Origin of the sequence: Pseudomonas sp. 32_A (assembly GCF_017490905.1) — a bacterium.
Classification (GTDB): Bacteria; Pseudomonadota; Gammaproteobacteria; order Pseudomonadales; family Pseudomonadaceae; genus Aquipseudomonas; species Aquipseudomonas inefficax.
The window spans coordinates 1-45,316 of sequence record NZ_JAFGYI010000045.1; the positions used below are offsets into that span (position 1 = coordinate 1).

Consider the following 45,316-nt stretch of genomic DNA (forward strand, 5'->3'; position numbering starts at 1 on the left):
GCCAAGGCGGTAGCCAGTGCCTTGCGCGATGCCGGGTTCGCCGAAGGCATCATCGTTGCGCGCAACGAGCAGGCCGGGCGGCAGTTGGCGGATGTGTGTGGTTATCGCCGGGTGCCTGATCACCGACCCCGACGGGCACACCAGCAGACGCATGTCGATGCCGATGAAGTTCTTCTCCGACCTGGAGAATGCACAGCACGTGTCGCTGGCTCATGGCCGGGCGCTGGTGGATCAGCAGCTGGATGAAGGGCACAAGGTGTTCTGACCTTGTCGATGCCTGTGCCGGCCTCTTCGCGGGCTTGCCCGCTCCCACAGGGATAGCGCTGCTGCTACATGCGGCACTATCCCTGTGGGAGCGGGTTTAGCCGCGAAAGGGCCGGCACAGGAATAATCAGATATCCCGGGCGTACGCCACCGCCGCCTCGACCTGCTCCGGTGTCGGCCGCACCCCGGTGTAGAGCACGAACTGCTCCAACGCCTGCAGCGCGATCACCTCCAGCCCGGTGATCACCGGCTTGCCCAAGGCCCTCGCCCGCCTGATCAACGGTGTGCTCTCGGGCATCGCGACCACATCGAACACCCGCGCCGCCGCGGCGATGGCATTCTCGGAAAACGCCAGCTCCTCGGCCTCGGGGCCACCCGCCATGCCGATCGGCGTCACGTTCACCAGCATGGGTGGGCACAGGTCGCCCAGCTCCGGCACCCAGCGATAACCACACACATCCGCCAACTGCCGCCCGGCCTGCTCGTTGCGCGCAACGATGATGCCTTCGGCGAACCCGGCATCGCGCAAGGCACTGGCTACCGCCTTGGCCATGCCGCCACTGCCGCGCAAGGCAAAAGCAGTGCTCGGGTCCACCTGGTGTTGCGCCAGCAACTGGCGCACGGCCAGGTAATCGGTGTTGTAGGCCTTGAGGTGGCCATCGGTATTGACCAGGGTATTGACCGACTCGATGACCGCCGCCGATGGGTCGATCTCGTCGACCAGGGCCATGCAGGCCTCCTTGTACGGCATCGATACCCCGCAACCGCGGATACCCAGAGCGCGGATGCCCGCGACTGCCGCCGGCAGGTCATCGGTGCGCATGGCCTTGTAATAGAAATCCAGGCCCAGCTGCTGGTACAGGTGGTTGTGAAACCGTACACCGAAGGTGCCAGGGCGACCGGCCAGGGAGATGCACAGCACGGTGTCTCTGCTCGGAGTTGTCGACATAACCTGCTCCTTTGTCATAACTGAAACGTTTGTTCAGCGTAACAGAGGTAACCGCTGGTCGTCCCTTGCACAACCATTACCGTTCCCCGTGCTCAGCTGACGAAGAGTGGAGGTATTACGGCCCGCCGCGCTAGCAAATGTTGATGGAACCAATGACCACTATTGAGGAAGTTGATTTCAAACCGCCCAGCCAGCTGCGTAAGGTAGAGCCATGTTTTACAGGAGGTCCACATGGCCACTATCCACATCATGTCCGTCGTCGGCAGTGCCGTCCCCGCTTCGCTGCGTGAGCAGGGCCTGCTGGCATGCTGGTATCTGGTGCGCAACGGCGAAGCCGTAAGCGGCCCGATGCCGACCCTCGCCTCGGCCCAGGCCCTGGTCGAACAGTTGCAACCAGGCACCTTGGTCGCCTGACCCGTATTTGTTGTGCGTTGCTCCCTACGCCCTTCTGGCCCGCCTCCCTGGCGGGTCTTTTTTTGCCTGGGCGTTACGCCTGCACCTCCCCGCCGCAGGTAGTGAACAATGCCAACAACGCGGCCAACTCATGTTCGCGCTGGCCATAGCCCGCGCCAGGCAGGCTGGCCCAGATCGGCGCGGCCTTGGCGATCGCCTGGGCAATGCGGCCGGCTTTTATCAGTGCCAGAGCGCCGCATTCGCTCAACAACTTGATTGCCGCCAGGTCCTGGGCCTCAGGGGTAAACCGGCCATTGAAGCCATAAGCGCTGACGATGGCCTCCCAGGTACCGGCCAGAATCTGGTACCGCCCCGCCGCAGAGCTGTGAATGCCGTACCTCGGCAACCACACTTTCTGCTTCGGGTGCCTGCTGTAGTCGTTGAACAGTTGGCCGCCGACCAGGACGTTGTAACCATCGTCACTGGCAGCGATGGTCGAGGTACCTTCGGACCAGGCCAGCGTGTCCAGGAATGCGAGCACGTTCGCGCCGCCGGCAGCGGCAGAATCCAATCGAGCCATGTTGTCTCCATACAGAAGAGCCCATACGCATGGGCGTGAACAGAATTGTCTTGCGGGACGCCTCACTCACCCTGCTTCCCGCGCGGGCGGGCTACGCCCTCGCCCTGGACGATGACCTGCCGGGGGGGATGGCCGCCGCGACTGGTGAGCGCTTCGATCTTGCCTTCAAGGCGCCCTACGGTTACCACCAGTTCATTGCGCTCCTTGGCAAACTGATCGGCCCTGGCCTGCGCTTCTCTTCGGGCGTCACGCTCGATATCGAGCAGCTCGTTCAGGCGCCGGACCACGCCAATGTCAGCGGTGTCCATGGCACGGTCAGCCGCATCCCTGGACAGCCACTTGCGCAGCCAGAGGAAGGCGCCCAGCAACACGGTGCCAGTTCCGCCCAGCCAGGTGATGGTGCCTGGGCCGAGGTCAGTCGGGTCCATGAAAACCTCATTTCGAATGGTGATGTCGTAAGCCGGGAGAACGGTGTCTCGGTGGCTTTCCTTGCTTGCAGATTTAATTTAGCCTACAGCTAATATCATGACAAGAGAAATTTAGCTTTGAGCATATTTAGCAGCAAGCTAAACACTGGCATGCTTCGCCCCATGGACATCTACGAAATTCGCAAGCACAACCTGGTCAAGCTGATCGGCACCCAGAGAAAGGGATCCTGCGCAGAACGCTGGGGGATGGCACCTGCGCACCTGAGCCAGATCCTTTCGGACAAGACAGCGAAGAACCTGGGCGATGATGTGGCGCGCAGAATCGAAGGTATCGAGGGCTTGCCGCGGGGGTGGTTCGACGCAATGGCAGTGGGCGACCAAGCGCTGTCGCCAGCCGAGGCCGGCGACAGCAAGCTGTCCGCAGCCGACCTGGTCAAGCAGATGCTTGCCAGAAGCGGCAGAGGCATCCCTGAAGAAACCCGGCAAAGGCTACTGGCCGCTGCCGAGGAGCCGGCAGACTCGACGCTGGTGGCTTCTGAGCTTGTTCGGCCAGGCCTGGTGGGTGACGAAGTGTGGATTGCCCACTACGACGTCCGCGCAGCCATGGGCGGCGGGCAGATCCCCCACGACTACCCCGAGATGTTCAAGGATGTTCGCGTCAGCCCAAGCCACCTGCGCGAGCTGGGCGTGGAGTTCAGCGAGCACCACCACCTGAAGATGGTGACCGGTTGGGGCCAGTCGATGGAACCGACCATCAAGCACCGCGACCCGCTGATCGTGGACGTCAGCATCCGCGAGTTCGTCGGCGATGGAATCTATTTTTTCTCCTGGGGCGACCACATCTATATCAAGCGCCTGCAGATTGCCGACGAAGACCATTTCGAGATGATTTCCGACAACTCGCGGCACAAGGACCGCATGATTCGCCGGGACGAGACCTACATCCAGGCCAGGGTGCTGCTGGTGTGGAATGCGCACCTTGTGTGAAGCGAAGCCCGCCACCCCGGCGGGCTTTTTCTGACTTTCAGAAAGGTGCCGCCTCCTCGACCTGCTGCTCGCTGTCCCGCTCGACGACAAAGTCGTCACGCTCCTCCACGCTGCCACGCTCCCAGCGCACCGTCACGCTCTCGTCGTCGTTGAAGGTCAGTTCCAACTCGGGCGTCTCGGCCAGCACGCCCATCACCTCCTCCCACTCGGCATCGCCGTCGGTATCCAGGCGATGCACCGTCACCCACCGCTGCGTCTGCGCCAGCGGGTGGTTGATCATCGCCGACACGCGCAAGCTCAGGCGCTCTATTCCAGTCATTTCCTGGCGCTGATTGGGCGGAGATTTCATGTGATCAGACATATTCTTATCCTTGAAGCTGTATATTCGTACAGTGCTCATGGAAAGCTTATCTCACTGCCAAATCAAGCGTAAAGCCCGCCTGAGGAAAATTTTCGCCGACAGGTAATTTGCCGCCCGGCGAAATATTTTTAGCTTTGAGCTATTGACTTGTATTTAGCCTGTCGCTAAATTTCAATCCAGCAGCCGCCACCCTGCTGCTGCGGTACCAACCACCATTTCCATTCAGGAGTTGTCCCATGAGCGTAGATATTCGCAACCTCACCATCGCCGTTCCGGTAGCCGAATCGTCGATCACCACCGTAGCGACAGAACTCACCGGCAGCGAAGCGATTGCCCAATACCCGGACTACGTGACAGTGCTCAGCGACGGTTCGGTCCAGTTGTTCGCCCCCACCAAAGGCGCTTCGAGCAAAAGCACCCGCAGGACCCGCTGCGAGTGGTCGGAGCCGAAATACTGGACGCTGGCCAGCGCTCAGGATCACTGGAATCGCCAGGAAATGACGCTGACCAAGGTCAACTGGGCGCAGAAGGTGGTCATCGCGCAGATGCACGTTTACGCTGACGACAGCCCGCCCGTGAAGGTGTTCTGGAAGAAGGGCGACATCACCCTGGGGTTTCGGCAGACCTACAACCAGGCAGATCCTGTGAATTCGACGGTGCTCAAGGGGGTACCGCTGGGGGCGAAGTTCCAGGTGAGCATCCACGCCACCTCGGCAGGCGTTATCAACGTTACGGCCACGTGCAATGGAGTGACCGGTTCGTCCGGCGACCTGCAGTTCGACAGCACCTGGGCCGCGCGGCTATTCGAGTTCCACGGCGGGGTCTACAACCAGGTGGACTACACCGATACAACGCCCGCCAATGACGGCTCGATCTGCATCATCAGCGACCTCGCGCTGATTCATGCCTGAACCCAGGCACCCGGCACGCATCCCGATGCCCTGCAACTCAGCGCAGGTTGCATCGGGATCGCCCTGGATCGACCGTTAAGCTTGAACTGGCGCTCAAACTTCCTGCTTTTCGGATGAACTAAGCTATTCGGATGTCTTTTTTCAGAGCAGGGTCAGGCCCCCATGAGACTGTTCGATTTTATTGAAAACGGTATGGAAGCGATTCTTCAGGCTTGGGAAAACTACGCCCGCTCGGTTGAAACAGACCTGCCGAAGCAGGACTCGGTCGGCCTGCGCAATCATGCCGAGAAGATGCTGCGCACCGTGGCCGCAGACATGAGACTGCCCCAGAGCAGGCAACAACAGGCCGAGAAGGCACAAGGGAAAGGCCCCAGGAGTTCCAGCGAAACCGCAGCGCAGACCCACGCGGTAGCTCGACTGATAGCCGGGTTCTCGATGGACCAGATGGTGTGAATACCGGGCATTGCGCGCAAGCGTTCTGTCACTGTGGCTTACCCAGGAGTCGTTCGCAGAGGCGCACCATGTCCAGGACATGATCCGGTTCAATGAAGCGATTGACCAGGCGCTCGTAGAGTCGATCGCTGCGTACGGAACAGCAGTCGAGGCAACCCGCAAGATGGTGCTCGCCGTGCTCGGTCATGATTTGCATTCACCCTTGGGCGCGATACTCATGGCTGGCGGGCTGATCCAGCGGCAGCCGGGGCTGGATGAAAAGGGAAAGCGACTTGCTACCCAGGTTTGTACCAGTGCACATCGGGCAAATGTCATGATCAACGATCTGCTGGACCTGGCCCGCTGCAACCTGGGGACTGGCATCCCAGTGGATTTGCGGAAAATGGATTTGAATGCAATCTGCCAGGCTGTCATCGACGAGCTGCGCACGGCGTTCCCGCACGCGCGGATCATCCTGGATGAGCAGGCGCACATCACGGGCCAATTCGACCCTGACCGCATTGCTCAGGTGTTCTCCAACCTGATAAGCAATGCTCTGCGCCATGGCGATGCAACGGCCCCGATCAAAGTCACGGTGGCCAGGGTGGAGGGTGTTCCACGGGTCAGCGTTCAGAATTCCGGAGCACCTATCCCACCCGAGGTGATGCCCTATATCTTCAAGCCGGAAGGAAGATACTCGAGCTACTCAGCCGGAGAGCGGGGCTCTGCAGCGGGGCTCGGCCTTGGCCTGTTCATCGCATCGGAGATCGTTGCGAACCACGGCGGCAGAATTGAGGTGGAATCGACCGAAGAGCAAGGGACGACCTTCGAGGTTGTTCTGCTGTCTTCGGTAGAGTGACGATTGGTACAGGACAGGTACAGGATTAAATTTCGTTCACGTTGCGCCCTTTAGTCATAAGGCATTCGACAGCAATTCAGCCATACTCCAGAATGCAGCGGTTTTTGGGGGAAAACCCTTGCACAGCCAACGACATACCAATTTTTAGTGAGCCTCAACGTGAAAACATCCCTGTCCATCCTCGGCCTGCTGCTGTTGCTCACAGGTACTGCGACCCTTCCGTCGACCGCTGCTGCACAACCCCCGGCCCAGGTTCAACGGGACCCGTCCAAGCTGCATCTCGCCTCGGGCAGCGCCCTGCTGATCGACCTGAACACCAACCAGGAGCTGTATTCGAGCCACCCCGACCGCGTGGTACCGATCGCCTCGGTGACCAAATTGATGACGGCGATGGTAGTGCTGGATGCCAAGCAGTCCATGGATGAGATGCTCACCATGACCATTGCCAACAACCCGGAAATGAAAGGCGTGTATTCGCGCGTGCGGCTGGGCAGCCAGCTCGACCGCCGCGAAACCTTGCTGATTACCCTGATGTCATCGGAAAACCGTGCAGCCAACAGCCTGGCCAACCATTACCCCGGCGGCTACCCGGCGTTCATCAAGGCGATGAACGCCAAGGCCCGCAGCCTGGGCATGGCGCACACCCGCTACGTCGAGCCGACCGGCCTGTCGACGCAGAACGTGTCCACGGCCCGTGACCTGGCCAAGCTGCTGATGGCATCGCGCAAGTACCCGATGCTGAGCGAGCTGTCGACCACCCGCGAGAAGACCGTGGCCTTCCGCAAGCCCAACTACACCCTGGGCTTTCGCAACACCGACCACCTGGTGAACAAGAGCAACTGGGACATCAAGCTGACCAAGACCGGCTTCACCAATGAAGCCGGGCACTGCCTGGTGCTGCTGACCCGCATGGACAACCGCCCGGTGGCCATGGTGATCCTCGATGCCTTTGGCAAGTACACCCACTTCGCCGATGCCAGCCGCATGCGTCAGTGGCTGGAAACCGGTGCCGCCAAGCCGGCGCCGGCGGTGGCCATGCAGTACAAGGCAGAGCGGCAGAACAAGGGGCGCCTGGCGGCCGAATGACCGCAGCCTGATGCTACCAGGCCCCTGTAGGAGCGGCCTTGTGTCGCGATGGGCTGCAACGCAGCCCTGACGATTTTTGCATTTATGCCAACATCCCGGGGCCGCTTCGCGGCCCATCGCGACACAAGGCCGCTCCTACAGGGGACCGTGTCAGCTGTCAGGCCGTGGTGCTGACCATCCCGCCTGCACTGCTGCCGCCCGTTTTCTGCAGTGCTTCGAGCAGTTGCGCGGTGGCCTGCATGATTTCACCATTGATGGTCGCGATGCTCGCCTGCTTGCCGGTCACGGCTGCCAGCTTGGTCGTCTCGTCCATCTTCTGAGCCATCAACTGGGCCAGCTGCTTCTGTTCCTCTGCCAATTGCTTCTGCAACTTCTTGATCATCTCGCGCAATTGCCTGATGTGCGCAGGCTCTGAACTCTCACTGCTGCCCTGGGCACCTTGAGCCTGGCCACCAGCGGTCACTTTCGAGGTTTCGGCCTGAGCGCCGGCCGCACTCTCTTCAATCTTTTGCGCATCCTGGCTGTCGGTGGCCTGGATTGTGTTCGCCGCCTGGGGCGTGGTGCGGATGCTGACTGCTGCAATACCTGTCATGTCTTTCTCCCTGCGTTGCAAATAGGTCCTTGGGTTGTTCTGCCTATCGGCAGACAGGCGCAAGCCTTTAGCCCCCCTGTTGCAATTGCCCGGTTACCCGCCAGTAAATTCCCCACCGTTTGGCTCGTTCCACCCAATGTACAAGCGCAGGCGCCGGCCTCTCCCGGCGAGCGTCAACATTCGACCATTATGGAACCGCAGCCATGAGCCAGTCTGCAAACCCGGAAACCATCAAGGACCTGATCGGCGTGGGCTTCGGCCCTTCCAACCTGGCCCTGGCCATCGCCCTGGAAGAACTCGCCGAGTCCCAGGGCCATGCCCTCGACGCGCTGTTCATCGACAAACAGCTGGACTATCGCTGGCACGGCGAAACCCTGGCCACCCAGAGCGAGCTGCAGATCTCGTTCCTCAAGGACCTGGTGTCGCTGCGCAACCCCACCAGCCCCTACAGCTTCGTCAACTACCTGCACCAGAAGCAGCGCCTGGCCGACTTCATCAACCTCGGCACCTTCTACCCCTGCCGCCTCGAGTACAACGACTACCTGCGCTGGGCCGCCGAACACTTCGCCACCCAGGCGGTATATGGCGAGGAAGTGCTGCGCATCGAGCCGGATGTGCAGGCAGGCCGGGTCGAGCACCTGCGCCTGGTATCGCGTGACGCCCAAGGCCGCGAATACAGCCGCCGAACCCGTTCGGTGGTGGTCGGTAGCGGCGGTACGCCGAAAATTCCGGAAAAGTTCGGCGCCTTCAAGGACGACCCGCGGGTTTTCCATCACTCCCAGTACCTGAGCAGCCTGAACAAGCTGCCCTGCACCGCCGGCAAGCCGATGCGCATTGCCGTGATCGGTTCGGGCCAGAGCGCAGCCGAGGCGTTCATCGACCTCAATGACAGCTACCCATCGGTCAAGGTCGACATGATCCTGCGCGGTTCGGCCCTCAAGCCTGCCGATGACAGCCCGTTCGTCAACGAGATCTTCTCGCCGGACTACACCGACCTGGTCTATAACGAACCGGCCGACCAGCGCAGCAAGCTGCTGGGCGAATACCACAACACCAACTATTCGGTGGTGGACCTCAACCTGATCGAACGCATCTACGGCATCCTCTACCGGCAGAAGGTCGCCCACCAGTACCGCCACAACGTGCTGTGCCGGCGCCAGGTCGAAGCCGTGGTGGCCACTCGCGAAGGCCTGGAGCTGACCCTGCGCGACCTCGCCACCGGCCAGCAGCAGACCCACCGCTACGACGCGGTGATACTCGCCACTGGCTACGAGCGCCGCTCGCACCGTGACCTGCTGGCGCCCCTGGCCGGCTACCTGGAGGACTTCAGCGTCGACCGCAACTACCGCGTGCTGGCCAGCCCCGACCTGCAGGCCTCGGTGTACCTGCAGGGCTTCTGCGAAAACAGCCACGGCCTGAGTGACACCCTGCTTTCGGTGCTACCGGCGCGCGCTGCTGAAATTGGCCGCGCGCTGTACCAGGACCTCGCCCATCTGCACGGCAAGCCGCAACCGGCAGTGGCCCTGACCCGCGCCTGATCCCCTGCAAGACCAGCACTGCCCTCAAGGCATGTACAGGGCCTGTAGGAGCCGCCTTGTGTCGCGAAAGGGCTGCAAAGCAGCCCCGGCAATTTGTGCACCTGCGCTGAAACCCTGGGGCTGCTGCGCAGCCCTTTCGCGACACAAGGCCGCTCCTACAGGATCGCGCCAGATTTCAGGTTCCTTTGCATCCTGAAACATTTACTTGCATTTAAAACGGCAGGTTTTCGATTCTCATTCGTCCTTATCAATACAGCCCCTCTTTGGCTGGGCACACGCTCGACTCCCCATTGCAGAAGACCGTCAGATGGCCAAATCACCGAAAAAATCCAAATCCAGGCTGTGGTTCCTGGTCCACAGCTGGCTCGCCTTGCCGATCTGGTTCTTTGTCCTGATCGTCTGCTTCACCGGCATGCTCGCCGTGGTCAGCCAGGAAATCGTCTGGCTGGCCGACCCGGCCGTGCGGGCCAACAAGCCCGACGCCGACGCCGAACGCCTGAGCTTCCAGCAGGTACTGGATGCCCTGCACAAGGCCGAGCCGGACATGGTGGTGGAGCGGCTCAACCAGCCCGACGGTTCGCACTTCGCAGTCAAAGCCAATGTCACCCTGCCTGACGGCACCAGCCCGACGTTGTATGTAAACCCCTACACCGGGGCCATTCAGGGCAAGACTCCAGACTTCAACTTCGAAGCCTTCACCCGCGCCCTGCACGGCTGGTGGCTGGTGCCGTTCACCAACGGTTTCAGTTGGGGCTGGTACCTGGTGTCGCTGCTCGGCCTGCCCATGCTGGCTTCGCTGGTCACCGGCCTGGTGGTGTACAAGAAGTTCTGGAAGGGCTTTTTCAAGCCGGTGCGCACCGGCCATGGTTCGCGGATTTTCTGGGGCGACCTGCACCGCCTGGCCGGGGTCTGGTCGATCTGGTTCATTGCCGTCATATCCATCACCGGCACCTGGTTCCTGATCCAGGCGATCCTGGCCGACAACCACATCACCATATCCAGCCGGCCCATCGTGCCGGTGATCGCCCGTGAGGATGTGCCGCAAACCCCGAATGGCAGCCCGGCAGCGCGCATCGACCTGGATGAAGCAGCACGCATCGCCGGCCTGGCGGTGCCAGGGCTGGAGATCAACTTCATCTCGCTGCCAGCCACCGCCTACAGCCACATCACCCTGGCGGGGCCAGGCTGGTATCCGCTGATGTTCCAGAGCGCCTCGGTAAACCCGTACACGCGTAATGTCGACAGCCAGTTCCTGATCAGCGACCGCTCCGCCCTGGAGTTCGTCACCGAGTCCATGCGCCCGCTGCATACCGGCGATTTCGGCGGCCTGCCGATCAAGCTGGTGTGGTTCTTCTTCGGCCTGGTCCTCACCCTGATGGTGTTCAGCGGCTTGCTGATCTGGACCAAACGCACCGCCCAGGCCACCGCCGCCGCCCTCAAGCGCAGCGAGCGCACGCCGCGCCTGGCGCGTAATGAACCCATCGTGGAGATCCGCCCATGAGCCAGGCCCAAGCCGTGCCCGTCAGCCCGCGCAAGCAACTGTGGCTGAAATGGCGCTTTCACCTGAACATCCTGCTGATCCTCATCCCGCTGGGCTTCATGCCCAAGTACTTCGCCGACGCCAAGCTGTTCCGCGGCGAAGCGGGGCTCGGCGCCAATGTGGTCAATGACATCCAGGTCGGCCCCTATACCCTGGACCTGGCCGAGATGCGTGACGAGCACCCCCGCGCCGACGGCCCGGCCGGCCACTTCAAGGTCTTCAATGCTTCGCTGTGCAAGGCCTGCGTCAACGGCGTCAAGGCGGCCTACCTGCGCATCGGCAAACCGCGCAGCCTGCGCGCCGCCGGCACGATTTTCTTCGGTGCGCCGTACAACATGGGCACCTCGTTGCCGATCCCGCCACGCACCAAGCCCGACGCGCAGGTCTGGATCACGCTGGAAGGCTGGGACGGCAGCATGTACCAGGCGTCGGTCCCCCTGGCCAAGGCATCGCCAGCCACCGTGGCCTGGCTCGAGAAACAAGGAGGCAAGAAATGAAACATCTGTTGCGCACCCTCGCCCTGCCCTTGCTGGTGCTGGCCGCCGGCCCGGCCCTGGCGCACAACCCGATGTGCGAATGCGAAGAGCTGCCTGGCGGCCAGGTCAAATGCACCGGCGGCTTCTCGGACGGCAGCGGTGCCCCCGGGGTAACCCTGGATGTGATCGGCTACGACGAACAGGTGCTGGTCGGCGGCAAGCTCGGTGATGACTCGACCCTGACCTTCAAGCGACCGGATGGTGAGTTCTATGTGCTGTTCGATGCCGGCCCCGGGCACGTGGTGGAAGTCGACTACGCTGATATCGCCCAGCCATGAGCCGCGCCCAAGTGATTCGCCCGGCCGGTGCCGGGCACGAAACCCTCTACGTGCTGCTGGTCAGCCTGCTGATCGTGGTACTCGCCACCAGCGTGGTGCTGCTGCGCGGCGAACGCGAGGATGAACAGGCCATCGCCAGCCACCAGATCGACGCCCGTCGCGACCTCACCGCCGCCGAGCAAGGCCTGTATACCGACCTGCGGGTGGCCTTCGACGAAATCCAGCTGCTGCGTGAGGAAACCGCCGCCGCGCCCAGCGTGCAGGCTCTGGCCGAGGAAGGCCTGCCGCCGTTCGTGGTCGATGCCGGCAGCCAGAGCCGCGGCAGCCACCAATGGTCGTGGCTGGAGCCCGGCGCCTACCTTGGCCGCAGCCAGGCCCCGGCAGTGGCCGGCAGCCTGCTGCTGATCCTGCCGGCCGACAGCACCGCTCAGGCCGATGTCTGGCTGCGCCGCGACAGCGCCGCCGTGCCCCCGGACGACCTCGGCCAGGCCGCCCTGATCGCCGCCGGCTGGCAGCAGGTGGTCAGCCATTACGACGCCGGGGTCACCCGCGAACACCGTCACTGAACCCAAGGACTCCCCCATGCTCCGCTCCGCCCTCGCCCTGCTCCTGGCCCTAGCCCTGCCGGCACAGGCCCTGGCCGATAACGGCAAGCCCCTGCGTATCGGCATTACCCTGCACCCCTACTACAGCTATGTGAGCAACATCGTCGGCGACAAGGCCGAAGTGGTGCCGCTGATTCCGGCGGGGTTCAACCCCCATGCCTACGAGCCACGGGCCGAGGACATCAAGCGCATCGGCACGCTGGATGTGGTGGTACTCAACGGCGTCGGCCATGACGATTTCGCCGACCGCATGATCGCCGCCAGCGAAAAGCCCGGCATCAACACTATCGAGGCCAACCAGAACGTGCCGTTGCTGGCGGCCACCGGCATTGCCGCCCGCGGCGCCGGCAAGGTGGTCAACCCGCACACCTTCCTGTCGATCAGCACCACCATCGCCCAGGTCAACAACATCGCCCGCGAACTGGGCAAGCTCGACCCGGACAACGCCAAGCTGTACACGCAGAACGCCCGCGCCTATGCCAAGCGCCTGCGCACACTGCGTGCCGACGCACTGGCCAAGGTCACCGAGGCGCCCAGCGCCACCTTCCGGGTCGCCACCATCCATGCCGCCTACGACTACCTGGTGCGTGACTTCGGCCTGGAGGTGACTGCGGTGGTCGAGCCAGCCCATGGCATCGAACCCAGCCCTGCCCAGTTGAAAAAGACCATCGACCAGCTCAAGGCGCTGGACGTGCGGGTGATCTTCTCGGAAATGGACTTCCCGTCGGCCTATGTCGAAACCATCCAGCGTGAATCCGGCGTGCGCCTGTACCCGCTGACGCACATTTCCTACGGTGAATACACCAAGGACAAGTACGAAGTGGAGATGAAGCGCAACCTCGATACCGTGGTCCGCGCCATCCAGGAGAACCGCGCATGACCGCCGCCGCCAACCTGGTGACGGCCTGCGGGCCGCGCATCGAGTTCGCCGGCATCGACCTGACCCTGGGCCGCACCCGCATCCTCGAACAGGTCAGCTTCAACGTCGCCGCCGGCAGCGTGCACGCCATCGTCGGCCCCAACGGCGGCGGCAAGAGCTCGCTGATCAAGACCCTGCTTGGGCAGATGCCGCACCAGGGCCAGCTGACCCTGCACTGGCCCGGCGAACGCGAAGTGATCGGCTATGTGCCGCAGGCGCTGGAGTTCGACCGTGGCCTGCCGATGACCGTCGACGACTTCATGGCAGCCATGTGCCAGCGCCGCCCCGCCTTCCTCGGCCTGTCGCGCCGGGTGCAGCCGGCCATCGACGCGGCGCTGGCGCGGGTCGGCATGCTCGACAAGCGCAAACGGCGCATGGGCGCGCTTTCCGGTGGTGAACGCCAACGCGTGCTGCTGGCCCAGGGCCTGATCCCCGAGCCGCAACTGCTGGTACTGGACGAACCGATGTCAGCCCTGGACGAAGCCGGCATCCAGGTGTTCGAACAACTGCTGCAAGGCTGGCGCCAGGCCGGCACCACCGTGCTGTGGATCGAACACGACCTGGAGGCCGTGATGCGCCTGGCCGACCGGGTTACCGGCCTGAGCCGCCAGGTACTGTTCGACGCCCCGCCCGCCCAGGCCCTGACCCCGGAGCGCCTGCTCGGCCTGTTCTCCGTTCACCCGCGTAGCGAGAGCCTTGCCTGATGAGTTTTGAAATCTTTCGGCAAACGGTCCAGGACTGGGCCACTGCCGGCTACCTGCCCGAGGCGCTGGCCTACGGCTTCGTGGTCAACGCTTTGCTGGCCGGTTTGATGATCGGCCCGGTGCTGGGCGGCCTGGGCACCCTGGTGGTGGTCAAGCGTTTTGCCTTCTTCTCCGAGGCGGTCGGCCATGCCGCGCTGACCGGCGTGGCCATCGGCATCCTGCTGGGCGAGCCCTACACCGGCCCCTACGGCAGCCTGTTCGGCTACTGCCTGCTGTTCGGCATCTTGCTCAACTTCCTGCGCAACCGCACCGGGCTGTCGCCGGACACGCTGATCGGCGTGTTCCTGTCGGTGTCGCTGGCGCTGGGCGCGAGCCTGCTGCTGATGCTGGCGGGCAAGATCAACGTGCACATCCTCGAAAACGTACTGTTCGGCTCGGTGCTGACCGTCAGCGGCCAGGACCTGCTGGTGCTGGGCATCGTCGCGGTGCTGGTGCTGGCATTGGCCGTGCCGCTGTACAACCGCATCATGCTGGCCAGTTTCAACCCACAGCTGGCAGCCGTGCGCGGGGTGGCGGTGAAAACCCTGGACTACCTGTTCGTGGTGCTGGTGACCCTGGTCACCGTGGCCTCGGTGAAGGTGATCGGGGCGATCCTGGTCGGGGCGCTGCTGGTGATTCCCGCTGCCGCCGCACGCTTGGTCAGCCAGTCGCTGAAGGGCTTTTTCTTCCTGTCGGTGCTGATCGCCACGCTGAGCACGCTGCTCGGTATCCTGCTGCCAATCGTTTTCGACCTGCCGGTGCCCTCTGGCGCCGCGATCATCCTGGTCGCCGGCATCTGCTTCGCCCTCGCGGCGCTGGCCCGCGCCCTCGTCCCCCGCCTGCAAGGAAACCCGGCATGAACCTGAAACGCCTTACTCTGGCGCTGGCCCTGGCCGGCCTGCCGTCGCTGTCTTTCGCCACGCAAGTGCTGACCACCCTGCCCGTCACCCACAGCCTGGCCAGTGCCCTGCTCGAGGGCACCACGGTACAGCTCGAACGTGCAGCGCCCGCCAACCTGCCTGCCAGCCGCCAACCGTCCTATTTCACCGGGCGCGGTGGCGCCAGCCTGCACAAGGCAGCACAACGGGCCGACGCGGTGATTGGCGTGCGCTCGATCTGGCGTGACGACCCGCTGTACCCGATGGCGCGGCGCAGCAATATCCGCATCGTCGAGATCGACGCTGCACGGCCGGTGGATGGCGCGCTGCCGGGTATTGCGGTGAACGGCGACGAGGCCTATGGCGCCTACCCCTGGCTCAACCCGACCAACCTGGGGCGCATGGCCGACGTGGTAGCCAATGACCTGGAGCGCTTGGCACCGGACGACAAGGCGAAGATCCAGGGTAACCTGGCCGGGCTCAAACGCCAGCTGCTGGAGCTTTCGGCCAGCAGCCAGACACGATTGGCGAAGGTCGACAACCTGACGGTGGTGAGCCTGTCGGAGCGGCTGGGTTACCTGGCCAGCGGGTTGAACCTGGATGTGGTCGAGCAACCGCTGCCGGCCGAGTGGGATGCGGCTGCGCTGAAGGCGCTGGGGGATAACCTGAAGGCGCAGGATGTGGCGCTGGTGCTGGACCATCGGCAGCCAGAGCCGGCAGTTGTTGAGGTGATAAAGGCAGCAGGGGCAAAGCTGGTGGTGCTGGAGAGTGACCCTGAGGATGCGTTTGCGGGATTGAAGGCCAGTGTGGATCAGGTAGTTGCCGCTCTGGGCGAAAGCTGATGTTCTCCTCGCAGTCCCACAGGCCTGCACGGTCCCTGTGTAGGAGCGTGCTTGCCGGCCAGGCCACCATTAACGCTTCATGCACCGCTGATAACGCTCGTCCACCCGCCCGGCAAACCACGCCGTGGTCAGCTTGCGGGTAATTTTCGGGCTTTTCAGCTCGATCCCTGGCAGCACCGCCCGTGGCACCGGCTTGCCGGCCGCGGCATCGGCCAGGGCGAACACCCCGCTGTACAGCTTGCTGTCCTCGAAGGCCAGGCTGTCACCCTCCTCCAGCTGGCTGCGGATCTGCGGGTTGCGCAGGCCCAGCTTCGTTCCCAGTTTGCGTGCCGCCTTTTCAGTGGTCCCGGGCATGATCGAACCCGGCGCCACCAAGTCGCCATCCAGCGCCAGCGTCACCCCCGTCACCTTGCTCAGCGCCGCCTGGAATGCCGCATTGCGGCTGGCGTACCAGCCCGCGTTGAAATCGGCAAAGCGGTACAGTTGGCGATCGTAGTTGGCCGAATAGCCTAGCAAGTGGGCGATCCCGAAATACATGCCGCCGCGCCGGGTGAACACTTCCTGGCGAATGCTGCCGTCGTGGCTGTAGGGGTAATCCCGCGCATGCTTTTCGGCAAAGTCGATACTGACCTGCATCGGCCCGCCGGTATGCACCGGGTTCAGCCCGCCCAGCAAGGTCTTGCCCAGCGGCACGCGAGCGATGACTTCATCATACAGTTCGCTCAACTGCTTCTCGCTGCGCACCGCCTGCAGACGTTGCTGGTAGCTCTTGCCATTACCCGACGGCGTCTTCAGTGCACCATCAACCAGCAGCTTGGGGATGTGCAGGCGCGCGGCGCGGCGGTCGATTTCCTCCCGGGCGATACGCCCCAGGTTGGGCACCTGCGGGTCGGCATTGAAGGTCGATTCCTGCTCGGTCACCGCCAGCACCGCACACAGGTTGCTCTTGCTGGGGGCAATACGCTGGGCCTCGAACGCCACCTGAATGTCCCGCGCCCAGCCCTCGCGGTCCTTGGCCTGGGCGGGCAACAGCCGCAGCAGTTGGGCGCGGACCTTGGCCGGGTCCGCCTCGGGTGCTTCCTCGCGGCGCCCGGCGCAGCCTTGCAGCAGCGCCAGGGCCATCAACCCGGCAGCCAGTAACCGGCCGTTCAGGGCTGTTCACCGACCAGGTAAGTCTTGCTGATGTGCCGGAACAGCGGGTGGCTGGCACTGCCCATGAGTTCGAACAAGACCATTTCGCGGGTCACCACCTGCGCCCCCGCGGCCCGCATGCGCGCCAGCCCTGCGGCCTTGCTCGCCGGTGTACGGCTGTCGCAGGCATCCTCGACCACGAACACCTGCTTGCCCAGTACCAGCAGGCCGAGCACGGTCTGCAGCACACAGACATGGGTTTCCATGCCACAGACAATCACTTGCTCACGCGCCATCAAACTTGCTGGCAGGCACTCGGCGGCCACGCAGGAAAAATGGCTTTTCTCCACCACCTCGGCGGTCGGCGCCGCGGCCAGCAGTTCGGCCAAGGTATGGCCCAGGCCCTTGGGGTACTGCTCGGAAATCACCGTCGGCAGTTCCAGCTCGTTCGTCGCCGCCAGCAACCAGCGGGCCCGCGCGCGGGTGCCTTCAGGGTCGCTCATGGCGCCGATGAGTTTTTCCTGGATGTCGACGACCAGCAGCGTGGCCTTGTGGGGATCGATCAGCATTGTCTGCCTCTTGCCTGGGAAAAGGCCTAGCCTCCCCCAGGCAAGCGGTGACGTCAATCAGGCGGACAGCCGAAGCGGTTGCAGCGACGCGGTCAGCGCAGCGAGCACCCGGTCCTCCTGCTCGTGGATGAAGAAGTGGCCGCCGGGGAACATCTGCAGCGAGAACGCCCCGTGGGTTTCCTTGCGCCAGGCCTGCAACTGCTCGTCACTGGCGCGGTCCTGCATGCCGCCCAACACGTGCAGCGGGCACTGCAAGGCCTGCCGCTGGCGGTAGGCGTAAGTACCGCACAGCAGGAAGTCGGCACGCAGGGTGGGCAAGGTCAGGCTCATCAGTTCGGCGTTGGCCAGCACTTCCTCGGGCGTGCCCTGAAGCTCGCGCAACTCGCCGATCAACTCGGCGTCGCTCTTTGGCTCGCGCCAGTTCTTGCCGTCGTAGTCCTCGCGGCGGGTTGGCGCTGCGGTGCCGCAGGCGAACAGGGCCAGTGGCGCCGGGCAACCCAGCGCTTGCAGCTCATGGGCAAGTTCAAACGCCAGCAAGGCGCCCAGGCTATGGCCGAGCAGCGCGTAGGGGGTGCTGGCCGCCAGGCGCTGTTCGGCAGCCAGTTGACGGGCCAGGGCCTGCATGTCGGTGTGCAGTGGTTCGGCCATGCGCGCACCACGCCCGGGCAGCTCCACCGGGCGTACCTGCAGCCATGTCGGCAGCTTGCGCCGCCAGCGGCTGTAGACCATGGCGCTGGCCCCGGAATACGGCAGGCACAGCAGGTTCAATGCAGTCACTGGGCGGCGGCTTCGGCCATTTTCTGGCGCAGGCTCAGCGGGCGCATGTCGGTCCAGACCTCATCGATGTAGGCCAGGCAGTCCTTCTTCAGGCCGCTCTTGCCTACGGCACGCCAGCCGTTGGGGATGGCTTTGTAATCGGGCCAGATCGAGTATTGCTCTTCGTGGTTGACCACTACCTGAAACTGGATATCGTCGCGGTCGAAAACGGAAGTCATTGCCTGTCTCCTTGAGTGATGGATTCAAAGTAGACGTAGCATGGGGCGAAAAAATTAGTGGGCCTGACGCGGGCAGGTATTCAGGTGTCACGCAGCAGGTCGTGGGTATCGAGCAAGCGGAAGGCTACCTGCGGGTTGCGCTCCAGCCCACGGCGGATCGCCGCCGGGATCGACTGCCGGGTCTTGCGGCACAGCCCGGGCTGATCATCCAGTTCGATGACGATGCCGCGCATGGTGCGTACCTCGTTGAAACCGGGGGCGATGTGCAGGCGGATGCCGAGATTTTCGTACATCCGCTGCTGCAGGCGTTGCAGGTCTTCCAGGTCCTTGAGGTTTTCCAGGCGTTCGAGCAGGCGCTTTTCTTCCTGACGGGTCAGCAGGAGGATGCGTTGGGCTGCCTGCGGGTGGTCGGCCAGGTGTTCGCGGCCACAGTCGCAGGCGCCAGGAGGGCAAGGTTGGCGCAAAGGGAGTGGTGTGCTCATGGTGCAAGCATAGCCTGTACCGGCCCCTTCGCGGGTCACCACAGGGCTTGGGTATTGTGGAATACCTGTGGGAGCGGGTTCACCCGCGAAGAAGCCCACTCGGTACCGAAGGTCAGAGCTGCACCAACCGCTCACGCAGGAAGTTCACAAACCCCTGCACCGGCCGAGCCACCTGCCGGTGCTGCGGGTACACCGCCGACAGCTGCAGCGCCGGCGGCCGCCACTCATCCAGCACTGTCACCAGCCGCCCATCCGCCAGCGCCTGCCCCACGATGAAGGTTGGCAGATAGGTCACCCCCATCCCGGCAATTGCGGCATCCCTGAGCAGCTCGCCATTGTTCGCCCGCATCCGCCCGACCACCTGGATCGCCTGAGCCTTGCCTCCCTGGCTGAACTGCCACTGCACCTGCCGCGAATGCCCATACGGCAGGCAGTCATGCCCGGCCAACTGCTCCGGCCTGGCCGGCACGCCCCGCGCTTCCAGGTACGCCGGGCTCGCGCAGTACACGCGCTCGACACTGGCGATACGCCGCGCAATCAGGCTGGAGTCCTCCAGCGCGCCAATCCGTAGCGCCAGGTCATAGCCCTCGCCGATCAAGTCCACGGCGCGGTCGCTCAAATCCACTTCCACATCCACCTGCGGGTGCACCTGCAGAAACTCGGTCAGCAGGCAGCCCAGGTGCGCCATGGCGAACGACAGCGGCGCACTCAGGCGCAAGGTGCCACGCAAGGCCTGAGCCTGGCCGCTGATGTCGTGCTCCACCTGCTGCACTTCGCCGAGCAGGCGCAGCGCCGACTGGTAGTAGTGCTGGCCCAGCGGCGTGGCGTCCAGGCGCCGGGTGGAGCGGTTGAGCAGGCGCACACCCAGGCGCTCTTCGAGCTGCATCAGGCGCCGGCTGACCGATTGCTTGGACATGCCCAGACGGTCGGCAGCAGCAGTGAAACTGCCGGCCTCCATCACTTGGGCAAAGATGCGCATGTCTTCGTACGGGTTCATTGTCTCGCTCTTGGTGACAGTCAAACGCTTTATAGCGGCTTTTTCCCATCGATGCATCTCCCTAATCTACGCACAGGTCGCAGCGATGGCCCTGAAGGCCAGGCAAGACGCCCACTACCAACACTTGCATGGAAAAGGATTCGCTCATGAACATTGTCCACAAAGCCCTCACCGCCTCCCTGCTGGCCCTGTCCGTTTCCAGCGCCTTCGCCGCTGGCAGCCCGGGCATTGAACAGCACACCCAGGCCTTCCTCGAAGCCCTGGAACAAGGCGGTGGCAAACCACTGGAACAGCTCAGCCCGAAAGATGCCCGCGCCGTGCTGACCGGCGCCCAGGCATCGGTCAAGGTCGACCTCTCCGGTATCGAGGTGAAGGAACACACCATCAAGGCCAACGGCGAGTCAATCAAGCTGCAAGTGGTACGCCCAGCCAATGTGAAGGGTGAGTTGCCCGTGTTCATGTTCTTCCACGGCGGCGGCTGGGTGCTCGGCGACTTCCCGACCCACCAGCGGCTGATCCGCGACCTGGTGGTTGGCTCTGGCGCAGTGGCGGTCTACGTCGACTACACCCCATCGCCGGAAGCGCACTACCCGACGGCGATCAACCAGGCCTACGCCGCCACACGCTGGGTGGCCGAGCACGGCAAGGAAATCGGCGTGGACGGCAAGCGCCTGGCCGTGGCCGGCAACAGCGTCGGCGGCAACATGGCGGCAGTCGTGGCGCTGAAGGCCAAAGAGGCCGGCACCCCTGCCCTGCGCTTCCAGCTGCTGCTGTGGCCAGTGACCGATGCCAGCTTCGAGACCGCGTCGTACAAGCAGTTTGCCGAGGGGCACTTCCTGACCACCGGGATGATGAAATGGTTCTGGGACAGCTACACCACTGACGCCAATGCCCGGGCGCAGATCTACGCGTCGCCGCTGCGAGCCAGCAGTGAACAGTTGAAGGGCCTGCCGCCGGCGCTGGTGCAAACCGCTGAATTCGATGTGCTGCGGGATGAGGGTGAGGCGTATGCCCGCAAGCTTGATGCCGCCGGTGTGACTGTGACCTCGGTACGGTACAACGGGATGATTCATGACTATGGTTTGCTCAACCCGCTGAGCCAGGTGCCGGCGGTCAAGGCGGCAATGCGTCAGGCGAGCGCCGAACTTAAAGTGCATCTGCAGTGAGTCGATAAGCACAAGACCCGCCTAGGCGGGTCTTTGGCTGCTATTGCGGAAATGGCCCGCAGGCTTCGATGAATCTGCTATCAGTGCGGCTATCTATGGCACCGTCCGGCCCGATGTAGATATCAATACTTGGCCATCTGGGTTTGGCCCGGATGCAGTGCGATCTCCCACGGTTGTTCCAATACAACTCCATGAAAAACTGGTCGTTCGGGAAGATATGCCCTGCACCTCCTGTGGCTTCACCCGGGTAGATCTCACCTTTTGATATATCGTGCTGGACATTCAAGATGTAGCCGAGACGCCCCTGGCCTTTGTCAGAAAAATGAAAACTCACCTGCGGTGTGGCAACATACCAAAAGATGATAGGCGTAAGCATTATCACCACTACCCAGCGCCAGATATACCGTTTCGGTTTATTTGCAGGCGTGATCAACTACGGCACCTCCCCAGCTTGAGCGTGGCAATGCTAACACTTCGGCCATGAGTATCTTGGCTGTAATCCCACCATTTGGGTGCAGCTCATGCAGTTTGACGCCAATGCTGATAGCAACACGATCACCTATGTCATCCCAGGCCCGTAGCCCTTCTATATCAGCAGAACGATGGGGGCCCTTGCGTTCAGCCCACTTTTGAACTTTCCGAATAGAGTCTGATGCAATCTGCTCAAGCCCAGCGCCATCCAGAAGAACACTTTCTGAAAGGCCACCTGCCCGTCCTAAGACGGGCATACCAAGGGAGCTTTTTAAATTTTGCATGTTCCTCTACCGCGTCAAAGCTAGTCAGCTTCTGCATTTTCAGCACGGATGGGTGTGTGATGTTGCGGTTCATTTCCTCGGCGATGTATCTGGCCACCTGCTCCATCATGTCAGGATCTTTGCAGATCACAGGCTGCGGCTTATTTCCTGCTAGCGAAGTTTTGATGGGTGAAATCGAGCCGGCTTGACCTGATGTTGCCGCTTGGCTTGCCTGCTGTGTCGCCGAGGGGCTTGCCGCTAAGCCAGGTCCTCCCGTGGCCACGACCCGGTTATTGCCCTCTGGACAGCCACACTTGACCAGCGCCCCATCTACCACGGCTGGTTTGCCTTCGATTTTGAAGAAAGGCTGTCCTTCAACAATTACGCCGGGCTTTTTGCATGCCGGGCACTCAGTCGTCCCATCCCCTTGGCGCAGCGCACGCTGACTGTTCCCCCGATAACTCGTACTGCCAGCTATGCAAACCGCCCCCGTGGTGGTGAGGTCTCCATCGAATGCCTGTCCTTAGCCATTTATCGATATACGTGTCATGAGCAACTCCCTGTATGAAAGCCTCGACGCTATCACCGGTAAAACGGACAGAGACCGAGCGGCGGAGAATTCAGAATTGCCCTACAAATACCCGATCTACTGTCACCTATATAGAGACAGTATTTCCAACAAGACACTGTTTTTTAAGGTTTCTGATGACAGTAAAGTTATCTCCATAGACAGCACGGCAGCCCTAACGGCCCCGGCATTCAAGGAGAATCACCATGCTTACCGTCCGTAGCGCCAAAGACCGCGGCCTGGCCTTCCATGGCTGGCTGAAATCGTTCCACACCTTCTCCTTCGGCCACTACCGCACCCCGGACGAGCAAGGTTTTTCCGACCTGCTGGTGATCAACGACGACCGCGTCATCCCCGGCGAAGGCTTTGGTCAACACCCGCACCGCGACATGGAAATTTTCTCCTACGTGCTGGAAGGCGCGCTGGAGCACAAGGACACGCTGGGCACCGGCTCGGTGATCCGCCCGGGCGATGTGCAGCTGATGAGCGCTGGCCACGGCGTGGCCCACAGCGAGTTCAACCACAGCCAGGTGCAGCCGGTGCACTTCCTGCAGATCTGGATCGTGCCGAACGTACAAGGCGCCACGCCGCGTTACCAGCAACAGCATTTCAGTGCCGAGGAAAAGCGCGGCAAGCTGCGCCTTATCATTTCGCCGGATGGCGCCGAGGGGTCATTGCAGGTGCGGCAGAACGCGCGAGTGCATGCCGGTCTGTTCGACGGTGACGAGCGTGCCACCCTGACCTTGCCGGAAAACCGCCATGCTTATGTGCATGTGGCCCGGGGCAGCATCGAGCTCAATGGGCAAGTGTTGAATGAAGGGGATGGGGTGCGGGTGAGGCAGGAACAAGTGCTGGAGCTGGGCAATGGGGTGGATGCCGAGGTGCTGGTGTTTGACCTGCGGCCGCATGAACTACCTGGCATGCCATAAGGCAGGTCCGGCCCTTTCGCGGGTAAACCAGCTCCCACAGGGACACCGCAGTCTTTGGAATCTGTGGCGTCCCTGTGGGAGCGGGTTTACCCGCGAAGAGGCCGGCAAATCCAACTCAGGGCTCGAACCCTTCGACGATGATCACCTCAGCCTTCGCCACCCCCTGACGATGGCTGCAAGCCTCCTGGTACAACGCGGACCGGTAACACGCCAGCGCCTGCTCGTACGAATCGAACTCGATCACCACGCTACGCTGAGGGGTAGGCCGCCCTTCCACTGCCTCGCTACGCCCGCCACGGGCCAGGAAACGGCCGCCGAATGCCTTGAAGGCAGCCGGGGCGCGCTGGGTGTACTGCTGGTATTGCTCGGGGTCGGTCACGTCCACATGGGCGATCCAATAGGCCTTCATGCGCTCCTCTCCTGTTACGACGATAATTGTGTATGATGGTATACCATAATAATCACCCCGCCACAGTGAGCGTGCAACATGGCTTTCAACACCATCGAAGAACTTCTCGAGGACTACCGGCAAGGCAAGATGGTCCTGCTGGTGGATGACGAGGACCGGGAAAACGAAGGCGACCTGCTGATCGCCGCCGAGCGTTGCGACGCCCAGGCCATCAACTTCATGGCCCGTGAAGCGCGCGGGCTGATCTGCCTGACCCTGACCGACGAACACTGCCAACGCCTGGGCCTGGAGCAGATGGTGCCGGCCAACGGCAGCGTGTTCAGCACCGCCTTCACTGTTTCGATCGAGGCAGCCACGGGCGTTACCACCGGTATTTCCGCTGCCGACCGGGCGCGTACAGTGGCGGCGGCCATGGCCCCCAGTGCCCGCCCTGAAGACCTGGTGCAACCCGGCCACATCTTCCCCCTGCGCGCCCGCGAAGGCGGAGTGCTGACCCGCGCCGGCCATACTGAAGCCGGCTGCGACCTGGCGCGCCTGGCCGGGTTCACTCCGGCGTCGGTGATCGTCGAAGTGCTCAACGACGACGGCACCATGGCCCGCCGCCCGGACCTGGAGGTGTTCGCTGCCCGACATGGCATCAAGATCGGCACCATCGCCGACCTCATCCACTACCGCCTGAGCACCGAGCAGACCATCAAGCGCATCGGCGAACGCGAACTGCCCACCGTGCACGGCACCTTCCGCCTGGTCACCTATGAAGACCGCATCGAAGGTGGCGTACACATGGCCATGGTCATGGGCAATATCCGCCGCGAGCAGCCGACCCTGGTGCGGGTGCACGTGATCGACCCGCTGCGCGACCTGGTTGGCGCCGAATACGCCGGCCCCGCCAACTGGACGCTTTGGGCGGCGCTGCAGAAAGTGGCCGAGGAAGGCGCCGGCGTGGTGGTGATCCTGGCCAACCATGAGTCCTCGCAGGCGCTGCTTGAGCGCGTGCCGCAGCTGACCCAGCCGGTGCGGCCTTACCAGCGTGGGCAATCGAAGGTGTACTCGGAAGTGGGTACCGGCGCGCAGATCTTGCAGGACCTGGGCGTGGGCAAGCTGCGTCATCTGGGGCCGCCGCTGAAATATGCCGGGCTGGCGGGGTATGAACTGGAGGTGGTGCAGAGCATTCCCTTCGAGCCGGGAATGGTCGGCTGAAAATCCATGAACAACTGATTTAGCCGGGCCCTGTGGGAGCGGGTTCACCCGCGAATGCGCCGGTGGCATCACCATCGCATTCGCGGGTGAACCCGCTCCCACAGGGCCCGCGCTGCTTCTGAAAGCACGGAGTGATGGCCGGTAGCCTCATACCTCTTGCGAAAAGTTTGGAATACCATAATATGATATCCCGTAGACCTTGAATCTGCAGGCCGCTATCTACAATCACAAACGGCCACAAGACACTTTGTTTTAGCTGCTCCCCGAACACTGTTGGCGGGCGCGCCACAAGCCCCGCCTCGAATAACAAAAAGCAACGAGGGCGTAACCATGCTGTTGAGCAAACGTGTAACCGCAGTGCTGTCCGCCAGCCTGCTGACCCTGGCATGTCAGGCCGCCCAGGCCGCCGACAGCCTGAACTTCGTCAGCTGGGGCGGTACCACCCAGGACGCCCAGAAAGAAGCGTGGGCCGCACCCTTCACCAAAGCTACCGATATCAAGGTCGTCCAGGACGGCCCTACCGACTACGGCAAGCTCAAGGCCATGGTCGAGAGCGGCAACGTGCAGTGGGATGTGGTCGACGTCGAAGCCGACTTTGCTCTGCGTGCCGCCAGCGAAGGGCTGCTCGAACCCCTCGATTTCACCCAGATCAAGCGCGACAAGATCGACCCGCGCTTCGTCTCCGATCATGGCGTCGGCTCGTTCTTCTTCTCCTTCGTGCTCGGCTACAACGAAGGCAAACTCGGCGCCAACAAGCCGGTGGACTGGACTGCACTGTTCGATACCAAGACCTACCCCGGCAAGCGTGCCCTGTACAAATGGCCCAGCCCGGGCGTACTGGAACTGGCCCTGCTGGCCGACGGCGTAGCACCCGACAAGCTCTACCCGCTGGACCTGGACCGCGCCTTCAAGAAGCTCGACACCATCAAGAAAGACATCGTCTGGTGGGGCGGCGGAGCCCAGTCGCAGCAACTGCTGGCCTCGGGTGAAGCCTCGCTCGGCCAGTTCTGGAACGGCCGCGTCTATGCCTTGCAGCAAGACGGTGCACCGGTGGGCGTGAGCTGGAAGCAGAACCTGGTCATGGCCGACTTCCTGGTCATCCCCAAAGGTGCCAAGAACAAGGACGCTGCCATGAAGTTCCTGGCCAACGCCAGCAGCGCCGAAGGCCAGGCCGAGTTCGCCAACAAGACCGCCTACGCGCCGGTGAACGTCGACAGCGTGGCCAAGCTGGACAAAGACCTGGCGCAGAACCTGCCGACCGCCTACGCCCAGGACCAAGTCACCCTCGACTTCGCCTACTGGGCCAAGAACGGCCAGGCCATCGCAGCCCGCTGGAATGAGTGGTTGGTCAAATGAAAGTCGCCATCAACGCCCTGCATAACGCGCAAGGTGCCCCCACGGGCACCGGTGCCCCGGGAACGGCCCCCCGCCGCGTCAGCCTGAGCCAGCGCTGGAAAGGCAGCCGCAATTTGCTGCCGGCCCTGCTGTTCCTTGGCCTGTTCTTCTTTGCCCCGCTGGCCGGCCTGCTGCTGCGCGGGGTGCTGGAGCCAACGCCGGGCCTGGGCAACTACGAGCAGCTGTTCGCCAACTCGGCTTATGCGCGGGTACTGTTCAACACCTTCTCGGTGGCCGGCGTGGTCACCCTGATCAGCGTGCTGCTGGGCTTCCCGCTGGCCTGGGCAATTACCCTGGTGCCCAAGGGCTGGGGCCGCTGGTTGCTGAACATCGTGCTGCTGTCGATGTGGACCAGCCTGCTGGCGCGCACCTACTCGTGGCTGGTGCTGCTGCAGAGCTCGGGGGTGATCAACAAGGCGTTGATGGCCATGGGCATCATCGATGCCCCGCTGGAAATGGTGCACAACCTGACCGGCGTGGTGATCGGCATGAGCTACATCATGATCCCTTTCATCGTGCTGCCGCTGCAGGCGACCATGCACGCCATCGACCCGATGGTGCTGCAGGCCGGCTCGATCTGCGGCGCCAGCCCGTGGACCAATTTCTGGAAGGTGTTCCTGCCGCTGTGCCGTTCGGGGCTGTTCTCCGGGGCACTGATGGTGTTCGTGATGTCGCTCGGTTACTACGTCACCCCGGCCTTGCTGGGTGGCGCGCAAAACATGATGCTGCCCGAATTCATCATCCAACAGGTGCAGTCGTTCCTCAACTGGGGCCTGGCCAGTGCCGCCGCCGCACTGCTGGTGGTGATCACCCTGGTGCTCTTCTACCTGTACCTGAAGCTGCAGCCGGAATCCCCGGTCGGCAACGCGAGGTAAACCGCCATGCTCCTGTCTCCCAATGCCATGGGCCGCCCGCTGCGTACGGGCCTGTACCTGACCACCGGGGTTATCGCGGCCTTCCTGCTGCTGCCAGTGGTGTTCATCGTGTTGCTGTCGTTCGGCTCGTCGCAGTGGCTGGTGTTCCCGCCACCGGGCTGGACATTCAAGTGGTACGGCCAGTTCTTCTCCAACCCGGAGTGGATGGACGCCGCGCTGGCAAGCCTGAAGGTGGCCGTGCTGACCACCATCGCCGCCGTGCTGCTTGGCCTGCCCACCGCGTTCGCCCTGGTGCGTGGCCGCTTCCCGGGCCGCGAGCTGCTTTACGGGCTGTTCACCATGCCGATGATCGTACCGCTGGTGATCATTGCCGTGGCGGTGTACGCGCTGTTCCTCAAACTTGGCTACACCGGCACGCTGTTCGCCTTCGTGGCCAGCCACGTGATCGTCGCCCTGCCCTTCACCATCATCTCGATCATCAACTCGCTGAAGCTGTTCGACCAGTCGATCGAGGATGCCGCGGTGATCTGCGGGGCCTCGCGCCTGCAGGCGATCTTCAAGGTGACCTTCCCGGCTATTCGCCCGGGGATGATCGCCGGCGGCCTGTTCGCCTTCCTGGTTTCATGGGATGAAGTGGTGCTGAGCGTGATGATGGCCAGCCCCGACCTGCAGACCTTGCCGGTGAAGATGTGGACCACCCTGCGCCAGGACCTCAGCCCGGTCATCGCTGTGGCCTCGACCTTGCTGATCGGCCTGTCGCTGCTTGTCATGTTCATTGCCGCCGCCTTGCGCCGGCGCACCGAAAACGCCTGAGCGCGGAGAAAACAACAATGAGTGCAGTGATCAAAGACAACGCGCACGGCAAGACCCTGGTCAGCCTGCGTGGCCTGAACAAGCACTACGGCGACTTCACCGCCGTGGATAACCTCGACCTGGAAATCCAGGACGGCGAGTTCCTGACCTTCCTCGGCTCCAGCGGCTCGGGCAAGTCCACCACCCTGTCGATGCTGGCTGGCTTCGAAACGCCGAGCAGCGGCGAGATCCTTGTCGATGGCCAGTCTCTGGTCAACGTGCCGCCGCACAAGCGCGACATCGGCATGGTGTTCCAGCGCTATTCGCTGTTCCCGCACCTGAACGTGCGCGACAACATCGGCTTCCCGCTGGCCATTCGCAAGCTTGGCGCGAGCGAAACCAGCAAGCGCGTCGACGCCATGCTCAAGCTGGTGCAACTGGAGAAATTTGCCCACCGCAAGCCGTCGCAGATGTCCGGCGGCCAGCAGCAGCGCGTGGCGATTGCCCGAGCACTGGTGTACGAACCGCGCATCCTGCTGATGGACGAACCGCTCGGCGCGCTGGACAAGAAACTGCGCGAAGACCTGCAGGACGAACTGCGCCAGTTGCACCGGCGCCTGGGCATCACCATCGTCTACGTCACCCACGACCAGGAAGAAGCCATGCGCCTGTCCCAGCGCATCGCCATCTTCAGCCATGGCAAGATCGTTGGCCTGGGCACCGGTTACGACCTGTACCAGAACCCGCCGAATGCCTTTGTCGCTTCGTTCCTGGGCAACTCCAACTTCCTGCGGATCAAGGCCAGCAGCAATGGCGCCGGCAGCTTCGAGGGCCAACCGGTGGCCATCCGCCTGACCCCGGGCCTGGCCGCTTCGCAGGATGCGCTGATCATGGTACGCCCGGAAAAGGCCCTGGCCCTGACCGCCGAACAGGCCGCGCGCGAGCCGCTGCCGGCGGGGTGGAACGAGGTCAGCGCCAAGGTTGGCGAAGTGCTGTTCCTGGGCGAGAGCCAGACCTGCCATGTGCTGACCGCAGGCGGTACCGAGCTGACGGTCAAGGCTTTGTCGGCGGCGGGCATGCCGATGCAGCCGGGGGATACTGTGAAGGTGCGCTGGGCGGTGGCGGATGCGTGCATTTATACCGAGTGGGCAGAAAGTGACCTGAGCAAGTCCGCCGGGGCGCATTGACATATTGAGTACTGCGACGCCTGGCAGATCAAGCGCCGCCCGCGCGGCGCTCGATCTACCAGGCGCTGCACGACTCAAGATGTGAGCAACACCGTCACATTATCATCACGCCACTGTCGTAATCTGCCGGCCAACTCTATGCCATAGGCCTTCCGGCATGCCTCGCCTGCTTGTCTTGCTGCTCACCTTGCTGCCGCTGGCGACCCTGGCCGAGCCCGCGCACCTGCGTGTGCAAGGCTCCAACACCATTGGCGCGGCCTTGCTGCCGGCGCTTGTGCAAGGGCAACTGCGCGCACAGCAAGCCACCGCCATCGAACAACACCCGGGCAAGCGGGCCAACGAGACTGTCATCACCGCTATCGATGCACACGGCCAACCCTTGCGCGTCGACATCGCAGCCCATGGTTCCAGCACCGGCTTCGTCGCCCTGGGCCATGGCGAGGCCGACCTTGCCGCCGCGTCGCGGCCGATCAACGACAACGAAGCAAGCCAACTGCAGGCGTTGGGCGACCTGCGTGCCGCTGCCGCCGAACAGGTCATCGGCCTGGACGGCGTCGCGGTCATCGTTCACCCCGACAACCCGCTGCCACGGCTCACCACGGGGCAACTGGCACGGATTTTTGCCGGGCAGATCCAGCGCTGGGAGCAATTGGGCGTTTCCGGCGGGGCCATCCACCTTTATGCTCGTGACGACCGCTCCGGCACCTTTGAGACCTTCAAGGCGCTGGTGCTGGAACCCCAGCACGGCGAACTGTCGTCCAAGGCCCAACGCTTCGAGTCCAGCGACGAGCTGGCCGCGCGAGTGGGCGCCGACCGCCAGGCCATCGGCTTCAGCAGCCTGGCGGCGGTGCACGGGGCAAAGGTGCTGGCGGTGGCCGAGGGTGACGCGTCGGCCATGCTGCCGGAGCGTGCACTGGTTGCCAGCGAGGATTACCCGCTATCGCGGCGCCTGTATTTCTACCTGCCGGCCAACCCCAAGCCCCAGGCCAAGGCGCTGGCCGATTTCACCCAGAGCCCGGCGGGCCAGGCGATCGTCGCCCAGCAGGGTTTCGTTTCGCAGCAGATCAAGGCCCAACCTGTAGCCCTCCAGGCCGACATGCCCCCGCGCTATCGCACCCTGGCCCAGCAGGCGCAGCGGTTGAGCGTGAACTTCCGCTTCCAGGAAGGCAGCGCCAGCCTCGACAACAAGGCCCTTCGCGATGTGCAGCGGGTTGCCGACTACCTGCACCAAGCGGGCAAGCTGCAGCGCAAGGTGGTGCTGGTGGGCTTTGGCGACCCCAAGGAAACGCCCGGTCGCGCCGCCCTGCTCTCCCGCCTGCGGGCCCAGGCGGTGCGCCGCGAGCTGGCGCGCGATGGCGTGGAGGTGCTGGAGGTGACGGGGATGGGGGATGAACTGCCAGTGGCAGGGAACGAACTGGAGCAAGGGCGGTTGCGGAACCGCCGGGTCGAAGTGTGGGTTTATTGATCTTGAAGCAGTACATATCCCTGTGGGAGCGGCCTTGTGTCGCGAAAGGGGTGCGCAGCGCCCCCAGGATCTTCTTGTCACCGAAGAATTGCCGGGGCCGCCTTGCGGCCCTATCGCGACACAAGGCCGCTCCCACAGTCGACCGCGCTGACCGTCCGCTTGAGGGCGGCCCTGGCAAAGAAATGTAACAGCTGCCCATTCGGCATCACCGGCAAACGGGTCTAGGCTCAAGCCCATGTGATACCGGGCCCCTCTGACGGCTGCCAGGCCGCCATGTCGGATCACTGTTGCCATGCAACGTCGACATTGAAGGAGGGGCTCATGACAGCTCTGCAGACATTCCTCACCACCCCGTTCCTCGGTACCAGCGCCTGGTTGTGGCTGCTGTTCATGGGCATCGTCATCGGTTTGCTGGTACTCGACCTGGGCGTGCTGCACCGCCACGACCGGGAAATCGAAATGCGCGAGAGCCTGCTGCTGTATTCGGGCTATTTCAGCGTCGGCGTGCTGTTCGGCGCCGGGGTCTGGTACCAGTTGGGCGCGCAGTCGGCGCTGGAGTTCTACACCGGGTTCCTGGTCGAGCAGTCGCTGTCGATGGACAACGTGTTCGTCATGGCGATGATCTTCAGCTATTTCGCCATCCCCCGCCGCTACCAGCACCGCGTGCTGTTCTGGGGCATCCTCGGGGTGGTGTTCCTGCGGGCGATCATGATCGGCGTGGGCGCGGCGCTGGTGCAGAATTTCGCCTGGGTGCTGTATGTCTTCGGAGCCTTCCTGCTGTTTACCGGGGTGAAGATGGCGCTGTCGAAGGAAGGCAGCCATCCCGACCTGGCCAACAACCCGATCCTGAAGTTCGTGCGCCGGCACATGCGGGTCACCGACCAGATACACGGCTCGCACTTTTTCATCCGCCAGACCCCGCCAGGGCACAGCAAGGCGCTGCGCTATGCCACGCCGTTGTTCCTGGCACTGGTACTGATCGAACTGGCCGACCTGGTGTTCGCCGTGGACAGCGTGCCGGCGATCTTCGCGATTACCCAAGACCCGTTCATTGTCTATACCTCGAACATCTTCGCCATTCTCGGGTTGCGCTCGCTGTACTTTGCGCTGTCGGCGTTGATGCACCGGTTTGTGTACCTCAAGTACGCGTTGGCGCTGGTGTTGATCTTTATTGGCTGCAAGATTTTCTACCATGGGATGATCGGCAAGGTGCCGGCGTTGCTGTCGCTGGGGGTGACGTTCGGGTTGTTGCTGGGTGGGGTGGTGGTTTCGTTGGTCAAGACGCGGGGGGAGAAGGTGGCTGTCGTGGATCAGCCGCTCGAGCACCCAGCAAATGCCGATCGTACAGTCGGGCAGAAAGAGGATGACCCGCAGATGCGGGTCTGACTCCCCTACTTGAACTTAAATAACGCCCATACAATCACCATCCAGATGCACCCAGTCATGTTTAGCCAGGCTGAAATTTTCAACCTGCGTTTAAGCTTCTTCGGAAACGCATTTAGCTCGCCAGCATCCAGTTGACCCATTCGCAGCGCTAGCCACGGAAATGCCACTAACCCACTTGCCGTACATAGCGTCATCCAGCGCCACTTGAATGACCCACAACCCCAATAACGCTTGATGCTTTCAAAATAGGGGTTACTGGTGATGGCCGAGCAGGCGACGTCATAATCTTTGGTCAACGTTGAAACAGCACTAAGGACTAGTCCTGGTATGGCGATAGCGAAAGGACTTAATAGAAGCGCCACTTTAGCAAGTGGTTGCCAGCCAGTAATGTCAATCACTGGTTGCCTCGTAAATAAACTCGCCCACGGATTCACCGAGCTTCCCGCCCAGCACTCCCCCAGCCGTGCCGCTGGCGCCCACCAATACAATGCCGCATACCGGCGCAGCCAGACCTGCCGAGCCCATTGTAACAGCGGCACAAATTGTTCCGGATAGGAGGTTTGCTCCTAAAGTGCTAGCCATTGCTCCGGCAGTTCCAGTAGCAAAACCTCCCGTCTCGGTCAGTCTGACTTTTTTACAATCCTCAGTCTCCCCTGCCCGACAAACTTCTTGCACTTTCAGATACGAAGAAGTCCCACCCAACCCAATCGCAGCGTAGCCACCGTACTCAAGAAACTTGCTGAGTCGCGCCACCTTGTCCAGATGCGTCGCATACCCCGGAATCTGCCCCGGCCCGCCGGCCTTCGACCAGTGGTGCACAAGGCTCTTGGTCGAAATGTTCAAGCTCTTCTTGAGCCGTTCATAGTTCCCTAGGTTCAGCTGCTTGTTAAGCAATGCCGCTTTCAACTGTCCATCCAGCTGCTGGAGCAGTTTTCGCCGTTCGGCAAAGAAACTTTGGCTGTTCAGATGGCCATGCTCCATAAACTCGCGCTGATGCAGGTGTTCGATACTGGTCAGCGTATGACTGACCTGCTTCAGCCCCTGCTCCAGCATGTCCTTGCCCACGCCCATGGACTGGCTGGCATTACTGAGCAAGCCGGCGATTTCGGCCTGATGCTCCATCATGAAGTCCGCTTCGGCGAAATCGAGCACCGCCAGCGCACGGCGTGCATGCTGCGCTGCCGCCATCAACTGGCCTTCCTCGCGGGTGCAAGCATCACCATTGTCAGGGTCACCGATAACGAAGATTTCCCCCGCCTTGAAGCCTTGATCAAACGTCGGGTTAAGCCGCTGCAGCCGGGAGATTGGCAACGTGGCATCGTGCTCGGCCAGTTGCAGCAGCACCTGTGCGAATGACATGCGCCGAGGCACTACATAGAACCCGGGCTCCAGGGTTCCGGGCAACGCACCTGCTACGGGTTGGGAGAAACGTTCGGGGTAGACCGCGGCTGATGGCGCGGCAGAGTGGCTATTCGCGCGCCCTGCAAGGGAACGCAGGGGCGGAAATGCTTCATCCAACGGTGCGACCACCCGATTGCTGCCCGGTGGACAGCCACAGACTACCAGTGCACCGTCCATGGCCACCCGGCGGCCATCGGAAATGAAGTGGTCCACCCCTTCAGCGACCATCCCCTCCTGCCCGCAGAGAGGGCATGGCGTGGTCCGATCACCTTCGCGCAGCACCATTCGGCCCTCGTCAAGATATCCGGCGCCCGTCGCAATACAGACGGCCCCCGTTGTGGTGACATCGCCATCTACTGCCTGACCTTTTCCCCCGAGACTGGTGCGCATATGCAAACTCCCTGTGCATGGTTGAGGTTGAAAACCTAACATCAGCAAGGGAGGCTCAAGTGGCTTGAGTCGAAATTCAGATGTTTCTTACAAAGTCTGAGATGAGCAAGCTCATGGGTCTGCTGGCGACGAAGGCGGCCAAGGATCTGGTGGTGGACCTAAAGACGCAGTGAACCGTCAAGGGCCTCTTCGCGGGCTTGCCCGCTCCCACAGGTATTACGCACAGCTTGGAGGCGGCACAGTACCTGTGGGAGATTGCCCAGCCCTTTGGGCTGCGCTATCGCACAGAAAACTGAACTCGCAAGCGATCCTCGTACCCTGTGGGAGCGGCTTTAGCCGCGAAGAATCCAACGCGGTGCATGGCACCGGCTGCGCCGGTGTTCGCGGCTAAAGCCGCTCCCACAGGGTCCCTGCTAATTCAATGAGTTATGTGCAGTTCTATGAGAGCGGGCAAGCCCGCGAAGAGGCCGGAACAAGCCGGCAAAATCACCGCCCGCTACGCAACATCTCCGCCGGCACGTACTTGCCGATCTCATACTTGCCAATCGCCGCCCGGTGCACTTCATCCGGCCCGTCGGCCAGGCGCAAGGTGCGCTGCATGGCGTACATGTATGCCAGCGGGAAATCGCCACTCACCCCCGCCCCGCCATGTATCTGGATAGCCCGGTCGATCACCTTCAGTGCCACGTTCGGCGCCACTACCTTGATCTGCGCAATCTCGCTGCGGGCCACCTTGTTGCCGACCGTGTCCATCATGTACGCCGCTTTCAGCGTCAGCAGCCGGGCCATGTCGATCTCCATGCGCGAGTCGGCAATCTTGTCGACGTTGCCGCCCAGACGCGCCAGTGGCCGGCCGAAGGCGGTACGCTCCACCGAGCGCTTGCACATCAGTTCCAGCGCGCGCTCGGCCATGCCGATCGAGCGCATGCAGTGATGGATGCGGCCGGGGCCAAGGCGCCCCTGGGCAATCTCGAAGCCACGGCCCTCACCGAGAATAACGTTCTCATACGGCACCCGCACATTCTCGAAGAGCACCTCGGCGTGGCCATGGGGAGCATCGTCATAGCCGAACACCGGCAGCGGGCGGACAATCTTCACTCCAGGCGCATCGGTGGGCACCAGCACCATCGAGTGCTGCTGGTGGCGTGGCCCTTCAGGGTCGGACAGGCCCATGAAGATCATCACCTTGCAGCGCGGGTCGCAAGCGCCGGAGGTCCACCACTTGCGACCGTTGATTACCCATTGGTCACCGTCACGCACGGCAGTGGCGGCCATGTTGGTGGCATCCGAGGAGGCCACATCCGGTTCGGTCATGGCAAATGCCGAACGGATCTCGCCACGCAGCAGCGGTTCCAGCCACTGGCGCTTCTGCGCTTCGCTGCCATAGCGCACCAGCACTTCCATGTTGCCGGTGTCCGGCGCCGAGCAGTTGAACGGCTCCGGGCCGAGCAACGAACGGCCCATGATTTCCGCCAGCGGGGCGTATTCCAGGTTGCTCAGGCCGGCACCGTATTCCGATTCGGGCAGGAACAGGTTCCACAGCCCTTCGGCGCGGGCCTTGGCCTTGAGCTCTTCCATGATCGCGGTGGGCTGCCAGCGGTCACCCTCGGCGACCTGGCGCTCGAACACCGCCTCGGCGGGGTAGACATAGGCGTCCATGAACGCGCTGACGCGCTCACGCAATGCCTGGACCTTGGGCGAATAGGCGAAATCCATCGGGGCTACCTTCACGGTTCGGAGTACATGGGCCAGAGCCTAGAGCAGCATATCCCAATCCACCTAGTCTATTTTCCGCGTGTATAAACATTCATAAGCGATATATGATCAACCCATAATTCCAACAAAGAGCGGCGCCCATGAACCTCAGCAAGGTCGACCTCAACCTGTTCATCGTGTTCGATGCTATCTACACCGAAGCCAACCTGACCCGCGCCGGGCAGATCGTCGGCATCACCCAGCCGGCGGTGTCCAACGCCCTCTCGCGGCTGCGCGAAACATTCAATGACCCGCTGTTCGTGCGTACCGCGCAAGGCATGGTGCCCACGCCCATGGCGCAGAACATCATCGGCCCGGTGCGCAATGCCCTGGCCCTGCTGCGCACCTCGGTGCAGGAAAGCCGCATCTTCAACCCGCAACAGGCCAACAAGACCTTCCGCATCAGCATGACCGACCTGACCGAAGCGGTGATCCTGCCGCCGCTGTTCCAGCGCTTGCGCCGCCTGGCCCCGGCGGTGCTGATCGAAAGCTTTTTGTGCAAGCGCCGCGAGACCACCAAGGAACTCGCCGCCGGCCGCCTGGACTTCGCCATCGACGCACCGTTGAACACCGACCCGCAGGTGCGCCACGTCAAACTGATGCAAGACCGCTATGTCTGCGCCCTGCGCCAGGGCCACCCGCTGGCCGACAGCAAGTTGACCCTCGACAACTACCTGGGCATGACCCACATCCATATCTCCAGCCGCCGCAACGGCCTGGGCTATGTCGACCTGGCCCTGGGCAAGATGGGCGTGCAGCGCAAGGTCGCCTTGCGCTCGCAGCATTACCTGATGGCCTCGCAGGTGTTGCAGCAGACCGATATGGCGATGACCGTCCCCGAGCGCTTCGCTCGCCGCCATCAGTTGCGTTACCAGCCACTGCCGGTGGAGGTCCCTGCGCTGGAAACACACCTGTACTGGCACGAAAGCACCGATCAGGACCCGGCCAATCGCTGGATGCGCGAGCAAATCACCGAGTTGTGCGAACGTGTGGTGGCCGAGGAACAGAGGGCCTTGGAACCGTCCTGAGGATGGCTGACGAGGGGCCTTGCTTGCCTGCTTCTGGAGCGGAGAAAAAATTTCCACTTAAATGCCATTAGAGAGAAAATTTTCTTGCGTATCTTTTGAATAAGCGCACTGGAAGCGAAAAATATCTCTCAAGCAGCGGGTACGCTTGCTCCAACGATCGCCGATTTGACGGCGACAGAAACGGACCCGCCACAATGCCTAGCGCCCCGCTCTACTTCGACTACGCCGCCACCACTCCGGTCGACGACCGGGTCATCGAAACCATGCTCGCATGCCTTGGCAATCAGGCCAACTTCGGCAACCCTGCGTCCAGTGGCCATGCCTTCGGTCAGGCAGCCCGCCACACTGTGGAGCAGGCCCGCCAGCAAGTGGCCGAACGCGTTGGCGCGCAGGCCGGTGCATTGGTCTGGACCTCGGGTGCAACCGAGTCCAACAACCTGGCGCTCAAGGGCATTGCTCAAGGCCTCGACCAGCCCGGGCACCTGATCACCAGCCAGCTGGAACACAAGGCCGTGCTCGACACGGTGGTAGAACTGGAACGCCAGGGCTGGGCTGTCACCCGCCTGGCACCGGATGCCGCCGGCCTGATTCAGCCTGCTGCAGTGCAGGCGGCGCTGCGCGCCGATACCCGCCTGGTGTCGCTGATGGCGGTCAACAATGAGCTGGGCACGATCACCGACTTTGCCGCAACTGGCGAACAGGTACGTGCCCACGGTGCCCTGCTGCACGTGGATGCGGCGCAGGCGGTGGGCAAACTGGCCATTGACCTGGGCACGATGGCCGTGGACCTGATGTCGTTCTCGGCGCACAAGGTGTATGGGCCCAAGGGCATCGGTGCGCTCTACGTCGGGCCACGCGCCCGCACGCTGATGCGGGCGCAGATGCACGGCGGCGGCCATGAGCAGGGCCTGCGCTCCGGCACCCTGGCAACCCACCAGATTGCTGGCATGGGCAGCGCCTTTGCCCTGGCCGGCCAACCCGGCGACAGCGAACACCTGCGCCTCGAGCAACTGGCCAGGCGCTTGCGCGAAGGCCTGCTGGCCCTGCCCGGCGTTACCCTCAACGGCTGCGCCAAGCAACGCATTCCCCATACGCTGAACCTGTGTATCGACAGCAAGGGTTTCAACAGCGCGGCGCTGGCCAGCGAACTGGCGTTGTCAACCACCTCGGCCTGCAACTCGGCGAGCAATGCAGCCTCGCATGTGCTGCTCGCGCTGGGGCTGGATGAATGCCAGGCACGCAACAGCGTGCGCCTGAGCATCGGCCGTTTCACCAGCGAGGCTGAAGTGGACAAGGCGCTCGAAGTGTTTGGCCGGGTGCTGACAGCGGCGTCAGCGGCACTTTGGTGAAGCCGCCCTAGAACAGCCGGCTGTCCGGGGTGAAGTCCTCGACCTCGAGCCTGGCGCTGTTTGCCTGCGGGTGGCGCGGGTTGAACAGGTAATTGGTGGTGCTGGGCATGATCGCGCTCGGCACCGGCAGCAGCAATGCCGAGCACTCATCCAGAAACCGGTTGCCCAGGCCCCGGGTCAGTTCGGTCTGGCTTGACCAGCCAGGCTGCAAGGCGGGCAACTGCGCTTGCGAAACGGTGTCAGGCAACTCGATACGCAGCAGCCGCATGGTGGTGGGGAAATCCTCAGGGTCGATCTCCAGGTGCACCAGCACCTCGAGCATCGCCCCGGCCGGGCTGGTGGCGGCATATACCACTGGCCGGCCCGCCTGGTGCCAGCGGCCGCTGACACGCAAGCCGCCCGTTCCGCTCAAGTCCGCATAGGCGCTGATACGCCACAGAATCACAGGCCGAAGCCCTCGGCGATCTGCAGCAACATCTCTTCGACCTGGGTGGTGCCCTGCTGGGTGGTGAGCATCTGCATCGGCGTAAGCCCCGAGAAGCGCTCCTTGGGCTTGGACAGCCAGCGCTTGGCCTTGCCTGCCTCACCGAACACGGCTTCGGCCATGGCGGTGATATGGGCCGAGCGGAACAGCCGGTCACTTTCTTCCACGGTCAGTGGCTGGTCACGTTCAATGCGGGTTTTCAGTGTGCGCAAGGGAATGATCTGGTCACGCTCCACGGGAGTGAACACGCCGAGTTCGGTCAGTTTCACCAGCCAGGTGGCAGCGAAGCCATCGGTGATGCGGGTGTGGATTTCGAAGTCACTGGCGAGTTCGGGGATTTCCAGCAGTGCATGCAGGCGCGCCCGGTACTCGTGGTAACCGTTGTCGCGAAGCACTTCGGCAAGCATGGCTCTCTCCTTTCCGGCGTTTGCCGACAAGTATGCGGCATATGCCGGACATATGCCAGTTCATGAGGCCTGTGAAAGTCTTGAAGGCGATGCCATCCTGTAGGAGCGACCTTGCGTCGCGAAAGGGCCGCAGGGCGGCCCCGGGCAATCTCACAAGAAGGTGAACACCTGCGAAGCCGGCAACCGCGACTTGTTCAAGCCAGCGTTGAAGTCCGTCTCGCTGCGATACCCCAGGCTGAGAATGACCACACTGGTGAACCCACGCTCGCGCAAGCCCAGCTCGGCATCGAGGATCTTGCTGTCGAATCCTTCGATCGGCGTGGCATCCAGCCCATGTGCTGCAGCCCCCAGCAAGGCAGTACCCAACGCCAGGTAGGTCTGCTTTTCCATCCAGTGCTGCACGTCCTTCTGATCAAAGCGGTGCAGGTCGACGTAGTGCCGGCGGCTCTGGTTTTGCCCGGCACGCGCCTGATCATCGCGGAAGCGGCCATCGGCAGCTTCCTGGTCGAGCACGGCATTGAGGTGCGCTTCGGTCATCTCGGTGCGGGTGCAGAACACGATCACATGCGAGGCATCGAGGATCTTCGGCGAATTGTAGGCATAGCGCTCTGTGGTGCTCTTGGCCAGGCGGGCCTTGCCTTCGGCGCTGTCGGCAACGATGAAATGCCACGGCTGCGAGTTGACCGAGGACGGGCTGTGGCGCAGTTGCTCGAGCAGAGCATCAACAGTGGCCTGGGGAATACGGCGCGAGGCATCGTAAGCTTTGGTGGTGTAACGGCGCTTGGCCAGCGAGACGGTATCCATGCAACAACTCCGGGAATGAACAGGGGATTTGCCAAGCATCTTATCTTTCCTGCAGAAAAGAAAAACCGGCACAATGGAGCAACACTTTCATCCCAGGAGTGAAAATGCTGCGCATCGCCGACCTCGAACTGTTCGTCCGCAGCAGCGTGCTGGGCAGCTTTACCGCCGCCGCCCACGAGGCTGAACTGCTGCCGGGCCAAGTGGCCGCCGCGATCAAGCGCCTGGAGCGCGACCTGGACGTGCGCCTGTTCGCCCGCACCACCCGCAGCCTGCGCCTGACCGCCGAAGGCGAGTTGTACCTGCCGACTGCCCTGAATGTGCTGGAGAGCCTGCGTCAGGGGCGTGAAGACCTGCATGGCAACGCCAACACCCTGCGCGGCACCCTGCAGGTATCGGCACCGTCCGACTTGGGCCGCAACATGTTGCTGCCGTGGTTGAGCGCCTTCCGTCGCGAGCACCCGGCCTTGCACCTGCGCTTTCTTCTGTCCGACCAGATCGCCGACCTCAACCGCGACCCGGTAGACGTGGCGATCCGTTATGGCCTCAACCAGGACGCCAACTACATTGCCCTGCCACTGGCCGACTGGAACCGCCGGGTGCTGGTGGCCGCGCCCGACTACCTGGCCCGTAATGGCCGCCCGCTCACGCCCGATGCCCTGCAGCAGCACGCCTGCCTGCTGTACATGCAGCACAACCGGGTCTACGACAAGTGGCGAGTGGGCAACCGCACCGTGCAGGTGCGCGGGCCACTGGTCAGCGACGATGCCGACGTGATCCGCCGCCTGGCCTTGCAGGGCGAAGGCATTGTCTACAAGTCGTGGCTGGACGTGAGCGCCAACATCGCCGCCGGCGAGCTGGAAATCATCCTCCCCGAGCACCTCGGTGAACCCGCACCGGTCACCCTGGTGTGCCCGCACCGCAAGCAGCTCACGCCCGCGGTGGCGCAACTGCACCTGTGGCTGCGCGAACGCTTCGAAGCCTTGCGCAACCGAGCGTTGACCAACGGCTGCACAATCGTTCCAGACTGAGCCTGGCCACTGCGCTAAGGTAGCGATTTCTGCCACGGCACGCCCCCATGAGCAACTGGATCGACCTCAAGCAAGACGCCGACACCGGCATCGAGTCGGTCCGCGCGCATTTCGTCGGGCATGCCTACGACCCGCACTGGCACGACAGCTTCCTGGTTGGCGTTACCGAGCAAGGTGTGCAGCAATTCGATTGCCGGCGAGTACGCCATCGCAGCACGCCGGGGCACGTATTTCTGCTGGAGCCCGGTGAAATCCATGACGGCCATGCGCCCACCGAGGACGGCTTCACCTATTCGACCCTGTACCTGGAACCCACCTGGGTGGACAGCCAACTGCGGGCACTGTTCGAACACGCGCCGGGCGACAGCCTGCCCAGCTTCGCCGATACCTTGTGCCACGATGAGCGCCTGGCGCGTGCCACTGCCCTCGCCTTCCAGGCCGTGCATACCCAGGACTTGCGCATAGTCCGGCAGACGGCCATGGACGACCTGCTGACCTGCCTGACCCGCCACCTGCACTGGCGCCGACGCCTGAACCCGGACCCGCGCCTACCGCTGACCGCGCAGCGCGCGCGGGATTACCTGCACGCCAACCTGGAGCGCGACATCGGCCTGGAAGACCTGGCCCAGGCCTGTGGCATCGACCGCTTCCGCCTGACCCGCGCGTTCAAGGCCGCATTCGGCCTGGCGCCACATGCCTATCTGATCCAGCTGCGCCTGGCCCGGGCGCGGCGCCTGCTCGCCCGGGGCCAGACACCCACCGAAGTGGCCATGGCCCTGGGCTTTGCCGACCAGAGCCACCTGGGGCGCTGGTTCCGCCGTGCCTACCAGCTGACCCCGGCCGACTACCGCAGGCGCTGCTCAAACCTTCCAGACTGAAAGGCTGCGGGCAGCGAGCATGGTGCTTCGTTTATCCGGAGCCCTTGATCATGTCGCAGTCGTTGTTGCCCTTCATCCTGTTTGCCCTGGTGTCCAGCATCAGCCCGGGGCCGACCAACCTGTTGATACTCGCCCATGGCGCCCGCGTTGGCCTGCGCGCGAGCCTGGCGCCGATCGTGGCGGCCTGCGGCGCAGCAGCGGCGATCGTGCTGATGGTGGGCCTGGGGCTGGGTGAACTGCTGCTGCGCCACCCGCTGGCCCAGCAGTTGATGAGCTGGGCCGGGGTTTTGTGGTTGAGCTGGCTGGCGTGGAAGATGCTGCGCAGTGCTGCCGCCCCGCTGCAGGCGGCCACGGCGCAAGGCTTCAGTGCACTCAGTGCGGCCTCGTTGCAGGTGGTGAACCCCAAGGTGTGGTTGATGGCCGTGGCGGTGGTCGGAGTGTTTGCCGCGCCGTCGTTGCCGGTATGGCAACTGGCGCTGGTGTTCTTGCTGATTGCCCTGCCATGCATGGCGGCGTGGGCGCTGCTGGGGATGGGCAGCGCGCGATGGTTGCAGGCACCGCGGCGGTTGCGGGTGTTCAACCAGGTGTTGGCGGGGGTGTTGTTGATTTCTGCGTGGGCTGCTGTACTGGCTTGAGCCTGAAACAGGTGTTCCCACAGGCCTGCAGAGAGCCTGTAGGAGCGGCCTTGTGTCGCGATGGGGCGCGCAGCGGCCCCCGGCGATATCCGTTGTAACGCTGAAATCCGGGGCCGCTGCGCGCCCCATCGCGACACAAGGCCGCTCCTACAAAGAACGCGCCAGCCCCAGATCAGTGCGTCAGCGCCTCGCGGAACCGTCGGGTGCTGGCAACGGCCAGCAGCAACCCGGCCACCGCCACACTACCGCCTACCAGGCCGATATCCGCCACATCCGACTGGCTGCTGACGATACTGCCCAGCAAGGCGCCACCGCCAATGCCGATGTTGTAGATTCCCGAGAACAGCGCCATGGCCACATCGGTGGCATCGGACGCCAGCTTCAGGGTCTTGGACTGCAGCGACAGGCTGAAGCTGAGGATTGCCACCCCCCAGAACATGCTCAATGCAGCGAACATGTAGAAGTTGCCCGACAGCGGCAACAGCAGCAACAGGCACGCCGCCAGCAGGCCGATCGAGCCCACCAGGAAGCCATGCGGGAAGCGGTCGCTGTAACGGCTGAACAGCAACGAGCCAAACACCCCGGCACCGCCGAACAACAGCAGCAACAGCGTGGTGCGCTCACCGCCTATCTGCGCCACGTGCAGCGCGAACGGCTCGATGTAGCTGTAGGCGGTGAACTGCGCGGTAATCACCAGCGTCACCAGCACATAGGTGATCACCAGCGCAGGGCGCTTGAACAGGATCGGCAGGCTGCGCAACGAGCCCGAGTTCTGGCTGGGCAGCAGCGGCAGCGACTTCATCAGGCACAGCATGGTCGCCAGCGCCACCCCGGCAATGCTCAGGAAGGTGATGCGCCAGCCCAGCGCTTCGCCCACCACGCGGCCAAGCGGGATGCCAAGGACCATGGCCAGGGTGGTGCCGGTGGCCAGCAGGCCCAGCGCCTTGGCCTGCTGACCCGGCGGCGCCACGCGTACCGCCAGGGAGGCGGTGATGGCCCAGAACACCGCATGCGCCAGGGCAATACCGATACGGCTGACCAGCAACATGGCAAAGCTCTGTGACAACCACGACAGCATATGGCTGACGATGAACACCAGGAACACGAACAGCAACAGCCGCCGCCGCTCGATGTTGCGGGTCAACAGCATCATCGGCAGCGAGGCCAGCGCCACCACCCAGGCGTAGATGGTCAGCATCAGGCCGACCTGCGCGGTGCTCATGTCGAAGCTGCGGCCGATGTCGCTGAGCAGCGCCACCGGGACGAACTCGGTGGTGTTGAAGATGAAGGCCGCCAGGGCCAGGGCAACGACGCTCAGCCAGCTGCCGCTACCCGCCGTGGGTGGCATGTTGGTGGGTATGGGTCCGTTCATGGGTGAAAACCGCTTCTCCGCAGGCATGGCAACAGGACGCACATCAGCCACCCGCGTTCCGGGGTGTCGATGCACGCTTTGTTATTTGAAGGAATGCCCGGCATGGTACGCGTCAAGCCGGGGGCTCACAACCGCGAGGCGGGCAGAAGGAGTAACATGCGCGCTTTGTGCGAACGCGTATGCAACAAGGAGCCCGATCCGCTCATGGACCAGCAGCACTCCCAGCAGCAACAGTGGCAGCAGGCAATCACCGCCTATGCCCAGGCCGTCAACGACTATGTCGCGCAGGGCCGCGCGCAAGGCTGGGATGACCTCGAAGAGCCCCTGCCACAAGCCACCGAGCATTTGCTCGATGCCTGGCTGCAAGCCCTGCAGGCAGCCAACCGGCCTGGCATCGAAGCCTCCGAGCAGCAATCCTTCCGCGAAGCCTGGCCGCCCGCCCACCACCCGTTGCTGCCGCTGATCAAGGAGCACGGGCAAGGCATTGGCAATGTCCTGCTGCTGGAGGACGGTAGCCTGCTGGCTCGCATCGGCATGCCGCATGACAAGGGCCAGGTGGTGCGCATTGACAACCTGGGGGTGACCCCGGTGATCGGCGTCGATCACTTCGGCCGCTGCCCGGCCCGCCGCTATTTCGCCCTGGCCAATGCCGAAGGCATACGCGTGACCGATGGCTGGGGCGGCCCGCAGGTGCTGCGCCTGGCCTGGCCCACGGGGCTGGAGGGGTTGCCGCCGGGTTACCCGTTCGAGCCATTCGACCTGCCGCCCACACCGACCACGTTGATTCCCTTCCCGGATGGCCAGCGGGTGCTGCTGGTGAGTGCCGAGGGTATCTTCCTGCTGACGCGCCACGGCGCGACCCGCCTGCTGCCGAACCAGGCGCGAGTGCTCGACGAGCTGGACGAAGGCACCGACCCCGACGACATCAGCCTCGGGCTGAGCATGGAGCACGGTGCGGTATCGGTGGATGGCCGGTTGATCGTGGTTGGCGAGCAAGGCAGCCGTCACCTGGTGCTGGATGACCAACTCAAACCCGTGGCGGCGATCGGCCCGGCCAGCGAGTATCCGCACTTTGCGCTGTTCAACCGCGCGGGTGACCAGTTGATAGTCAATGCCTGCCATTTCTACAGCGGTGCCACGCAGGCCGTCAGGGTGGCCGACTTGCCGGGGCTGGATACCGACTACTACAGCCAGGACCCGCGTACCCCGCTGGTACAGGATGGCGCACGGGTGTATGCCGGCGTGGCGCGCGACGGTGAGTATATCGTGGGGGATGCCTATGGTTACCTGCGCGCATTTGGCGAGGATGGCGTGGAGCATTGGCAGCATTACCTGGGGTCGACCATCAGTGCGCTGGATATCAGTGCGGACGGGCGTACGCTGGTCGCGGCGAGCCATGCCGGGTTCGTTTCGGTGATTGCCCTGGACAGCGGGCGGCCGGCCTGGCAGATCGGTACCGGGGCGCATGGCGAGGTACGGCGGTGGTTGTTCTGGAAAGGCTGGGACAGGGCATTGGCCTGGTAACAGATCCAGCTTCTTCATTTCCTGTACCGGCCTCTTCGCGGGTGAACCCGCTCCCACAGGGAACATCACAGACGCCAAGGTCTGTGCAGTCCCTGTGGGAGGGTTCAACACAGACCCTGAAACCTGCACGATACCTGTGGGAGCGGGTTCACCCGCGAAGAGGCCGGTACAGGCAACCAATCAGCCCTGCAAAGTGGCCATGTCGATGACGAACCGGTACTTCACATCCCCGGCAATCATTCGCTCGAAAGCCTGGTTGA

49 protein-coding genes and 3 pseudogenes are annotated in these 45,316 nt (G+C 63.1%); 30 read left to right on the forward strand and 22 right to left on the reverse strand.

Annotated features, from left to right (window positions below):
- A pseudogene (locus tag J5M58_RS21860) lies at nucleotides 1-114 on the forward strand (shikimate 5-dehydrogenase); the annotation flags it as partial.
- Nucleotides 115-391: 277 nt separating this feature from the next.
- Here the strand turns inward: J5M58_RS21860 and J5M58_RS21865 are convergent.
- Nucleotides 392-1,213, reverse strand: coding sequence for a shikimate 5-dehydrogenase (locus tag J5M58_RS21865; RefSeq protein WP_207879581.1), 822 nt, complete (start codon nucleotides 1,211-1,213; stop codon nucleotides 392-394).
- Between the two features lie 231 nt (nucleotides 1,214-1,444).
- On the opposite strand from J5M58_RS21865, the gene J5M58_RS21870 reads away from it, so the two are divergent.
- Nucleotides 1,445-1,627, forward strand: a complete 183-nt coding sequence (locus J5M58_RS21870; protein ID WP_016711139.1) for a hypothetical protein — start codon at nucleotides 1,445-1,447, stop codon at nucleotides 1,625-1,627.
- Between the two features lie 73 nt (nucleotides 1,628-1,700).
- On the opposite strand, the gene J5M58_RS21875 is transcribed toward J5M58_RS21870, so the two are convergent.
- Entirely contained in the window at nucleotides 1,701-2,186 is a 486-nt protein-coding gene (locus tag J5M58_RS21875) for a glycoside hydrolase family protein (RefSeq protein WP_112252726.1), read from the reverse strand.
- 62 nt (nucleotides 2,187-2,248) lie between these two features.
- Nucleotides 2,249-2,614 (reverse strand): chemotaxis protein, encoded by a 366-nt coding sequence (locus J5M58_RS21880; RefSeq protein WP_112252727.1) that lies wholly within the window; start codon nucleotides 2,612-2,614, stop codon nucleotides 2,249-2,251.
- Nucleotides 2,615-2,776: 162 nt separating this feature from the next.
- Here J5M58_RS21880 and J5M58_RS21885 point away from each other — a divergent pair, with 162 nt between their 5' ends.
- The gene (locus J5M58_RS21885; protein ID WP_112252728.1) at nucleotides 2,777-3,601 is read left to right on the forward strand and encodes a S24 family peptidase; all 825 of its coding nucleotides are present in this window, start codon (nucleotides 2,777-2,779) and stop codon (nucleotides 3,599-3,601) included.
- Nucleotides 3,602-3,638: 37 nt separating this feature from the next.
- On the opposite strand, the gene J5M58_RS21890 is transcribed toward J5M58_RS21885, so the two are convergent.
- Nucleotides 3,639-3,962: a DUF1654 domain-containing protein gene (locus tag J5M58_RS21890; protein ID WP_112252729.1), complete on the reverse strand. Its 324-nt coding sequence runs from the start codon at nucleotides 3,960-3,962 to the stop codon at nucleotides 3,639-3,641.
- Nucleotides 3,963-4,198: 236 nt separating this feature from the next.
- Here J5M58_RS21890 and J5M58_RS21895 point away from each other — a divergent pair, with 236 nt between their 5' ends.
- The 3 genes and pseudogenes from J5M58_RS21895 to pbpG all read left to right on the forward strand — a co-directional run bounded on the left by J5M58_RS21895 (nucleotide 4,199) and on the right by pbpG (nucleotide 7,250).
- Nucleotides 4,199-4,873: a polysaccharide lyase family 7 protein gene (locus J5M58_RS21895; protein ID WP_112252730.1), complete on the forward strand. Its 675-nt coding sequence runs from the start codon at nucleotides 4,199-4,201 to the stop codon at nucleotides 4,871-4,873.
- Between the two features lie 162 nt (nucleotides 4,874-5,035).
- Nucleotides 5,036-6,164: pseudogene (locus J5M58_RS21900) on the forward strand (sensor histidine kinase).
- Between the two features lie 159 nt (nucleotides 6,165-6,323).
- Complete coding sequence (pbpG, locus tag J5M58_RS21905) at nucleotides 6,324-7,250, forward strand: D-alanyl-D-alanine endopeptidase (protein WP_207879583.1); 927 nt, start codon at nucleotides 6,324-6,326, stop codon at nucleotides 7,248-7,250.
- 157 nt (nucleotides 7,251-7,407) lie between these two features.
- Here pbpG and J5M58_RS21910 read toward each other — a convergent pair whose 3' ends face one another.
- Nucleotides 7,408-7,842, reverse strand: coding sequence for a hypothetical protein (locus J5M58_RS21910; protein ID WP_112252732.1), 435 nt, complete (start codon nucleotides 7,840-7,842; stop codon nucleotides 7,408-7,410).
- 203 nt (nucleotides 7,843-8,045) lie between these two features.
- Here J5M58_RS21910 and J5M58_RS21915 point away from each other — a divergent pair, with 203 nt between their 5' ends.
- From J5M58_RS21915 to J5M58_RS21955, 9 genes are all read left to right on the forward strand, one after another.
- Nucleotides 8,046-9,380, forward strand: coding sequence for a lysine N(6)-hydroxylase/L-ornithine N(5)-oxygenase family protein (locus tag J5M58_RS21915; RefSeq protein ID WP_112252733.1), 1,335 nt, complete (start codon nucleotides 8,046-8,048; stop codon nucleotides 9,378-9,380).
- 307 nt (nucleotides 9,381-9,687) lie between these two features.
- A complete protein-coding gene (locus J5M58_RS21920) occupies nucleotides 9,688-10,881 on the forward strand; it encodes a PepSY domain-containing protein (protein ID WP_112252734.1) in 1,194 nt (397 codons plus the stop codon).
- Nucleotides 10,878-11,417: a thiamine pyrophosphate-binding protein gene (locus J5M58_RS21925; protein ID WP_207879586.1), complete on the forward strand. Its 540-nt coding sequence runs from the start codon at nucleotides 10,878-10,880 to the stop codon at nucleotides 11,415-11,417. The genes J5M58_RS21920 and J5M58_RS21925 overlap by 4 nt, the downstream gene beginning before the upstream one ends.
- Nucleotides 11,414-11,734 (forward strand): hypothetical protein, encoded by a 321-nt coding sequence (locus tag J5M58_RS21930; RefSeq protein ID WP_112252736.1) that lies wholly within the window; start codon nucleotides 11,414-11,416, stop codon nucleotides 11,732-11,734. Before J5M58_RS21925 ends, J5M58_RS21930 begins: the two co-directional genes overlap by 4 nt.
- On the forward strand, nucleotides 11,731-12,300 hold the full coding sequence (locus J5M58_RS21935; RefSeq protein ID WP_207879589.1) for a DUF6162 family protein: 570 nt from the start codon (nucleotides 11,731-11,733) through the stop codon (nucleotides 12,298-12,300). The genes J5M58_RS21930 and J5M58_RS21935 overlap by 4 nt, the downstream gene beginning before the upstream one ends.
- A gap of 16 nt (nucleotides 12,301-12,316) precedes the next feature.
- Nucleotides 12,317-13,219 carry a metal ABC transporter substrate-binding protein gene (locus tag J5M58_RS21940; RefSeq protein ID WP_025338673.1) on the forward strand — a complete coding sequence of 301 codons (903 nt, stop codon included), beginning with the start codon at nucleotides 12,317-12,319 and terminating at the stop codon, nucleotides 13,217-13,219.
- A complete protein-coding gene (locus tag J5M58_RS21945; RefSeq protein ID WP_133973584.1) occupies nucleotides 13,216-13,962 on the forward strand; it encodes a metal ABC transporter ATP-binding protein in 747 nt (248 codons plus the stop codon). Before J5M58_RS21940 ends, J5M58_RS21945 begins: the two co-directional genes overlap by 4 nt.
- Nucleotides 13,962-14,861, forward strand: coding sequence for a metal ABC transporter permease (locus J5M58_RS21950; protein ID WP_112252739.1), 900 nt, complete (start codon nucleotides 13,962-13,964; stop codon nucleotides 14,859-14,861). Before J5M58_RS21945 ends, J5M58_RS21950 begins: the two co-directional genes overlap by 1 nt.
- Nucleotides 14,858-15,721 carry a metal ABC transporter solute-binding protein, Zn/Mn family gene (locus J5M58_RS21955; protein ID WP_207879593.1) on the forward strand — a complete coding sequence of 288 codons (864 nt, stop codon included), beginning with the start codon at nucleotides 14,858-14,860 and terminating at the stop codon, nucleotides 15,719-15,721. The genes J5M58_RS21950 and J5M58_RS21955 overlap by 4 nt, the downstream gene beginning before the upstream one ends.
- Nucleotides 15,722-15,790: 69 nt before the next feature.
- Here J5M58_RS21955 and J5M58_RS21960 read toward each other — a convergent pair whose 3' ends face one another.
- From J5M58_RS21960 to J5M58_RS21985, 6 genes are all read right to left on the reverse strand, one after another.
- On the reverse strand, nucleotides 15,791-16,843 hold the full coding sequence (locus J5M58_RS21960) for a DUF1615 domain-containing protein (RefSeq protein ID WP_207879596.1): 1,053 nt from the start codon (nucleotides 16,841-16,843) through the stop codon (nucleotides 15,791-15,793).
- A 26-nt stretch (nucleotides 16,844-16,869) separates the two neighbouring features.
- Nucleotides 16,870-17,421 carry a hydrolase gene (locus tag J5M58_RS21965; protein ID WP_112252742.1) on the reverse strand — a complete coding sequence of 184 codons (552 nt, stop codon included), beginning with the start codon at nucleotides 17,419-17,421 and terminating at the stop codon, nucleotides 16,870-16,872.
- A 57-nt stretch (nucleotides 17,422-17,478) separates the two neighbouring features.
- Nucleotides 17,479-18,198 (reverse strand): thioesterase II family protein, encoded by a 720-nt coding sequence (locus J5M58_RS21970; protein WP_112252743.1) that lies wholly within the window; start codon nucleotides 18,196-18,198, stop codon nucleotides 17,479-17,481.
- Nucleotides 18,195-18,416 (reverse strand): MbtH family protein, encoded by a 222-nt coding sequence (locus J5M58_RS21975; protein WP_003256222.1) that lies wholly within the window; start codon nucleotides 18,414-18,416, stop codon nucleotides 18,195-18,197. The genes J5M58_RS21970 and J5M58_RS21975 overlap by 4 nt, the downstream gene beginning before the upstream one ends.
- An 80-nt stretch (nucleotides 18,417-18,496) precedes the next feature.
- Entirely contained in the window at nucleotides 18,497-18,898 is a 402-nt protein-coding gene (locus tag J5M58_RS21980; protein WP_112252744.1) for a hypothetical protein, read from the reverse strand.
- 112 nt (nucleotides 18,899-19,010) lie between these two features.
- Nucleotides 19,011-19,895: a LysR family transcriptional regulator gene (locus J5M58_RS21985; protein ID WP_112252745.1), complete on the reverse strand. Its 885-nt coding sequence runs from the start codon at nucleotides 19,893-19,895 to the stop codon at nucleotides 19,011-19,013.
- Nucleotides 19,896-20,041: 146 nt separating this feature from the next.
- Between J5M58_RS21985 and J5M58_RS21990 the strand changes: the two genes are divergently transcribed.
- On the forward strand, nucleotides 20,042-21,061 hold the full coding sequence (locus tag J5M58_RS21990; RefSeq protein WP_112252746.1) for an alpha/beta hydrolase: 1,020 nt from the start codon (nucleotides 20,042-20,044) through the stop codon (nucleotides 21,059-21,061).
- Nucleotides 21,062-21,101: 40 nt separating this feature from the next.
- Here J5M58_RS21990 and J5M58_RS21995 read toward each other — a convergent pair whose 3' ends face one another.
- Together J5M58_RS21995 and J5M58_RS22000 are read right to left on the reverse strand one after the other, a co-directional pair.
- A complete protein-coding gene (locus tag J5M58_RS21995) occupies nucleotides 21,102-21,494 on the reverse strand; it encodes a hypothetical protein (RefSeq protein WP_243432454.1) in 393 nt (130 codons plus the stop codon).
- Nucleotides 21,475-22,345, reverse strand: a pseudogene (locus tag J5M58_RS22000) (PAAR domain-containing protein). Before J5M58_RS22000 ends, J5M58_RS21995 begins: the two are co-directional and overlap by 20 nt.
- 224 nt (nucleotides 22,346-22,569) lie before the next feature.
- On the opposite strand from J5M58_RS22000, the gene J5M58_RS22005 reads away from it, so the two are divergent.
- Nucleotides 22,570-23,292, forward strand: a complete 723-nt coding sequence (locus J5M58_RS22005) for a pirin family protein (RefSeq protein ID WP_207879599.1) — start codon at nucleotides 22,570-22,572, stop codon at nucleotides 23,290-23,292.
- Nucleotides 23,293-23,407: 115 nt separating this feature from the next.
- On the opposite strand, the gene J5M58_RS22010 is transcribed toward J5M58_RS22005, so the two are convergent.
- Nucleotides 23,408-23,701: a DUF1330 domain-containing protein gene (locus J5M58_RS22010; RefSeq protein ID WP_112252748.1), complete on the reverse strand. Its 294-nt coding sequence runs from the start codon at nucleotides 23,699-23,701 to the stop codon at nucleotides 23,408-23,410.
- Nucleotides 23,702-23,779: 78 nt separating this feature from the next.
- On the opposite strand from J5M58_RS22010, the gene ribBA reads away from it, so the two are divergent.
- From ribBA to J5M58_RS22045, 7 genes are all read left to right on the forward strand, one after another.
- A complete protein-coding gene (gene ribBA / locus J5M58_RS22015; RefSeq protein WP_112252749.1) occupies nucleotides 23,780-24,901 on the forward strand; it encodes a bifunctional 3,4-dihydroxy-2-butanone-4-phosphate synthase/GTP cyclohydrolase II in 1,122 nt (373 codons plus the stop codon).
- A gap of 330 nt (nucleotides 24,902-25,231) precedes the next feature.
- The gene (locus tag J5M58_RS22020; protein ID WP_025339643.1) at nucleotides 25,232-26,257 is read left to right on the forward strand and encodes an ABC transporter substrate-binding protein; all 1,026 of its coding nucleotides are present in this window, start codon (nucleotides 25,232-25,234) and stop codon (nucleotides 26,255-26,257) included.
- Nucleotides 26,254-27,171 carry an ABC transporter permease gene (locus J5M58_RS22025; protein ID WP_015270844.1) on the forward strand — a complete coding sequence of 306 codons (918 nt, stop codon included), beginning with the start codon at nucleotides 26,254-26,256 and terminating at the stop codon, nucleotides 27,169-27,171. Before J5M58_RS22020 ends, J5M58_RS22025 begins: the two co-directional genes overlap by 4 nt.
- 6 nt (nucleotides 27,172-27,177) lie before the next feature.
- On the forward strand, nucleotides 27,178-27,984 hold the full coding sequence (locus J5M58_RS22030) for an ABC transporter permease (RefSeq protein WP_112252750.1): 807 nt from the start codon (nucleotides 27,178-27,180) through the stop codon (nucleotides 27,982-27,984).
- 17 nt (nucleotides 27,985-28,001) lie between these two features.
- Nucleotides 28,002-29,150, forward strand: coding sequence for an ABC transporter ATP-binding protein (locus J5M58_RS22035; protein ID WP_133973602.1), 1,149 nt, complete (start codon nucleotides 28,002-28,004; stop codon nucleotides 29,148-29,150).
- Nucleotides 29,151-29,307: 157 nt separating this feature from the next.
- Complete coding sequence (locus J5M58_RS22040; protein WP_207879602.1) at nucleotides 29,308-30,615, forward strand: substrate-binding domain-containing protein; 1,308 nt, start codon at nucleotides 29,308-29,310, stop codon at nucleotides 30,613-30,615.
- Between the two features lie 321 nt (nucleotides 30,616-30,936).
- The gene (locus J5M58_RS22045; RefSeq protein WP_207879604.1) at nucleotides 30,937-32,001 is read left to right on the forward strand and encodes a TerC family protein; all 1,065 of its coding nucleotides are present in this window, start codon (nucleotides 30,937-30,939) and stop codon (nucleotides 31,999-32,001) included.
- Nucleotides 32,002-32,006: 5 nt separating this feature from the next.
- On the opposite strand, the gene J5M58_RS22050 is transcribed toward J5M58_RS22045, so the two are convergent.
- From J5M58_RS22050 to J5M58_RS22060, 3 genes are all read right to left on the reverse strand, one after another.
- On the reverse strand, nucleotides 32,007-32,399 hold the full coding sequence (locus tag J5M58_RS22050) for a hypothetical protein (protein ID WP_133295872.1): 393 nt from the start codon (nucleotides 32,397-32,399) through the stop codon (nucleotides 32,007-32,009).
- Complete coding sequence (locus J5M58_RS22055; protein WP_112252754.1) at nucleotides 32,392-33,792, reverse strand: PAAR domain-containing protein; 1,401 nt, start codon at nucleotides 33,790-33,792, stop codon at nucleotides 32,392-32,394. The genes J5M58_RS22050 and J5M58_RS22055 overlap by 8 nt, the downstream gene beginning before the upstream one ends.
- A gap of 486 nt (nucleotides 33,793-34,278) precedes the next feature.
- Nucleotides 34,279-35,508 carry an acyl-CoA dehydrogenase gene (locus J5M58_RS22060; protein WP_112252755.1) on the reverse strand — a complete coding sequence of 410 codons (1,230 nt, stop codon included), beginning with the start codon at nucleotides 35,506-35,508 and terminating at the stop codon, nucleotides 34,279-34,281.
- A gap of 140 nt (nucleotides 35,509-35,648) precedes the next feature.
- Between J5M58_RS22060 and J5M58_RS22065 the strand changes: the two genes are divergently transcribed.
- The gene (locus J5M58_RS22065; RefSeq protein ID WP_112252756.1) at nucleotides 35,649-36,575 is read left to right on the forward strand and encodes a LysR family transcriptional regulator; all 927 of its coding nucleotides are present in this window, start codon (nucleotides 35,649-35,651) and stop codon (nucleotides 36,573-36,575) included.
- Between the two features lie 194 nt (nucleotides 36,576-36,769).
- Nucleotides 36,770-37,924, forward strand: coding sequence for a cysteine desulfurase family protein (locus J5M58_RS22070; protein WP_207879607.1), 1,155 nt, complete (start codon nucleotides 36,770-36,772; stop codon nucleotides 37,922-37,924).
- Between the two features lie 7 nt (nucleotides 37,925-37,931).
- On the opposite strand, the gene J5M58_RS22075 is transcribed toward J5M58_RS22070, so the two are convergent.
- The 3 genes from J5M58_RS22075 to nfsB all read right to left on the reverse strand — a co-directional run bounded on the left by J5M58_RS22075 (nucleotide 37,932) and on the right by nfsB (nucleotide 39,619).
- Complete coding sequence (locus J5M58_RS22075; RefSeq protein WP_015270851.1) at nucleotides 37,932-38,369, reverse strand: RES family NAD+ phosphorylase; 438 nt, start codon at nucleotides 38,367-38,369, stop codon at nucleotides 37,932-37,934.
- Nucleotides 38,366-38,815, reverse strand: a complete 450-nt coding sequence (locus J5M58_RS22080) for an antitoxin Xre/MbcA/ParS toxin-binding domain-containing protein (RefSeq protein ID WP_207879609.1) — start codon at nucleotides 38,813-38,815, stop codon at nucleotides 38,366-38,368. The genes J5M58_RS22075 and J5M58_RS22080 overlap by 4 nt, the downstream gene beginning before the upstream one ends.
- A 150-nt stretch (nucleotides 38,816-38,965) precedes the next feature.
- Nucleotides 38,966-39,619 (reverse strand): oxygen-insensitive NAD(P)H nitroreductase, encoded by a 654-nt coding sequence (gene nfsB, locus J5M58_RS22085; RefSeq protein WP_196181983.1) that lies wholly within the window; start codon nucleotides 39,617-39,619, stop codon nucleotides 38,966-38,968.
- 104 nt (nucleotides 39,620-39,723) lie between these two features.
- On the opposite strand from nfsB, the gene J5M58_RS22090 reads away from it, so the two are divergent.
- Genes J5M58_RS22090 through J5M58_RS22100 form a run of 3 tightly spaced genes read left to right on the forward strand, consistent with a single transcriptional unit; the run spans nucleotide 39,724 to nucleotide 42,160 of the window.
- Nucleotides 39,724-40,647 carry a LysR family transcriptional regulator gene (locus J5M58_RS22090; protein ID WP_207879611.1) on the forward strand — a complete coding sequence of 308 codons (924 nt, stop codon included), beginning with the start codon at nucleotides 39,724-39,726 and terminating at the stop codon, nucleotides 40,645-40,647.
- A gap of 47 nt (nucleotides 40,648-40,694) precedes the next feature.
- A complete protein-coding gene (locus J5M58_RS22095) occupies nucleotides 40,695-41,525 on the forward strand; it encodes an AraC family transcriptional regulator (RefSeq protein WP_112252759.1) in 831 nt (276 codons plus the stop codon).
- A gap of 50 nt (nucleotides 41,526-41,575) precedes the next feature.
- Nucleotides 41,576-42,160: a LysE family translocator gene (locus J5M58_RS22100; protein WP_112252760.1), complete on the forward strand. Its 585-nt coding sequence runs from the start codon at nucleotides 41,576-41,578 to the stop codon at nucleotides 42,158-42,160.
- 172 nt (nucleotides 42,161-42,332) lie between these two features.
- Here J5M58_RS22100 and J5M58_RS22105 read toward each other — a convergent pair whose 3' ends face one another.
- Nucleotides 42,333-43,532, reverse strand: a complete 1,200-nt coding sequence (locus tag J5M58_RS22105; RefSeq protein WP_112252761.1) for a sugar transporter — start codon at nucleotides 43,530-43,532, stop codon at nucleotides 42,333-42,335.
- 204 nt (nucleotides 43,533-43,736) lie between these two features.
- Between J5M58_RS22105 and J5M58_RS22110 the strand changes: the two genes are divergently transcribed.
- Nucleotides 43,737-45,056, forward strand: coding sequence for a hypothetical protein (locus J5M58_RS22110; RefSeq protein WP_207879614.1), 1,320 nt, complete (start codon nucleotides 43,737-43,739; stop codon nucleotides 45,054-45,056).
- Nucleotides 45,057-45,236: 180 nt separating this feature from the next.
- Here J5M58_RS22110 and J5M58_RS28035 read toward each other — a convergent pair.
- A partial coding sequence (locus tag J5M58_RS28035) for a hypothetical protein (RefSeq protein ID WP_243432457.1) occupies nucleotides 45,237-45,316 on the reverse strand: 80 nt, incomplete at its 5' end.

Bases quoted from the DNA above. Each gene is read 5' to 3' on its own strand.
- J5M58_RS21865 (WP_207879581.1), bottom strand. From the start codon at position 1,213: ATGTCGACAACTCCGAGCAGAGACACCGTGCTGTGCATCTCCCTGGCC.
- J5M58_RS21870 (WP_016711139.1), top strand. From the start codon at position 1,445: ATGGCCACTATCCACATCATGTCCGTCGTCGGCAGTGCCGTCCCCGCT.
- J5M58_RS21875 (WP_112252726.1), bottom strand. From the start codon at position 2,186: ATGGCTCGATTGGATTCTGCCGCTGCCGGCGGCGCGAACGTGCTCGCA.
- J5M58_RS21880 (WP_112252727.1), bottom strand. From the start codon at position 2,614: ATGGACCCGACTGACCTCGGCCCAGGCACCATCACCTGGCTGGGCGGA.
- J5M58_RS21885 (WP_112252728.1), top strand. From the start codon at position 2,777: ATGGACATCTACGAAATTCGCAAGCACAACCTGGTCAAGCTGATCGGC.
- J5M58_RS21890 (WP_112252729.1), bottom strand. From the start codon at position 3,962: ATGTCTGATCACATGAAATCTCCGCCCAATCAGCGCCAGGAAATGACT.
- J5M58_RS21895 (WP_112252730.1), top strand. From the start codon at position 4,199: ATGAGCGTAGATATTCGCAACCTCACCATCGCCGTTCCGGTAGCCGAA.
- J5M58_RS21910 (WP_112252732.1), bottom strand. From the start codon at position 7,842: ATGACAGGTATTGCAGCAGTCAGCATCCGCACCACGCCCCAGGCGGCG.
- J5M58_RS21915 (WP_112252733.1), top strand. From the start codon at position 8,046: ATGAGCCAGTCTGCAAACCCGGAAACCATCAAGGACCTGATCGGCGTG.
- J5M58_RS21920 (WP_112252734.1), top strand. From the start codon at position 9,688: ATGGCCAAATCACCGAAAAAATCCAAATCCAGGCTGTGGTTCCTGGTC.
- J5M58_RS21925 (WP_207879586.1), top strand. From the start codon at position 10,878: ATGAGCCAGGCCCAAGCCGTGCCCGTCAGCCCGCGCAAGCAACTGTGG.
- J5M58_RS21930 (WP_112252736.1), top strand. From the start codon at position 11,414: ATGAAACATCTGTTGCGCACCCTCGCCCTGCCCTTGCTGGTGCTGGCC.
- J5M58_RS21935 (WP_207879589.1), top strand. From the start codon at position 11,731: ATGAGCCGCGCCCAAGTGATTCGCCCGGCCGGTGCCGGGCACGAAACC.
- J5M58_RS21940 (WP_025338673.1), top strand. From the start codon at position 12,317: ATGCTCCGCTCCGCCCTCGCCCTGCTCCTGGCCCTAGCCCTGCCGGCA.
- J5M58_RS21945 (WP_133973584.1), top strand. From the start codon at position 13,216: ATGACCGCCGCCGCCAACCTGGTGACGGCCTGCGGGCCGCGCATCGAG.
- J5M58_RS21950 (WP_112252739.1), top strand. From the start codon at position 13,962: ATGAGTTTTGAAATCTTTCGGCAAACGGTCCAGGACTGGGCCACTGCC.
- J5M58_RS21955 (WP_207879593.1), top strand. From the start codon at position 14,858: ATGAACCTGAAACGCCTTACTCTGGCGCTGGCCCTGGCCGGCCTGCCG.
- J5M58_RS21960 (WP_207879596.1), bottom strand. From the start codon at position 16,843: ATGGCCCTGGCGCTGCTGCAAGGCTGCGCCGGGCGCCGCGAGGAAGCA.
- J5M58_RS21965 (WP_112252742.1), bottom strand. From the start codon at position 17,421: ATGCTGATCGATCCCCACAAGGCCACGCTGCTGGTCGTCGACATCCAG.
- J5M58_RS21975 (WP_003256222.1), bottom strand. From the start codon at position 18,416: ATGACTTCCGTTTTCGACCGCGACGATATCCAGTTTCAGGTAGTGGTC.
- J5M58_RS21980 (WP_112252744.1), bottom strand. From the start codon at position 18,898: ATGAGCACACCACTCCCTTTGCGCCAACCTTGCCCTCCTGGCGCCTGC.
- J5M58_RS21985 (WP_112252745.1), bottom strand. From the start codon at position 19,895: ATGAACCCGTACGAAGACATGCGCATCTTTGCCCAAGTGATGGAGGCC.
- J5M58_RS21990 (WP_112252746.1), top strand. From the start codon at position 20,042: ATGAACATTGTCCACAAAGCCCTCACCGCCTCCCTGCTGGCCCTGTCC.
- J5M58_RS22005 (WP_207879599.1), top strand. From the start codon at position 22,570: ATGCTTACCGTCCGTAGCGCCAAAGACCGCGGCCTGGCCTTCCATGGC.
- J5M58_RS22010 (WP_112252748.1), bottom strand. From the start codon at position 23,701: ATGAAGGCCTATTGGATCGCCCATGTGGACGTGACCGACCCCGAGCAA.
- ribBA (WP_112252749.1), top strand. From the start codon at position 23,780: ATGGCTTTCAACACCATCGAAGAACTTCTCGAGGACTACCGGCAAGGC.
- J5M58_RS22020 (WP_025339643.1), top strand. From the start codon at position 25,232: ATGCTGTTGAGCAAACGTGTAACCGCAGTGCTGTCCGCCAGCCTGCTG.
- J5M58_RS22025 (WP_015270844.1), top strand. From the start codon at position 26,254: ATGAAAGTCGCCATCAACGCCCTGCATAACGCGCAAGGTGCCCCCACG.
- J5M58_RS22030 (WP_112252750.1), top strand. From the start codon at position 27,178: ATGCTCCTGTCTCCCAATGCCATGGGCCGCCCGCTGCGTACGGGCCTG.
- J5M58_RS22035 (WP_133973602.1), top strand. From the start codon at position 28,002: ATGAGTGCAGTGATCAAAGACAACGCGCACGGCAAGACCCTGGTCAGC.
- J5M58_RS22040 (WP_207879602.1), top strand. From the start codon at position 29,308: ATGCCTCGCCTGCTTGTCTTGCTGCTCACCTTGCTGCCGCTGGCGACC.
- J5M58_RS22045 (WP_207879604.1), top strand. From the start codon at position 30,937: ATGACAGCTCTGCAGACATTCCTCACCACCCCGTTCCTCGGTACCAGC.
- J5M58_RS22055 (WP_112252754.1), bottom strand. From the start codon at position 33,792: ATGCGCACCAGTCTCGGGGGAAAAGGTCAGGCAGTAGATGGCGATGTC.
- J5M58_RS22060 (WP_112252755.1), bottom strand. From the start codon at position 35,508: ATGGATTTCGCCTATTCGCCCAAGGTCCAGGCATTGCGTGAGCGCGTC.
- J5M58_RS22065 (WP_112252756.1), top strand. From the start codon at position 35,649: ATGAACCTCAGCAAGGTCGACCTCAACCTGTTCATCGTGTTCGATGCT.
- J5M58_RS22070 (WP_207879607.1), top strand. From the start codon at position 36,770: ATGCCTAGCGCCCCGCTCTACTTCGACTACGCCGCCACCACTCCGGTC.
- J5M58_RS22080 (WP_207879609.1), bottom strand. From the start codon at position 38,815: ATGCTTGCCGAAGTGCTTCGCGACAACGGTTACCACGAGTACCGGGCG.
- nfsB (WP_196181983.1), bottom strand. From the start codon at position 39,619: ATGGATACCGTCTCGCTGGCCAAGCGCCGTTACACCACCAAAGCTTAC.
- J5M58_RS22090 (WP_207879611.1), top strand. From the start codon at position 39,724: ATGCTGCGCATCGCCGACCTCGAACTGTTCGTCCGCAGCAGCGTGCTG.
- J5M58_RS22095 (WP_112252759.1), top strand. From the start codon at position 40,695: ATGAGCAACTGGATCGACCTCAAGCAAGACGCCGACACCGGCATCGAG.
- J5M58_RS22100 (WP_112252760.1), top strand. From the start codon at position 41,576: ATGTCGCAGTCGTTGTTGCCCTTCATCCTGTTTGCCCTGGTGTCCAGC.
- J5M58_RS22105 (WP_112252761.1), bottom strand. From the start codon at position 43,532: ATGAACGGACCCATACCCACCAACATGCCACCCACGGCGGGTAGCGGC.
- J5M58_RS22110 (WP_207879614.1), top strand. From the start codon at position 43,737: ATGGACCAGCAGCACTCCCAGCAGCAACAGTGGCAGCAGGCAATCACC.